A 51,348-nucleotide genomic window follows, 5' to 3' on the forward strand; every position below is an offset into this window, starting at 1 on the left:
CCAACACCGACCGGAATCAACATCCACCTGTCTCAGACAGGTTGACAACTACCGAATCTCGTCGTTTTCGAGGCCATTTCGCGCGCCTTCGACGAACGCGCGCGCGTTTGCGACAATTCGAGCAACCACCTGCCGGCTTCCCTCGGCGTTCGCACCTGGGTTAGGTTGCGCGACATCGGGGCATCCCGACGTCATGGCAAACTACAGAGTTATCGACCCGCATGGATCCGTCGTCGACACCAAGGACATCTCCAGTTCCGAGGATGCACACTCCTGGTTCAAGGACAGCCGCGCAGACAACGAGGAGTTGGGCTGGCGACTGGAAGTGGAGCACGACGGCGAGTGGGCGTTCTTCAGCGACTCCGAAGGAACCAAGGACTAGTTCCCTGCCCTCGAGCATGTCGAGACGACCCTGCGATTCGGCTACGCCGTTACGCAGGGTCGTTCTTATATCTGATCCAGGGCCAGAACGGACAGTGGGCAGCCCCGGTATCGGAGCTGCCCACCTCTTGTCGCGGCGAATATCGCCGGAGTACTTCTAGTCGCTCGAAGGACGAGACGTCGGAACAGTGTTCTCGAGGTCCGCGACCCGGAGCAAACGCGAGACCGCTCGTCCTGCGACGACCGACCATGACGCACCGATCCCGGCCGTGTAGCCGCGGACTGCGTCGAAGACTGTGAGACCTGCGATACCGAAGAAATCGACATCGGTCAGGTCGAGGGTGACGTGCCGTTTGCTGGACACGCGACTGCAGACGAAATCGGAGAACATCGGCGCACTGCGCATGTCGATGTCACCGTGGACGGCAACGACGAGTGAACCGTCGGGGCCGTCGTGCGCGGTGAAGATTGCTCCGGTTGCCGCGACGGACACGGACTTCTCCGCGACGGTCACCGGGGTGGTTCGAACTTTGTTGCCTGAAGATTCAACACTCATGGCAGATCCCATCGATCGGTCGAACTGAAGGGGAAACCGATTGACGCAGCGGGAGCAGAATTGTTGCCTGACCCGGACGCCGACTTCGCTGCGTTTCCCCGTGACCGGCTGTTAGCTCAACCTCGGCCAACCCTACGGCACTCGCACGCCCAGAGTCCAGCATTGGTTTCAGCGGACCGCCCACCAGCCGTTCGAACGCTGAAACCACGCGCACGCACTACGTACGACTGCTGTCACCCAGGTCGGCGTGGTGTTCGCGCATGGCACCGATGAGTGATTCGAACACCCGATGCGCGGCGGCCAGATCGGCATCGGGAAGGTCCGCCAGCGCGGCGCTGGTGCGCATTCCGAGGGGACCGAAGAACCCGCGAGCGACCTCCATCCCGTGCTCGTCGTATCGCAGAATCACTTTGCGCCTGTCCGAAGCATCGGATTCACGTCGTATGTGACCCGAGGCGATCATGCGCTCGACGAGGTAGGTCATGGCCGCAGAGGAGAGGCCCAACATCGTGCCGAGTTCGCCTGCAGTGAGGGGTGCCCCCTCGACGTCCGCGACCATCACATGAAGCAGAGCCCGAAAGTCGTTGGGCCGCAAGCTGTGCAGCGCTCCGAATACTTGGCCTATCTGCTCGGAGACCGAAGACAGCGCTCGCAGATCCGCCGATATCGCGGATTCGAGGTGGTTTCGGTCGGTCATGACGGTGGTAACTCCTTCGCTGCGGTCACAGTCAGACTACTGCCCGCAACAGGTTCAGTTGCTTAATATCTAAGTAAATGAGATTGTTTTGAGCGTGGACAGCACACGAGCCGAGAACAATGCCGCCTGGGACCGCATCGCCGCAGCGGTGACGCACCGTCGATCATGGGCGATTGCGCTCGCGATCCTTCTTCTTTCGGCCGCCGTCATGGGGCTGGTCGGAAGCAACGATTCTGCCGGTCAGTCGCCCAATTCACTGCCGACCTCCGCAGAGTCCTACCAGGTGGATCAGCTACTGACCGAGTTTCCGGACTCCGATACCGCCCCCGTGATCTTGGTGCTGAGCCGTACCGACGGTGCAGATCTGACGCCGGCCGACATCGACGCCGCCGCCGCTGCCCAGAACAAGCTGTTGGCCGTCGACCGTTCGGTGCCCGATGAACCGGGACCCCCGCCGATCGTGGCTCCCGACGGCAAAGCCGCCATCGCCCTCGTTCAGGTCGACTCCTCACTGTCGGGCTTCACCCTCAACGAACTGATCACCGACCTGCGAGCTGCCGCGACGAGCGATCTTCCATCGGAATTGCAAGCTCAGGTCACCGGCGGTCCTGCTTTCGGTGCCGACATCGCGAACTCGTTCTCCGGTGCCAACTTCACGCTTCTCGCCGTCACCGCACTCGTGGTCGCCGTTCTCCTGATCGTCACGTACCGGTCACCCATCCTGTGGTTGGTGCCACTGCTGGTCATCGGTTTCGCAGACCGGTTCGCCACCACCGTCGGCACGGCTCTGGCTCAACTCACCGGCCTCTCGTTCGACGGGTCGACGTCGGGAATCACGAGCGTCCTGGTGTTCGGTGCCGGCACCAACTACGCACTGCTGTTGATCTCCCGCTACCGCGAGGAACTGCGTCGCGAGCCCGACCACCGCCTCGCCCTGCGCCAAGCCGTCCGGCAGGCCGGGCCCGCCATCCTGGCCAGCAACGCAACCGTCGTGCTGGCCCTGCTCACTCTCTTGCTCGCAATACTGCCGAGCACCCGAAGCCTCGGAGCGCTGGCTGCGGCCGGCCTCGTCGTCGCCGCGGTATTCGTCCTGTTCGTGCTGCCGCCGTTGCTGGCCCTGTGCGGCCCGAAGCTGTTCTGGCCGTTCGTCCCCAAGCAATCGGACCGGGACACCACCACCGAAGGCGTGTGGCATTCGATCGCGGCAGGCGTCTCGCGACGTCCGGTGGCAACGGCCTCGGTCACGATCGTCGTGCTGCTGGCGTGCTGCGCAGCGTTGTTCGGCACGCAGATCGGCCTCTCTCAGACCGAGCAGTTCCGGGTCACCGCTGAATCCGTCGAAGGCTTCGACACTCTCTCGCAACACTTTCCGGCCGGCTCGGCCGATCCGACGACGATTCTTGCGCCCACCGCGAGCATCGACGAGGTCATCGGCATCACCGAGGGCACGGACGGAGTGGTCTCGGTCGATCGTGTCGCCGATTCCGGCACCGGACTGACCCGTCTCTCGGTGGTCAACGATGCGGCGCCCGCATCCGAGGCTTCGTTCACCGTGGTCGAAAGCCTGCGCTCAGCATTCGCCGGGGTCGACGACGCTCGAGTGGGTGGCAGTGACGCCAAGGCGCTCGACACCACCGACGCCGCAGCTCGTGATCGTCTCGTGGTGATTCCCGCGATCCTCGCGGTGGTGCTCGCTGTACTTCTGATCCTTCTACGGGCGATCGTCGCGCCGCTGATCCTGGTCGCGACAACCGTATTGAGTGCGGTCGCCGCTATCGGTATCGGCAGCTGGGTGAGCCTGCACATCTTCGGATTCCCCGCGCTCGACGACAACACCCCACTGTTCGCGTTCCTGTTTCTCGTGGCCCTGGGAGTGGACTACACGATCTTCCTGGTCACGCGTACGCGCGAGGAAACGCCGCGGCACGGCACCAGGGCTGCCATCGTGCGGGCGGTGTCGGCCACCGGTGGTGTCATCACCAGCGCCGGAATCGTTCTGGCAGCCGTGTTCTGCGTACTCGGCGTCCTGCCGCTCATCACGCTCACCCAACTGGGCATCATCGTCGGTCTCGGCATCCTGCTCGATACCTTCGTGGTGCGTACCGTCGTCATTCCAGCCCTGTTCACCCTCATCGGCCCGAGAATCTGGTGGCCGAACAGAATCGATTCCAGCGAGACCGCAACCACAACCGCAACACAAGGAGTGAATTGATGAAGATCCGTACCGCACTGAGCCGCACCGCAATTGCCGGAGTGTTCGCCGCAGGCGCAGTGCTCGCCGCTGCGCCGGCGCAGGCGCAACCGGTCGGCCCTCTGGGATCGGTCGGCCTCGAACCGCTCGCCCCGATTCCGTCGTTGGACGTGGACCGCTACCTCGGTACCTGGAATCAGGTTGCGGCGGTTCCGCAGCCGTTCAATCTGATCTGCGCACGTGACACCCAGGCCAACTACCAGAAGATCGACGACTCGAACATTCGCGTCGAGAACACGTGCACCACGTGGACCGGCGGCGAGAATCGCATCGTCGGCAACGCTCGGGTGAACGACACGGTCACCAAAGCCCAACTGCACGTGAGCTTCCCGGGAGTTCCCACGCAGGAAAGCCAGGAAGGGCCGACCAACTACATCGTGGCCTACATCGCCGACGACTACTCGTGGGCGTTCGTCGGCAGCCCCACCCGCACGTCCGGATTCGTACTGAAGCGCACGCCCGACGTCACCGTCGAGCAGTTCCGCGAGATCCGCGGCGTCGTCGAATCGCTCGGTTACGACTCGAACTTCATCACCACGACGCCCACCCCGGGCGGCGCGACGACGATTCAGCAGCTCTCGACCGTGTAAGTGCGGCGGAGCCGCAACACCCCTCGTGCGCGTTTTGCGTACCAAGAGCTACGCAAAACGCGCACGACCTGCGGCGGTGCCGCACTCAGCTAGCGGACAGGATCGAGATGGCGAAGATCAAGCTGTCTCCCGGTTCGATTCCTGCCTGCGGCTGGCCGCTCGGGTAACCGTCGGCCGACGTCACTGCAACGGCGACGGTCGAGCCGACGGTCTGCCCGGCGATGGCCTTCTGGAAGCCCGCCACGACTCCGTCGAGCGGGAAATCGACCGGTTCGCCGCGCTCGTAGCTGCTGTCGAACGTGGATCCGTCACGTCCATTGACGCCCAGATAGCAGACGGATACCTCGGCGTCGTCCGCAACGACACGACCGTCTCCGACAGTCAGCGTCTTCACCTGCGACTCGGCGACGCTGAACGGAGCCTCCACCGTGACCGACGGTGCCGCAGCGTCGGTGGATCCGACGACCGCAATGCTGCCGGTGTCCCCGGCCAGCGTCCACTCGGGGGTTGCCGCCGAGTCGGGGGCTGCCGTGGGGCAGCTTCCGCTCGACGCAGCGTCGGCCGAGGCGGACGCAGAGGATGACGTCGTCGTCGCCGGGGACGTGCTGTCCGTATCCGAACTGCACGCACCCGTCAGAAGAACGAGCGATGCCGAGGCGGCCAGGAACAGGGTGCGGGTCTTCGTCTGATTCACCGCGCCCACGGTACAAGTAGCCTGCCCGCCCTCGTCACACCGCGGCGCGAAGCACCTCGGCGACCGGTGTGGATGCTCGACCGATCAGACCCTGCAGGTCACCGGAGTCGGTGTCGAGCTCGCCCCGAGAGATGCCGGCGTCGGCGCTGGCGAGCATGGTCGCAACCGAATCGGGAAGGCCTGCACCCTCGAGAATTGTGGCGTACTCGGACTCCGCCACATCCTTGTAGACAACTGGCTTCCCGGAAATATCACCGATGACGGCGGCCAGATCGGTGTAGGTCAGCCGCTCGTCGCCGCCGAGCTCGTAGATCTTGCCGCCCTGATCGTCGTGGGTCAGCACGGCGGCAGCTGCTTCTGCATAGTCCGCGCGCGATGCGGCCGCGATCTTGCCGTTCCCCGCCGCGCCGAGCAGAACACCGCCCTCGATGGTCTGACCGAGCGAGCCCAGGTAGTTCTCCCAGTACCAGCCGTTGCGCAGAAACACGGCGGGGATCGATGAGGCCGTCAGCCGCTCCTCGGTGGCCTTGTGCTCGGGTGCCAGGCTGATGCCGGAGGTGTCTGCTGCGAGCAGGCTGGTGTACGCGATCAGGCCCACTCCGGCTGCTTCGGCAGCGTCGATCACGTTGTTGTGCTGCGCGATTCGCTTACCCACTTCCGTTGCCGAGACCAGCAGCAGCTTGTCGACGCCCGCGAATGCAGACGTCAGAGCGGCAGTGTCGGTGTAGTCGGCAACCCGAACCACAACCCCTTGCTCAGCCAATGCCGAGGCCTTGTCCGCGTTGCGTACGACGGCAACGATGTCTGCGGGTGCCACGCCACGTTCGATGAGTGCGGCGATGACGAGGCCGCCGAGATTGCCCGTTGCTCCGGTGATAGCTGTGGTCATGAGATGCGCTCCCGAGGTTGAAGTATCAAGTTCCGTATTCATGATGCACTTACTTTTCGTGCAGTGCAACCGAGACAGTCATTACTGATGTTTCAGCATGCGCTAGCATTGGCATATGCCCGATGCCGCTGACTCCCTCGAAGCGTCCGTCTTCGCGCGGGACTGCGCGTCGCGACAGACCCTGCAAAATGCCACGAGCAGGTGGGGAGTCCTGGCCCTGGCCGCACTCACCGAAGGCGATTACCGATTCAATGCCCTGCGCAGACGTGTCGACGGCGTCAGTGAACGAATGCTCGCGCAGACGCTGCAGACTCTCGAGCGTGACGGCCTTCTGGTCCGCACCGTTCTCGAAACCATCCCGCCGAAGGTCGAATACAGCCTGACCCCACTCGGACGTGAGGTCGGATCTCGCTTGACCGACCTCATCCAATTGATCGAGGGATCGATGCCGACCGTTCTCGAGTCGCGCGCCGAGCACGACGCTCGCTGACAACGCAAATCAGGTCCGCGCAGTCACGGGACGTTCGGCACCAGCCACCCCCGGGATGAATCAATGTGGCTTCCTTGCACTCTGACCGACTGAAAGGCGCATTGATCCCAACGGGGGTGGGCAGTGCGTTATCGCGTCGTTATTCTACCGAGACGTTTTCGAGATGTAGACGAACCCACGCCGCGCCCCGGCAGGTCGAGACTCGGAGTCAGGGAGTCGGGTCCCCAGCTACACCGGCCCAGCGACCATCACGCTCGGCGCACCGGTGCCGATGCATCGATCTCGGGAGGCATTCACCATGTTCCACACCAAGAGAATTCTCGGCGGAGCGGCAGCATTCGGATTCGCCTGTACCTTCGCGGCACTCGTGCCCGGCACAGCATCGGCAGCACCGGTCGCCTGCACCACTGCGCCCGGAGGGGCCGATATCGCCGCACTGGTCGGAGGCTCGCAGTGCGACAGCTCTGCGGACATCGCCAGCGCAGCCGCAGGACTCGGCCTCGAGGGCTGGGGCTCGGCGGAGGCCATGAACAATGCAGCGGCACTGGCGCTCGGACTCAACGGCGGAACCGCCGTCAGCAACGCCAGTTTCGGCGGCGCGCCCGCGGCAATCGCCTTCGGTCCCGGTGCCATTGCGCAGAACACCGCCGCCGGCCTCGGGCTCTCCATCGCAGTGGCCGCTCCGGGCTCGACCATCACGCTCACCCCGGAAGGCGCAGTGTGCAACGGCGCCGGAATCGCGGGCAGTTTCACCACCCTGCAGGGCTGCATCGGCTGACACGTCCCGAGCGACGCACGCGAGTGAGCGTTATGGATGCCACCGAAGGCCGGGTCATCTACAGTTTCAATGACCTACAAGTCTCGGTATGCGAGTCGGCAACGACCCGCTGAACAAGGAGTTCGACGGCAATGATGTCCTACCTGCTCTACGACGTGCTGCTCCCCCAGCTCGGCCACGACGTCGCGTCGTACTGGGCACACCTGTTGGTCGTCGCCCCGATCTGAGTATCAGGGCTCGATACGACAGAGATATCCCCGATCGGCCGTCCAGGCCGATCGGGGATATCTTGTTCGAATGCCGGTATCGAATCAGACAGGTTCGGGCAGCAACCGCGTCAGCACATCCGACAGTGTCACCACGCCGATTGTCCGCGCGGTGTCACCCACCCCCACCGATGCATCCACTACCAGCGCCAGATGGTGCCGGGTCTCACGCATCGACGCGAGCGCCACGTAGACCGGAGTAGTGGAGTCCAGCGTGTAGGCCGGACGCGTGATCTCGGCCAGGTTCTCGGGATTGGTCAACGTATCCCGAACGTGGACAACACCTTTCACAACATCCCCGTCGCTGACAAGGATGCGCAGGTGTCCACTGATCCGCGACGCCTCCCGCACGTCGTCGATCGAGGCCGACGACGACACCGAGGTCGGCGTGCCGCTACCGGCAACCAGGTCACCGACCGTGAGGTCCTGCAGTTCCAACGCTCCCGAAATCTGAGCCTGGTAGCTGGCGTCGAGTGCACCGACGTTGACGGAGTGCTCCACCAGTTGACGAAGATCGTCCGCGTTCTGACCGGTGCCCACTGTGTCGGCCGGCTCGACGCCCACCTTGCGCAGGCACCAGTTCGCCATGTTGTTCAACGCCGTCAGCACCGGACGCGTGACGAACATGAACGCGCGCATCGGAATTGCGAGCATCGTGGCCGACTTCTCCGGATGTGCGATGGCCCAGGACTTAGGAGCCATTTCGCCGACGACCAAGTGCAGGAACGTGACGATGATCAGGGCCAAGACGAATCCGAGGACGTCGGCAAACCAGTACGGCAGGCCGACTTGCTCGAACAGCGGTGTGAGCCAGTAGTGCACGGCCGGCTTGGTGGTCGCGCCGAGTGCAAGCGTGCAGACGGTGATGCCGAGCTGCGAACCGGCGAGTAGCACCGTCAGCTCCGAGGAGCTGCGCAGAGCGGCCCGAGCGGATCGCGAGTTCGGTGCAGCATCTTCGAGGCGATGCCGCTTGGCTGCGAGCAGAGCGAACTCGACTGCGACGAAGAACGCACTTGCCGCGATGAGCCCGATGGTGACGGCCAGAAAGACCCAGAGGTTGCTCATCGGTGTGCTCCTGCAATGTCGGACTCGGCCGCATTCTCGTCGTGCTCGGTTGCCCGCTCGTCGATGGTCAGGGTGAGCAGTGACGGCACGTGACTGTCGATCTCCTGCACCTCGATCGTGACGAATCGAATGGGCGTCTCGTCGTCATTGGCCAGATCTGCGTTGTCCGGCGGCAGATCCACTTCGATGCGGGTACCGACGTCGGGCAGCGAACCGTGGTGCGCGATGGCGAATCCGGCGATGGTCTCGTAGTCACCGTCGGGCAGATCCACCCCGATCGCACGCTCGACCTCGTCGACGTGCACCTCGCCAGCCATCGTCCAGCTGCCGTCGTCGGCGCTGACCGGGCTCGGGTCGAGTACACCGTCGTCGTGCTCGTCGGTGATTTCACCGACGAGCTCCTCCGCGAGATCCTCGATGGTGATCACGCCGGTGAGGCCGCCGTATTCGTCTATGACACAGGCCAATTGGTTCCGTGTTGCCCGCAGCTCGCGCATCGCGTCGGGCAGACTCTGCATTTCGGGCAGAATCAGTGCGTCACGGGTGAGTCCGGAGATCGGCGTCGAATCGGGCTGCGGGGAAGCAAGCACGTCGTGCAGGTGGACCACGCCGACGATGCCGTCGTCCTCGTCGAGCACTGGATAACGCGAATGCTCCTGACCCATCAGCGCTTTCACCTCACCGAGCGTGTCGGTGTCGCGCACGGTGGCGGCTCGTGAACGCGGGATCATGGCGTGCTCGACGTTGCGCGTAGGAAAGTCGAGAATGCGATCGAGCAGGGTCGACAGCTCGTCGGGCAGGTCGCCCGTCTCGCGGGAGTCAGAGACGATGTGCTCGAGGTCGCGGGGACTGGCCGAATGTTCCACATCGTGCACGGGCTCGATCTTCAGCGCTTTGAGCAGGAGGTTCGACGACTGATCGAAGATCGTGATCAGCCAGCCGAAGAGCTTGAGATAGATGGTCGTCGACAGCGAGAGCCATCGCGCCACCGGCTCCGGACGAGCGATCGCGAAGTTCTTCGGGAACAGTTCACCGAAGAGCATCTGTACGAACGTTGCGAACGTGATCGCCAGAACGGCACCGAGTCCGACACCGACGGCCGTCGGCACTCCGATACCGCCGAGGATTGCGCCGAACGATTGCCCGATGAGGGGTTCGGCGACGTAGCCGACCAGTAGTCCGGTGACCGTGATGCCCAGCTGCGCGCCGGAAAGCATGAACGACGTGCGTTTGGTGACGGTCAACGTACGAGCGGCGACCGCGTCGCCGGCCTCTGCGCGTGCCTTGAGCCGAGACCGGTCGACGGTCATGTACGCGAATTCCTGGGCCACGAAGTAACCGGTCGCGACGGTGATGAGAAAAACGACGAGCAGGCCGAGCAGAAGAGTGAGCAGAACGCTCATTCGCCGGACACCGCCTCGCACGTGGTAGCTGTGGTGCGGGGAGCCGTGTCCGGCCCGGGTTTATCGCTGTCCATGATTCCTCAGGGTCGTATGGTGGGAGATTTGTCCGATCCTACCGGACCGAGAACTGTCAGGGCGCCTTCACGACGAGGACGGGAACCGGGCAGTCCAGCAACACTCGCTGGACGGTGCTGCCCATCAGAAACTTGCCGACGGCCGATCGACGCTTCGAGCCGATGACGACCATGCCAGCACCGACGTCGGCAACGAGATCCACCAGGGCACCCGCCGGGTCACCACCGTCCGGCTCGACCCGTACGGTCGTCGCCTTTCCCGGAAGAGCTCGCTCCACCTCGGCCTGCGCCGCGCTGCGGTCCTCCGCCGACACGGAATCGCGGTCGACCACGGACAATACGATCAGCTCGGCCTGACGCAGCTCGGCCTCCGCGGCACCGCGTCGCAGCGCTTCCTGCCCCTCGGGGGTGTTGCTCATCGCTACTGCCACTGCGCTGCCTACAGACACGGTCGTTCCCCTTGCTCGAATCCATCGAAGATCGCCCTCGACGTTGTGAACTGGACTAATCGGACAAACTGTATCTAACCTGACGCTGTGACACACCACACGAAAGGTCTCTGATGGCGATATCGCCCACATTGCTACGAACGGCCGGAGCCCTGGTGGTGGTGGGAGCGGTGACCGTCGCGGGAATCGATGCCGCCAACAGCGCCAGCGGCTCCGACGCCCGCGCCAAGCTCACGTTGATTGCACCGGCCGCCGCGGGCGGTGGCTGGGACCTCGTCGCCCGTGAATCGCAGCAAGCACTGCGCAGCGATGGCATCGTCAACAACGCCCAAGTCGTCAACGTTCCCGGGGCAGGCGGCACCATCGGGTTGAGCCAACTCGAGAACCTCAGCGGTCAGCCCACCACCGTCATGATCACCGGCACCGTGATGCTGGGCGGCATCGCGATCAACAACTCCGAGACCACCCTCGCCGACACCGTTCCGATCGCCAAACTCGCCGAGGACTTCGAGGTGTTCGTCGTACCGAAAGACTCGCCGATCCAGAATCTCGAGGACATGATCGAGGCCTGGCGGGCGAACCCCGGTGGCCTGCCGATCGGCGGCGGTTCGCTCGGCGGCATCGACCACATCGTGGCGGGCCAATTGGCGCAGGAAGCCGACATCGATCCGGCCGCAATCAATTACATCGCCTACTCCGGTGGCGGCGAGGTCCTGACGTCGCTGCTGTCGAACACCGTCGGCGTCGCGGTCAGTGGGTTCAACGACTTCCGGGACCAGATCGAGGCCGGCAACGTGCGTGCGCTCGCCGTGGCCGCGCCCGAGCCGCTCGAGGGCTTCGACGTGGACACGTTCATCGAACAGGGTTACAACGTCGACCTCGTGAACTGGCGAGGAATCGTTGCGGCACCGGGCATCTCCGACGAGGATCGCCAGACTCTGATCGACATCGTCTCCGAGATGGTCGAGACCGAGCAGTGGGCGACGGCGGTCGAACGCAACCGCTGGAAGGAATCGGTTCTGACCGGAGACGAATTCGGCGAATTCCTCGAGGTCGAGCAGGCACGCATCACCGGACTTCTCGAGGAGCTGGGGCTGGTATGACAACAACGACTACCGACACGGACACATCCCGATCGTTCTGGACGGGACGCAGTGGACTGATCGTTCCGGCACTACTCGTCGCACTGGGAGTATTTCTGGTCTACGGAACTCTCACCATGGAAGTTCCGCCGACCGCCACTTCCCCTGGCCCGCAGGTATTTCCGGCCATCCTGGCCGGCGGATGCTTCGTCGTCGCCATACTGGTCACCATTCAACTGCTGGTCAAACCCGACGAGATCGATCGTGGCGTCGACGACGACGGACAGCCGCACACCGGTTCCGTCAGCAATTGGCGCACGCTGTCCATCACCGTCGGATCGGTGGCTGTGTTCATCGCCCTCCTCGACCCGCTGGGCTGGGTTCTCGCGGGCGCACTGCTGTTCTGGGGTGTGTCGGTCGGATTGGGCGGTCGCCGTTACGTGTTCGACGCGGCAGTCGCACTGCTGGTCTCGAGCACGATTCAGATCGCATTCTCCGCGGGCCTCGGCCTGACCTTGCCCGGCGGCGTCCTCGCCCAGATCTTCTGACGGAGCTGAATTTTCGATGGATTCATTGAGTAATCTTCTCGACGGGTTCGGCACCGCGCTGACACCGATGAACCTGGTGTGGGTGTTCGTCGGCGCGCTGCTCGGCACCGCCGTGGGCGTACTGCCCGGTCTCGGCTCTGCCATGGCGGTGGCCCTACTGCTGCCGGTCACCTTCACCCTCGACCCCACTGCCGCGTTGATCATGTTCGCCGGAGTGTATTTCGGCGGCCTGTTCGGCGATTCGATCTCCGGCATCCTGATGAACACCCCCGGCAACAGCACGGCCATCGCCGGTACGTTCGAGGGTCACCGGATGGCCAAGAACGGCAGAGCACCACAGGCTTTGGCAACGTCAGCCATCGGTGCCTTCATCGGCGGCATTGTTGCGACCACTTTGGTGGTGTTCTTCGCCCCGACGCTTGCGTCGTTGGCGACCAACTTCGGCCCGGCCGAATACCTCGCACTGGCAGTCTTCGCCTTCATCGCCACCTCGGCGGTGGTCTCCGACTCGGCACTCAAGGGCCTGACCGCATTGCTCATCGGCCTCACCCTCGCCGTCATCGGAATCGACGGCCCCTCGGGCGCTTTACGTTTCACCTTCGAGGTCCCGGCCCTGTTCGACGGCATCCACATAGTCGTGATCACCGTCGCGATGCTCGCGCTCGGTGAGGTCATCCACATCGCGTCGAAGATCGGCCGGCCCGAGGACCGCACCCTGATCAAATCGCAGGGCCGCCCCTGGTTGAGCAAGGCCGAATTCCGCGATGCCTTGCCGGCGTGGATGCGCGGCACGGCATTCGGTGTGCCGTTCGGCGTGATCCCCGCGGGCGGTGCCGAAGTGCCGAGTTTCCTGGCGTACGGCACCGAGCGCAGGCTCGATCGCAAGCGAGACAAGCCCATGTTCGGCAAGGGAGCCATTCGCGGCGTCGCCGGACCGGAGGCAGCCGGAAACTCCACGGCCGGAACAGCAATGGGTGCCTTGCTGGCTCTGGGTCTACCCACGTCGGCCACCGCGGCGATCATGCTGGCGGCCTTTCAGCAGTACGGCATGCAGCCCGGGCCCCTGCTGTTCGAGCGCAGCGGCGACATCGTCTGGGCCCTGCTGGCCAGCCTGTTCGTGGCGATGATCGTGTTGCTGATCCTCAACCTGCCGTTCGCACCGTTGTGGGCACAGCTACTCAAGATCCCGAAGAACTACCTCTACGCCGGAATCTCGGTGTTCGCCGCCCTCGGCGTGTACGCATCGAGTGCGTCGATCGTGGACCTGATCTTCATGCTCGGGCTCGGCATCGTCGGATTCATGATGCGGCGCTACGAGATTCCGCTCGCCCCCGTGTTGATCGCGGTGATCCTCGGCCCACTCGCCGAGGAATCACTTCGACGCGCACTGGCTGTCAGCGAGGGCGACCCGTCGATCCTCGTCAGCAGCGGCATCACCATCGTGCTGTACGCACTGATGATCATCGCCGTGGTGTTCTCGATCGTCAGCAAGATCCGCGCCCGCAAGACCGCGGATTTCTAGCAGCGACCGAACTGTTCGCCCACAGATTGTTCACGTGCCCACCTGTGACGGTGGGCACGTGAATATCTGATGGGCAAACGTCCAGCGCGTTCGTCAGTGCCGCAGCGCCGGGTAGTCCGTGTAGCCCTTGGCACCGTCGGTGTAGAAGGTGCTCGGATCGGGCTCGTTCAACGGCAGATCCTCGCGCCAGCGGTAGGCGAGGTCGGGGTTGGCGATTGCCGGACGTCCGACGACGATGGCCTCGCCGATTCCGTCGTCCAGGAGCGAGAGCGCCTCGTCGCGGGTGGTGATCTCACCGAAGCCGCTGTTGACCAATACGGCACCGCCGAACGCTGCGCGCAGATCCTGCACCAGCTCACCGGCCGGATCCTTGTGCAGCACACTGAGGTACGCCAGACCCAACGGTGCGATTCGGTCTACCAATGCGCGGTAGGTGGCACGCACGTCGTCGGCGTCCGTCTCGAGGGCATCCTGAATGTTGTGCTCGGGTGAGATGCGAATTCCCACCTTGCCTGCTCCCAGAGCGTCAACCACGGCCTCGACCACCTCGGCCACGAAGCGCGCACGGTTCTCGGGCGAGCCGCCGTACTTGTCGTCCCGCTGGTTCGATGCCGGCGAGAGGAATTCATGCAGCAGGTACCCGTTGGCACCGTGAATCTCGACGCCGTCCATGCCGGCGGCGATCGCGTTCTTCGACGCCTGCACGAAGTCGGCGATCACCGAGGGCAGCTCGTCCTCGCGTAGGGCGCGCGGGGTGGGGTACGCCTTCTTGCCCTCGTACGTGTGAGTCTCGCCCTCGATGGCGATGGCGCTGGGTCCGACAACCTCGTGGCCACCCGTGGTCGCCTCATGGGTGACGCGGCCCGCATGCATCACCTGCGCGACGATGAGTCCGCCATCGGCGTGCACCGCGTCGGCAACGTTGCGCCAACCCTCGATCTGCTCGTCCGTCACCAGACCGGGCTGGCCCGGGAAGCCCTGACCCGCGTGGCTCGGGTAGGTGCCTTCACTGACGATCAGACCCAGGGATGCGCGCTGCTTGTAGTGCTCGACCACCAGCGGACCGGGCACCCCGTCCTTGCCGGAACGCACCCGCGTCAGCGGAGCCATCACCAATCGGTTGTCGAGCTTCAAGTCACCGAGGGCCAACGGGGTAAACAGCTTCATGGATCTCTCTCCTTACGAGTGCGTGCACAATCTTTGCCACTGATCACTCGAACGATCGAGATCCATGAAGCTATTCCGATCCGAGACATTGCTCACGCAATTACAGGATGTACAGCATTTCCTGGTACGTCGGCAGCGGCCAAAGATCGTCGGCCACCATCGCCTCCAGTGTGTCCGACGCAGCACGGACGGCAGCCATGGCGGGCAGCAGGGCGTCCTTGGCGTGCTCGGCCTCGGCCAGCGCGTCGCCACCCGGGTCGGCTTCCAGTGCGCTCTTCAATGTCGCCAACGCTGCGCGTAGCTCCGACAGTGGAGCCGAAACCGCCTGCAGCGCCGTCATGTCCACGTCCTCGACGCCTGCGCCCTTGAGCGCGCTCACGTTCTGCGCCAGCTCCGTCTGATAGCGCACCGCCGCGGGCAGGATGGACGTCTGACCCATCTCCAGCGTCAACCGCGCTTCGACGAACACCGTCAGCGCATACTGTTCGAGCCCGATCTCGTAGCGCGAGTGCATCTCTCGGTGGTTGAACACCTTGTACTTCTCGAACAGTTCCATCGCCGACTCGGAGATCAACTCCGGCAACGCATCGAGGGTGGTACGCAGATTCGGCAGTCCGCGTGCTTCGGCCTCGACCTGCCAGTTGTCGGAGTAGCCGTCACCGTTGAACACCACCGCGCCGTGTTCGGTGATGATCTCCGTCAGCAGATTCTGCACGGCGGTGTCGAAATCGGTGCCGTCGGCGACGGCTGCCTCGAGGTTGGTCGCCATGTAGTCGAGCGCCTCGGCCATGATCGTGTTGATCGTGACCATCGGACCGTTGACGGTCTGCATCGAGCCGGGAGCACGGAACTCGAACCGGTTGCCGGTGAACGCGAACGGGCTCGTCCGGTTGCGGTCGCCGGGATCGGTCGGCAGCACGGGCAGGGTGTCGGCACCGATCATCATGGTGCCCTTGCCCTTCGACGACGTCGCTGCACCCTTGGCGATCTGATCGAACACGTCGGCCAACTGATCACCGAGGAAGATCGAGATGATCGCGGGCGGAGCCTCGTTGGCCCCGAGACGATGATCGTTGGTCGCCGACGCCACCGAGGCGCGCAGCAGACCACCGTACTTGTGTACCGCGCGAATGACGGCGGCACAGAAGACCAGGAACTGCGCGTTGTCGTGCGGGTTGTCGCCGGGCACCAGCAGCGATCCGAGCTCGGAGTTGCCGAGGGAGAAGTTGACGTGCTTGCCCGAGCCGTTGACGCCCTCGAACGGCTTCTCGTGGAACAGACACTCCATACCGTGCTTCTTGGCGATCGTCTTGAATGTCGTCATCAACAGCTGCTGGTGATCGGCTGCGATGTTGCCGCGCTCGAACATCGGCGCGATCTCGAACTGTCCGGGAGCGACTTCGTTGTGCCGAGTCTTGGCCGGGATTCCGAGCTTGAACAGCTCCCGCTCGGTGTCCATCATGAAGCCGAGCACGCGCTCGGGGATGGCTCCGAAGTAGTGGTCGTCGAATTCCTGGCCCTTGGGCGGCTTCGAGCCGAACAGGGTGCGGCCCGCGTTGAGCAGGTCCGGACGGGCCAGGAAGAAGTGCCGGTCGACGAGGAAATACTCCTGCTCAGGACCACAGAACGAGACGATGTTCTCGATGTTCTCGTGTCCGAACAGCTTCAGGATGCGCTCGGCGTGTCCGCCCATCGCCTGCTGCGAACGCAGCAGGGGCGTCTTGTGGTCGAGGGCCTCACCTGTCATCGAGACGAACACCGTCGGGATGCACAGGGTATTGCCGTTCGGGTTCTCGAGGACGTACGCCGGGCTGGTGACGTCCCAGCCGGTGTACCCACGAGCCTCGAACGTGTTGCGCAGACCGCCGTTGGGGAAGCTCGACGCGTCGGGCTCACCCTGGATCAACGTCTTGCCGGCGAATTCGGCGAGGGCACTGCCGTCACCGACGGGATCGAAGAAGCTGTCGTGCTTTTCGGCCGTCAAGCCGGTGAGCGGGTAGAAGACGTGCGCGTAGTGCGTCGCCCCCTTCTCCAAAGCCCAGTCCTTCATCGCCGACGCCACTGCGTCGGCGACCATGGGATCGAGCTTCTTGCCCTTGTCGATCGTCGCCATCACGGACTTGAAGACCGATTTGGGCAGACGCTTCTGCATCACGACCTTGCTGAAGACGTTCTCGCCGAAGATCTCGCCCGGCTTCTCGTCTCCGACGAAGCTGACCGCAGGCGGCACATACGCCTCGACGTCTTTGATCGCCTGCAGGCGTACGGTATTTCCACTCATGGCTACCCCTTGACAAGGTGCTGCTCCGCACCTGGATTGTGCGGAGTCCGACCCGGCGACTGTACGAATGCGACGTGGCGGTCGTGTTTCGTCGTTGTGTCCACTGCAAGGCAAAAACGGCGATCGGAGTTTCTTTCCACGCGGACGGGGGTAACTCCGCAGCCAGAACGAACAACTGAGAGGCGTGCTCCATGACCGACGAGTTGACCGTCCGGCGCGTGATCGACGCTCCCCCAGCCTCCGTGTTCACCGCGCTCGCCAACCCCGAGGTCCAGGCCGCGGTCGACGGCTCGGAAATGCTGCGGGGCGCGATCGACCCGACTCCGCTGAGCGCAGTGGGCGACACCTTCGCGATGGACATGTATCAACCCGAGCTGGGTGAATACGTCATGGAGAACACCGTGTTCGTGTTCGAGCAGGACCGTCGCATCGGTTGGATTCCCAATCGCCGAGGCATGGAACCTCGTGGCACCCGGTGGTCCTGGGAACTCGAAGAGATTGCCGACGACCGGACCGCACTGACTCAGGTGTACGACTGGTCGCGCGTGACCGACCCCGAGTTCCGGAAAATGGCCGGGTTTCCACGGGTGACCGAGGACCAGATCGTCGGCACCATGCGCCGGCTCGCAGAACACCTCGGCGTTCCACTCGAAGACTGACCCCACCGAACGACAGGAAAGAACTCTCATGGTCGACGTCACCCGCACCTTCACCGCCGCTGTTCCCATCGACAAGGCAGCCGCGTTTCTTCGCGACTTTTCCAATGCACCGTCGTGGGATCCCGGAACTCAGAGCTGCACCCAGATTTCGGACGGGCCGGTCGCCGTCGGAACGCAGTGGCACAACGTGTCCAAGCTGTTCGGTATCACCACGGAGTTGACCTACACCTTGGTCACCGACGAGCCGAATCACATCGTGTTCGAGGGCCGGAACAAGACGGCCACCAGCGTCGACGACATCACGCTGACAGCGGAAGGCGGCCGATCGACGCGGATCGACTATCACGCACAGGTCGAGTTCAACGGTGCCGCAAAGGTTGCCGGCCCGTTCCTGAAGGCGGGCTTCGAGGCGAAGGTCGCGCCGGACACCGTGGAGAAGATGACCGAGGCACTCGAGCGGCTGAACTGACGGCTTATCTGCGCGCGACGATCGTGAAGTTGTCGGCCGAACTCGTCACCGCATCGACTGCCACGATCGAGCCGTCGTCGGCAAAGATCTTCTCGATCGTGAACCCAGCGTCCGTCACGAGCGAGCGCACATCGGACACCGTGGTGAAGTGCATGAACGGCGCAAAGTCGTGGGCAGCGAGTGGAGCAACGGCCCATGATCCACGATCGTCGACGCGGGATCTGGCCGACAACCAATTTCGGACGCTGCGAACTACACCGGCAGGATCGAGCAGCTTCCGCCCGACGGCCGTCAGAGCTCGCTTCGGCGAAAAACTGAATCGTTTTGTCGGCCTACTCAATTGGAACGGGCTTTCCCCGAACGACGGGCCGTTGCGGTTCAGGGTGGAGAACACCAGCACCCCTGGCTTCGCCAGAAGTCGGAAAAATTCTGCGAGTACTCGGCCACGCTCCTCGTGGGTGACGGTGTCGATTCCGTTGTTGCTGAACACGATCAGGCCGAATTCGCCGTCGGCGAAAGACGTCAGACTGCGGGCGTCGGCCACATGCGCCTGCAGGTCCGGAAAATTGCGACGGAAGGCATCGATCATGTTGGGCGCGTAGTCGATCGCTACATACTGGTCGCTCACGAGTCGGAGCAGGGCCGTGGTTCGTCCACTGCCGACGCCGACGTCCAGCACCGGAGTTCCGCGAGCAACCGAGGCCGCGGCGACCAACGCTGCCGCTTCCCCTCGATCGAGAAAGCCATCCGTGGGGCCGGCGTATTCCACGTACTCCGCAGCCACCCGGGCACTGTCGAACACATCCCGATTGTGGTCCAGGGACACGCCGATCACCTCCGCATTCTCGACCGCTGACACACGATTGCCGCCCCTGGGATCAGACGGTACCGGCGAACCCTGAGGTGCGCCTGAGGTAGCGACAATCGTGGGAATGCCCGTCGAACTCCCGCACCGCGGCCGCCGAGACAGCCCGCCGCCAGCCCCCCCTTTCGGGGGTATTCCCAGGGTGACCCGAGTCACTACCGTTCGTCGCATTCGGTATCGCACATTCGCCCGATACCCGACAAAACGGAGGAACCATGACCGCTGTCTCACCCGACGACCCGGGTGTGTCTGCACCGACACGACCGCCGGTGCAGACCAGGACCAGTGTTCGACGGGTCGCCGTCGCCAGTGGCATCGGCACGACGATCGAGTTCTACGACTTCTTCATCTACGGCACCGCTGCCGCTTTGGTCTTCCCGACCATCTTCTTCCCAGCCCTCGGCAGCACGGCCGGCACCGTGGCCTCGTTCGCGACATTCGCCGTCGCGTTCATCGCCAGGCCCGTCGGCGCAGTCCTGTTCGGGCACTTCGGCGACCGTATCGGCCGAAAGAAGACGTTGATCTCGACGCTGCTGTTGATGGGAGTGTCCACCTTCGCCATCGGTTTGCTGCCCGGTGCCGAGACCATCGGCATGGCCGCGCCGATCATCCTGGTGCTGCTCAGATTCGGGCAGGGGTTTGCCGTCGGCGGTGAATGGGCCGGCGCGACGCTGCTCACGGCCGAGTACGCACCTCCCGGTAAACGCGGCTTCTATGCGATGTTCCCCCAGCTGGGACCCTCGGCAGCCTTCATCTTCTCGAGCGCCACGTTCCTCGCAACGGGACTGCTGTTGGGCGATACCAACGAAACGTTCTTGAACTACGGTTGGCGAATCCCGTTCCTGCTCAGCGCCGTTCTGGTTCTCATCGGTCTCTACATGCGGTTGGCGATCGAGGAGACCCCGGTCTTTCGGGCCAACAAGCTCGCCGAGGAGAGCGCTCCGGCGAGCTCGGCACCGACCAAGCTGCCGATCTTCGACGCGTGGCGTATCCAGAAGCGCGAAATCATCACTGCTGCGGGCGCATTGGCGTCACTGTTCGCCTTCTTCTACATGGGGACCGCCTACCTGACGAGTTACGGCACCAAAACCCTCGGGTTCGACCGCCCGTTCGTGCTGGTCACCGGGATCGGCGCGGCGGTGATATTCGGAGTCGCAATCGCGCTCTCGGCGACCTACTCCGATCGCGTCGGCCGACGTCGAGTGATCATGGCGGCGTGCATCGTCGCGGTTCCGTGGTCGATCGCACTGTTTCCCTTGCTCGACACGGGCTCACCGGAAGCGTTCGTCATCGGTATGTGCGTGACGCTCGCAATCTTCGGCGTTGCGTACGGACCGACCGGCGCTCTCCTCCCGGAGCTGTTCCAGACTCGATTCCGTTATACCGGAGCAGGTTTGGGCTACAACCTCGCCGGTGTTCTCGGCGGCGCGATTCCGCCCATGCTCGCCGCGCCGCTCACGGCCGCGTTCGGCAGCATCTCGATCGGAGTCATGCTGGCTCTACTGTCGGTATTGAGCCTGGTCTGCACCAAGAGGCTCATCGAGACCAAGGATGTCGACATGGCGTGAACCCGACACAAACAGAAAACCGCGGCCACCCGGAAGTCGGGTGGCCGCGGTTCTTGTCAGCTGGAACTACGACTCAGCTCAGTCGTCGCCACGGGGCGGCGGCTGAACGTCGACGCCACCGGAGTTGTGCTCCGGGCCTGCGGCTGGGTGGCCGGCGGGAACGCGACCGCGAGTCTTGGCCGCCTCGCTGTCGTTGGTGGCACCCTCGGCGAACTTGCGACGCCAGCTCTCCTCGGGACGGTAGGGGCCCGGCTTGGGCCGAACCTTGCCGCCCGGGAACGCCAGCCGTGCGATGGTCCGCTGGACCATGCCCCACTGCTGAAAGAACGGTCCGGTGTTGTACGGCAGCTCGTAGCGTTCGCAGATGTCCTTGATCTTCGGCGCGACGTCCGAGTACCGAGTGCTGGGCATGTCCGGGTACAGGTGGTGTTCCACCTGGTAGCTCAGGTTGCCACTCATCAGGTGGAACAGTGGACCACCATCGATGTTCGCGGCTCCGACCAACTGACGGACGTACCATCCGCCGCGGGTCTCGTTCTCGACCTCTTCTTGGCTGAAGGTGTATGCCTGGTCCGGGAAGTGACCACAGAAGATGATTGCGTTCGACCAGACGTTGCGAATGATGTTGGCGGTGAAGTTGGCGGCCACCGTCGAGAGGAACGTGCTCTCGACACCACTGAGGCGTGAATCCAGCAACGCCGCGGTCTTACGGTTCTTGCCGAACCGAGCCGACCCACGCAGCTTGGACGCCAACCGAGACCTCTTGCTTTCCGGCAGACGACCGCCCGACGCCAGCTGTGCCAACGCGAACGCACCGGCACTGATCAGGGGCCAACCGATGTAGTCCTTCACGAACTGCTTGCGTGCCTTGACGCCGATGCCCTTGAGGTCCTCGACGAGATCCTTGACCGGCTTCTCGCCACGACGGATAGCCTCGATGTCGAGATCGTGCAGGGCCACGCCCCACTCGAAGAACGCCATCAACAGCACGTTGTAGAACGGCTGGGCCAGGTAGACCGGACTCCACTTCTGACGTGGGTCGATCCGCATGATCTCGTAGCCGAGATCCTTGTCCTTGCCGCGAATGTTCGTGTACGTGTGGTGCACGTAGTTGTGGGAGTGCTTCCACGAGTTGGCGGTGGACGCGGTATCCCAGTCCCACACCGACGAGTGGATTTCCGGATCGTTCATCCAATCCCACTGGCCGTGCATGACGTTGTGGCCGATCTCCATGTTCTCGAGAATCTTGGCAATTCCGAGGCATGCGGTGCCGGCGAGCCAGGCCGGCTTGCTGGTGGAGCCGAGCAACAGCACGCGGCCGGCAACCAGCAACTGACGCTGTGCAGCAATCACCGAGGTGATGTACTTGCGGTCCTTCTCGCCGAGGCTGGAGTACACCTCGTCGTGGATGGCGTCGAATTCCTTGGCGAGTTCGGCGATGGTCTCGTCACTCAGGTGCGCCAGCGGGTTCACCGGCTCATCGGTGTGGGTGACTCGCCTGGTGGTTTCGTCGATAGACATACATTCCCCTGTTCGATGTGAAGATCAGAGCTCGATTTCGATGTCGCCCTCAGCAGTGTTGACACAGATCCGAACCGCTTGCCCCGTAGGTTCGGAGATATCCCCGTTACGTAGGTCACGTAAACGCCCCTTTTTCAGGGTACCTACACAGGTATGACAGATGCCGATGCGACAACCGAAGGTCAAGTCCAGTCCGGCTTCCTCGCCTGCTGCGAGAATCGTTGTGCCACCGTCGCATTCGACGTCCTTCTTGCTGTTCAGGAACTTGACGACGCCGCCTTCGCCTGCATCGTCTCCGCCGCCGATGACGGGCTGGAAACTTTCGTAATGGAATCGATCCGACTCTCCCTGGTCCTTCCAGTAAGAGCGCAGATCGTCCAGATGTTCGCCCGGACCGGAGCAGAACGACTCTCGCTCACGCCAATCCGGGACCAATTCGTCCAGTTCCGAGGCCTTCATCCGACCTTCGTCACTGGTGATACGGAGCTTCACCGTCAGCCCGTCGTGCTTGGCTTCCAATTCCTCGAGCGTATCCGCGAACATCAACTGTTCACGATTGTGCACCGAGTGGACCACAACCACGTCACGAACCTGGTCGTGATGATCGAGGGCGCGCAACATGCTGATGATCGGTGTGATGCCGCTGCCGGCGCTGATGAACACCATCTTGTCCGGTACGGGGCTCGGCAGAGTGAATTCACCCTCCACCTCGCTGAGGCGCACGATGTCGCCGGTTCTGATGGCACCCACCAGATACGGCGAGACCGTGCCCGACGGCACCAGCTTGGGGCTGACGCTCACCAGACCGTCCACAGGATCGGGATCGGATGTCAGCGAATACGCCCGCCAGTGGTACCGACCGTCGATCAGCACTCCGAGTCGGACGTACTGCCCGGGCGTGTGGCCCTGCCACTCGAAACCGGGACGGATGTACACCGAGACGGCTTCCGAACCTTCGGGAACCACCCGTTCGACCTTCCCCCGAAGTTCGCGAGTGGTCCACAGCGGATTGATCATCGACAAGTAGTCGTCAGGCCGGAGCGGATTGAACAATGATCGGACTGCGCGCAGCATCGTCCGTCTTACAAAAGAAACCTGGGGCTTGGCCCCCCGTTCAGCCATACTCAACGGTAACTCCGAGAAGCTCGCCGTGCGTACGAATCGCGCAGACTCGAATCAGACTGCTACACAATGTGAACAGAACGGGGAGTTACCGCCGGTCAGCGGGCCCGCGAGACTCGGTCACCGAGAGCGGCGCTCACCTTGCCGTACCAGCCGACCGGGCGCGCCGGGCCCCGAGTGGGAACGTCGGCGAGCAAGGCCTCGGCCGTCTCCTCGGCGTCGATCTTGTTGTCGCCGATGCCGCCCGTGGCACCCCGTTTTGCCCAGCCGACCACGTAGCTACCCGGAACCGGAGTGCCGTCGGCAGCGGTGATCCGGCCGCCGTCGTTGCGAATGGTGCCGGTGATGTCGTCGAACGGGACGCCCGGCGACGGAGTTCCGCGATAACCGATGGCGAGCAGTACCAACTCGGTGGACAGTCTTATCGGTCGTTCCGCAGGCTCCACTCCGGGTCCGACGGCGGCGTCACCGACGCCGACCTCGATGGACTCCACCGAGCCGCTGCCGTGCAGGGCAGATGGTGCGCGCCCGAACGCGAAGACGATGCGACGCCCTGGCGCGCGAGAGCCGAGATCGACGCGCTGAGCTCCTGCCAGCGCAGAGGCCGAGGACGAGAGCGGAAGTCGATCGATGGCCTCGACAATTCCGTCCGGTCCGGCCACCACGACGTCGACGTCCGGGCGATCGACCAATGCCTTGCACTCGGAACGGGTGAAGGCCGCGAACTCGGGGCCGCGACGGGCGAGAACAACGACCTCGGTGACGCGGTGTCGACGCAGTTCGGCCAGAGCGTGCGGGGCGATCTCGGTACCGTCCAGACGATCGGGATCGGCGGTGAGAATGCGGGCCGCATCCAGCGCGACGTTGCCGTTTCCGATGATGGTTACTCGATCCACGCCCGCGAGAGAGATGGCGTCCGCGGGAACATCGGGATGCCCGGTGTACCAGCCGACCAAGGTGCGCGCGCTGACGGAGTTGTCGAGATCTATGCCGGGAATGTCGAGCGCTCGGTCCTTGTCGGCACCGACCGCATAGACGACGGAGTCGAACTTTCGAGCCAACTCCACGTGATCGACGTCCTTACCGACCTCGACGCCGAGCTTCATCGTCACGCGTGGATGAGCGAAAATTCCCCGGAAGTGCTCGCTGATACGTCGGGTGCCGAGGTGATCGGGTGCGACGCCGTAGCGCGCGAGACCGCCGGCCGTCGGCAGTCGGTCGTAGAACGTGATCCTGGTTCCGGGTACGCGCAGCAGGGCTTGCGCCGTGTAGCAGGCGGCCGGCCCGGTCCCGACGATCGCAATGCTGACCGGCGGCAGCTCGTTGACCGTTGCCACCGGAAAACGCGGTTCACCCCACTCCGCAACCGCCGGCTTGTCCCGGTAGTAGTCGGCGTTGATGTCGGCGTAGATCTGCTGGTCCGGTGTCAGGCGTGACACCCGCGTGATCGCGTCCACCGGACACGCGTCGGCGCAGGCCCCGCAGTCGATGCACGATCGCGGATCGATGTAGAGCAGCTCGGTCTTGCCGAAATCCGGCTCGTCGGGCGTCGGATGAATGCAGTTGACCGGGCACACCGACAGGCAGGATGCGTCGTTGCAACAGTTCTGCGTGATCGCGAACGGCATGGGTTATCGAATGTCCTTCACGGCCTCGAACAGTGTTTTCTCGAACAGTGTGGTCAGAGCATGTGCAGACGACGGTAGATCATCTCGGCCGGCTTGGTGATCAATCCGCAATCGAGAAGAAATGCCATCAGATGCTCGCTCGAGGTGCGCATCATCGTGTGGTGGTGGGCGTTGTTCTTGGCTTCCTTCATCGCGCGGTCGACATCGAGGCCTGCGGCTGCGTACACCTCTTTGTTGACCATGTTGGACACGATCAGGCGAGCGGCGATAGCGACGACGAGAGCACTGGTCTTGCGGCGCGCCGGGCTCTTCCCCGCGATGTCTTCACGCATCTGCGCACGGGCGAACGTCATGTGCCGCGATTCCTCGACGACGTGGATCTTGCTGGTGGTGCGCACGAGCGGCAGCACGTTCTCGCCGCGCATCCAGTCACGCTGCATGACGTCGAGAACTTCTTCGGCGACGAGGATGCCGCCGTAGGCCACCTCTGCGGACGCCAGAGCCTTGAAGCCACGGCCGAGTTCGATGCTCGATCGACGCGGCAGGTAGGCCTTGATGCCCATCTTCTGGCACGCGCGGGCGAACATGATCGAGTGACGGCACTCGTCGGCGATCTCGGTGAGCGCGAACTGGAAGTCCGAGTTGGAGGAGTCCTTGCAGTACTGATCGCGAAGAACCATCTGCTGCAGGATCATCTCGAACCAGATGCCGGTGCTCATGATCGAGCAGACCTCGTGACGCGTGAGCGTGATGCGCTGTTCCTCGCTCATCTCGTCCCACAGCTTCGTGCCGTAGAGGGTGCTCCACTCCGGATTGAGGCCGTAGAGGGCGGGATCGAGATCGGCCTCCCAGTCGACCTCCTCGGCCGGGTCGTACGAAAGCTGGGCGGCAGAGTCGAGCAAACGCGCCGAAACATCCTCGGGCTCGAGAACGTCGTTCCTGGAGAGTGTGCTGGTCATCGCCGTCGTTCCTTTCATCGTCGAACAGGAGTGATTAACTGTTACGGAGATTACCAGGTACTTGCCGACACAGATAGTCACTCGTGCCGAATCTCCTCCATTTCTTTTTCCGGGCACCTAGAGTTCGAGCGACCACAGAACGGAGATTCACCGGTGATCGCAGCTCTACGGTCCGCTCTCGGCCGCACCCCGATGCGGCTGTACGCGGCGGGCATGGTGTCGGCCAACGCCATCGGGGCGGTCATCGTGTTCGTGTTGGCGCGCTTCATCCTGCCGTTGCCGGTCGGATCCGAAGAGATCCTGTCGGATCGGAACTACCTCGCGTTCTTCGTCTATCTGCCGGTCGCGATCGGTATCGGGATCGCCCTCGGGCTGCGCGTCGCGAAACCGCTCGTACTGTGGCTGCACAGCGGCGGAACGCCCTCGGACGACACCGCGATCGCCGTCGTGCGATTGCCCCTACGTCAGCTCGGTGTTCACGTTCTGTTGTGGGCCCTCGGCGTCGCCGTATTCGTCGCGGTCAATGCGTCGGCCGGCGCAGCATTGTCGATCATCGTCGCGATCGCCGTGAGCTTCGGCGGGTTGGCGACCTGCTCGTTGGGCTATCTGGTCGCCGAACGAACGCTTCGACCGATCACCGCCGCGGTGATGGACGTCAGCGAGGTCACCGACACGGTTGCGCTCGGCGTGAAGCTGCGCGTGGTCCTCATCTGGGTACTGAGCACGGCCATCCCCATCCTGGGTCTCGGTCTCATCGGACTCGGCAGACTGATCGACACAGTCATCCCGCCCGACGTCGACCTGTCTCCCGCGATGGTGTCGCTGTCCGCGATCGCCCTGGTCGTCGGATTCGGCGGCATGTTCCTGGTCGGTCGTTCCGTGTCGGACCCGCTACAGCAGGTCAGTAGCGCCATGCAGCGCGTCGAGGCCGGGGCGACGGACACCCGCGTCGACGTCTACGACGCGTCCGAGATCGGCCGGTTGCAGAACGGGTTCAACAAGATGGTGGTCGGTCTCGACGAGCGCGAACGACTGCGTTCTCTGTTCGGCAGACACGTGGGCCACGATGTGGCGCAACGGGCACTGGCGAGTGCTCCCCGCCTCGGCGGCGAGAACCGGACGGTCGCGGTGCTGTTCATCGACCTGGTGGGTTCGACGGCCATGGCCGAGCGAGAATCCGCGGAGGCTGTGGTCGACCTTCTCAATCGGTTCTTCGCGGTGGTGGTAGAGCACGGCGAACGACACGGCGGCTTCGTCAACAAGTTCGAGGGTGACGCCGCATTGCTGATCTTCGGCGCTCCGGTCGATCACCCCGATCCGGCCACAGCAGCACTCCGCACCGCGCGCACCCTGGCCCTCGCTCTCGCTTCCGACGGCGGCTTCGAGATCGGCATCGGCGTCACGTACGGCCCGGTCATCGCGGGCAACATCGGAGCCGAATCGCGCTTCGAGTACACCGTCATCGGCGACACCGTGAATCAGGCGGCCCGGCTCACCGATCTCGCCAAGGACGACCCCGACACCGATGTGCTCACGTCCTCGATCGTGCTCGAGCACGCAACCGCGGACGAGAGGAAGCACTGGACAACAGGTGCGACGGTCACACTGCGCGGACGATCGACACCGACGGCGCTGGCCGCACCCACGCATCGACATGGAGCGCCCACCACACCGTAGAAAATTCGAAGGTTTCCCGTTCGGTGCCGATGGGGCATACCCCCCGAACCAACTCACCCATCGCGCATGCGCGAGACATTGACTGGTACAAGGTCTCTCGCTCCGAAAGGCACTCATGTCCGCAATTCTGTTCGGTTCGATCAGCACGCTCGTCGACACGTCCGAACTGCAACGTCGCTCGTTCAACGAGGCATTCGCAGCTCACGATCTGAACTGGAACTGGTCTCGTGAGGACTACCGTTCCATGCTCGGGTCCAACGGTGGTGCCGACCGGATCAGCGAGTACGCGTCCGACACGGGCACCGAGGTCGACGCCGCCGCGGTACACGCGACCAAATCGGAGATCTTCCAACGACTGATCGGCGAATCCGACGTGAAGACCCGCCCCGGTGTTGCCGATACGATCGACTCCGCGAAGGCGAACGGCGTGAAGGTGGGCTTCGTGACCACCACATCCCGCGACAACATCGACGCATTGCTGGCGGCCCTGAGCCCCGAGCTCACCGCCGATTCGTTCGACGTCATCGTCGACGCGTCCTCGGTCGACTCGGGCAAGCCCGATCCCGCGTCCTACGAGTTCGCATTGAAGACGTTGGGCGAGAACGCATCCGACAGTGTGGCCATCGAGGACAATGCCGGCGGCGTACAGGCGGCCACGGCAGCGGGCATCACGTGCGTCGCATTCCCGAACGAGAACACAGCAGGCACCGACTTCGGCTCGGCCACCGACACCGTCGAGACCCTCGATCCCGAGCGCGTCCGCGCTCTGATCTCGGCCTGACCCTTCATAAACCCAGGAGTAATTGTGAGCAATCTTCAGGCCCAGGTCGTTGCCGGGGACAGGTCATTTCGTGTCGAGGGATACGAGCGAATCGAGTACGACCTGATCTACGTCGACGGTGTCTTCGCCCTCGAGAACACAGAATTGGCCGACAGTTACCGACCGTACGGACGCGCGCTGATGGTCGTCGACGAATCGGTTCACGAGATCTACGGCGACCGAATTCGCGCGTACTTCGACTATCACGACATCACGCTGACCGTGGTTCCGGTACAGATCAGAGAAACCGCGAAGTCGCTCGAGACCTTCGAGCGCATCGTCGGTGAATTCGACGCCTACGGCCTGGTCCGCACCGAGCCGGTCCTGGTGGTCGGTGGTGGATTGACCACCGACGTAGCAGGTTTCGCGTGCGCCAGCTACCGACGCAACACCCCGTACATCCGGATTCCCACGACGTTGATCGGCCTGATCGACGCAAGCGTGTCGATCAAGGTTGCCGTGAACTACGGCAAGCACAAGAACCGCCTGGGTGCGTATCACGCATCGCAGAAGGTGCTGCTCGACTTCTCGTTCCTCGGCACACTGCCCGAGGACCAGGTGCGCAACGGTATGGCCGAGCTGATCAAGATCTCTGTCGTCGGCAACCTGGAGATCTTCGAGATGTTGGAGCAGTACGGCCCGGAACTTCTTCGTACTCGCTTCGGCCACCTCGACGGGACGCCCGAATTACGTTCGGTGGCAGATCGATTGACGTACTCGGCCATCGCGACGATGCTCGAGCTCGAGGCCCCCAATCTCCACGAGATCGACCTCGATCGCGTCATCGCCTTCGGCCACACCTGGAGCCCGACGCTCGAGCTGACGCCGCCCGCTCCGTTCTTCCACGGCCACGCCATCAACATCGACATGGCACTGTCGACGACCGTCGCCGAGCAGCGGGGCCATTTGTCCACTGCCGATCGTGATCGGGTGCTGGGCGTCATGAGCAGCATCGGACTGGCGCTCGACAGCCCGTATCTGACCCCTGAATTGCTCTCCGAGGCAACGGCATCGATCCTCAAGACCCGCGACGGCATTCTGCGCGCCGCAGTACCCGACCCGATCGGCACCTGCACGTTCCTCAACGATCTCGACGCGAACGAGCTGGCGGATGTGCTGACATTGCACAAGAAGATCTGCCTCGACTTCCCCCGCGCCGGCGAGGGCCTGGACATGTTCACCGCACCGACACAGTGACGGCGCAGCCGCGACCGGTCACCCCGACGACCATCCTGGCGCGCGAGCTCGGCGAGATAGCTGCGCTGCTCGATTCCGACGCCGGGGTGACCGACGCACTGATCACCCGTGTTCATCGGGCCCGCGATCTCGCGGCGGGACTCGACCCGTACCTCGATACCTGCACCACCTCCGAATCTGCGGCATTGGCCACGTTGGCGTCGCGGACCCGCTCGGCGGACTGGAGATCACGTGACGTGGTCTCCGGTTCCGGGCCCCTGGAGATGGAAATGCTCTCCGGCCATGTGGAGGGATGCTTCCTGGCGTTCCTCGTACACATGACCCGGGCTACGCGGGTGCTCGAGATCGGTATGTTCACCGGGTACTCGGCGCTTGCTATGGCCGAGGCGCTGCCTGCCGGCGGCGAGGTCGTCGCGTGCGAGGTCGACCCGTACGTGGCCGAGTTCGCGCAGTCGTGCTTCGCGGAGTCGACTGCAGGATCAGCCATCACGGTGCAGGTAGGTCCCGCGCTCGACACTCTTCGCCGGCTCGACGGCACCTTCGACCTGGTGTTCATCGACGCCGACAAGACTGGATACCGCGAGTACGTGGAGTATCTGCTCGAGAGCGATCTGCTCTCCGACGGTGCCGTGATCGCCGTCGACAACACCCTGCTGCAAGGGCAGCCCTACGCGGCGCAGCCGAACGAGAACGGCCGGGCCATCGCCGAATTCAACGACTACGTCGCCAACGACCCTCGTGTGCAACAGGTTCTGATTCCACTGCGCGACGGCGTGACGCTGATCCGGCGCACATGATCCGTACCGTCGCAGCACTGATCGGCCTGACGGCCACCCTCCCCATCGACCTTGCGGTGGTGGGGGTGGCCGCGGTGCGCGGTACCAGGCCCGCCACACATCGAACTCCTGCACCGCGAACCATTCTGATCAGCGGCGGAAAGATGACCAAGGCCCTGCAACTCGCACGGTCCTTTCATCTTGCCGGGCATCGAGTGATCCTGGTGGAATCCGCGAAGTACCGATGGACCGGACATCGCTTCTCTCGCGCCGTCGACCGCTTCCATTGCATACCCGATCCGGGAGATCCGGGATACGCGCACGCTCTGCTGGACATCGTTCGCCGCGAGGGGGTCGATGTCTTCGTGCCTGTGGCCAGCCCGGCCGCGAGCATTCACGATGCGGACGCACGTGCAATTCTCGACGCGCACTGCGAGGTGATTCACGGTGACGCCGATACCGTGCGGATGGTGGACGACAAGTCCCGCTTCTCCGAGCACGCAGCGTCATTGGGGCTACGGGTGCCCGACTTCAGACGCATCACCGACCCGACCCAGATCGACGAGTTCGAGTTCGAGCCGGGTCGTGAGTACATCCTCAAGCGGATCTCCTACAACCCGGTCGGCCGAATGGATCTGACGCGGTTGACGGCGCACACGCCGGAGCGCAACTCCTCCTTCGCCCGAAGCCTGCACATCACCGAGGACGATCCGTGGATTCTGCAGGAATTCATCGCCGGACAGGAGTACTGCACGCACGGCACTGTGCGCGAGGGTCGCCTGCAGGTGTACGGATGCTGCGTGTCATCGGCCTTCCAGGTCAACTACGCCATGGTCGACAAGCCCGAGATCCTGCGCTGGGTAGAAACATTCGTCTCTTCACTCGACACCACCGGACAGCTGTCGTTCGACTTCATCGAGTCCGCCGCAGACGGCCAGATCTACGCCATCGAATGCAACCCGCGCACCCACTCGGCGATCACCATGTTCTACGACCACCCCGAACTGGCTGCCGCATACCTCGACGACGGTCATCCGATGACCGTGCCGCGTCCGACGGCCCGGCCGACGTACTGGATCTACCACGAACTGTGGCGGCTGATCACCGAGGGCAATCGAGTATCACGGCTGCGCACCATCTTTCGAGGCAAGGACGCCATCCTCACGGGGTGGGATCCGCTGCCCTACCTGCTGGTGCACCACCTGCAGATCCCGTCGCTACTGCTGCGCAATCTCGCCGCGCGCCGCGGCTGGTCTCGTATCGACTTCAACATCGGCAAGCTCGTGGAGAACGGAGGCGACTGATGGCACTGTCGGTGCTGGTGCTCGTAGGATCCTCGGTGGACGAGTTCCACTGCGATCTGTCTCGGGTGTATGCAGGCGGCTTTCTCGAGGCGATCGGTGACGATCCTGCGTACCAGCTGGTGATCGCGTTCGTCTCCCCCGGCGGGATGTGGAGTTTTCCCGACGGTATCGACGCTGCCAGTGTGGCTGCGGCGCAGCAGGTACCCCTGGCTCAGGCAGTGGAAGTCATGTCTACGTGGCACTTCGACGTCATGGTGCCGCAGATGTTCTGCCTACCCGGCATGACGACCTACCGCAGCCTGTTCGATCTGATGGATGTGCCGTACGTAGGTAATACACCGGCCGTCATGGCCATGACGGCCGACAAGGCACTGGCCCGTGCCGTCGTCGCCGCCGCCGGAGTCGCCGTCCCGGCCGGCATGGTGGTGCGCAGTGGCGGGACCGTCGATCTCGAATTGCCTGTCGTCGTCAAGCCCGTCGACTCCGACAATTCGATGGGCGTCACGCTTGTCGAAGACGACGACTCGTTGATCTCCGCAATCGACGACGCGCTGGCGTATTCGTCTGCTGCACTGGTCGAATCGTATGTTCCACTCGGGCGCGAGGTTCGGTGCGGCATCATCGCGATGAACGGTGAGCTGGTGTGCCTGCCCCTGGAGGAGTACGCCGTCGACTCCGTGCGGACGAGTGCCGACAAGTTGAATCGAACCGAGGACGGAGATCTGTACCTGGTCGCGAAGCAGCAGACCAAGGCATGGATAGTCGACTCCTCGGATCCGATCACCGAGAAGGTCTGGGCGGCAGCACGATCGTGCTATCGGTCGCTGGGGTGCCGGCACTACGGGCTGTTCGACTTTCGCATCGACCCCGACGGGGAACCATGGTTCCTCGAGGCCGGTCTCTACTGCTCGTACTCGCCTTCGAGTGTGCTCGCGGTGATGGCTGCGGCAGCGGACATCCCGATCGACCGCTTGTTCGCGAAGTCGGTCGCGGAACTATCGAACAAGGAGTTGGCGTCATGACGTTGGGAATTCAAATCCGCGGTCTGGACCTCGACTCGGCATCGGTGGACGAATTACGCACGCAGCTGGCCGAACACGGTGTGCTGATCCTGCGAGAACAGGCCCTGGACGACGAGCGTTTCCTGGCGTTTCTGCGTCGGTTCGGCGAGATGATGTTCACCGAGGGCGAGACTCCGGTCCCGGGATTTCCCGACCTGAACGTCGTGAGCAACGTCGGCCGCACCACGCCGCCGAAGTCGACGTTCCACGTGGATACGACGTACGTACCGAATCCGCCCGCGTACACGGCATTACGAGCGGTGTCCGTACCGGCGGCCGGCGGCAGCACCCAGTTCAGCGACCAGTACTCGGCGTACGAGACGCTGCCTGCGGCAATGAAAGAGGACCTGGCGGGACGCACGGTGACACATCGGGTGACCGGGGTGGCGTCGGACACCGATTCCTCCGCCGAACATCCCTTGTTCGCAGTCCATCCGCTGTCCGGCCGCACCGCCCTGGCTATCTCGGCACCCGCCCGATGTGTCGCGATCAGCGGAATGAACTCCGAGGAGACGCGCGAGACCATACGGTACCTTTTCGAGCACTCCACTCGAGCGGAGAACGTACTGCAGCACGCATGGGCTCCCGGTGATCTGGTCATGTGGGACAACCGATGTGTGATGCATCGGGCCGATCACAGCGGCGTGGTGGGAAACAGGGTGATGCATCGGGGAATGATCGCGAATGCGGAGAACGCGTCGGTTATGTGACCGACGACTCAAAGAGTTGCCGCCTCGCCTGAGGTCCGGACAATCGAGTCATGACCTCACCCCTGTCGATCAGCCGCGACACAGCCGTCGGTGCCGAAGCTCGTCTGTCCTGGATCCTGTCCGGACTCGCGGGAATGGTGGGCGCAGTGGCATTCCTGCATTCCGCCGGCTACTTCGTGACGTTCATGACCGGGAACACCGAGCGTGCGGTCGTCGGCCACTTCGGACACCCGGAGGGCAAAGAGGTTGCACCGGGCGCTTCGCCGTGGGCAGCGCTGGCCCTCATGGGGTCGTTTCTTGCGGGTGTGGTGATCTCGTCGATCTGCCGACGGCGCTACTGGTCGAATCATCCGCACGGAGCGACGGTGCTGACCACCATTGCACTCGCGGCAGCAGGGACGATCGACATCGCGATCTCCGGTTGGTCTTCCGCGAACGTGAACTTCTATCCGATTCTGTTGGTGGCCTTCGCACTCGGCGCTCTCAACACCGCGTTCACGAAGAAAGAAGAGACGTACATTCCCCTCAGCTACGTCACCGGAACGTTGGTCAAACTCGGCCAAGGTATCGAGCGCCATTGGTTCGGTGGTGGAACGCGTTACGACTGGCTCAGCTACACAGCGCTTCTCGGTTCGTTCGCGCTGGGTGGGGTCGTCGGCGCCTTCATCGGCGTTGTCATCACCGGACCGCAGGTACTGCTTCTCACGGCAATGATCAGCTTCGGTGCGACGATCTTCACCTTCACCCACACCGAGCGCAATTCACTGCTGGGCTGACGCCCCTGCGCCGCTAATCCGCGACGATCGGTGAGGTTGCTACGACTGTGCGGAGCATCTGCTCCACCAAAGACCGGGGCAGGCGTGATCCGATCAGTACCTGCCGCTGAATGAGACCCTCGATCATGACGACCAGCGTCTCTGCTTCCGCCTGCGGATCCTCGGAGTCGAGCGAGGCGACGATCCATTGTGTGTAGGTCACGAATGCGCCGCGCTGAGTGTCGAAGAGTTCTCTGACCTCGTGATCATGCTGAGCCTCGCCGAGCATGATGCTCCGGGCGATGACCCGTTTGGCTGCGTCGCCCGTCGTCATCGCTTGGATGAAGTCCACGATTCGGCTCACCACGACGTCGACCGTGAGGGGTTTGGCGTCGACCAGACTTCCGAACGTCGCCCCGGCAATCTCGAAGTCGCGGGCGAACAGTTGCCCCAATGCCAGGTGCAGCAGGCGACTTCGAGTGGGCGCGTGATAGTTCACCGACCCCGGGCCGAGTCCTGCCGCTTCGTCCACGGCCCGATGCGTCAGCCCACGAAAGCCTTTGGTGGCCAGCACTTCGATCGCGGCTGTCGCGATCTCGTCGCGCCGCCGCACTCTGGATGCGTCGTCCTTGGGCGTGGCAGGACTCATACCGCGCAGTGTACTGGCCAGGTCGTTGACACTCCCGGAGACCACGCCATATCCTCAACGGAAGTTGAGTATGGGGGAGCACATGACACGAAAGCCGACACGGCGTCAGGTCGTCCTGGGGGCCGCAGCGGCGGTGACCGCGACCATCCTCGGGACTGCGTCGAGGGCGGCCGCAGCACCGACGGTCGGATCTGCGGACGACTGCGGTGAGCGTTACGCGGGCTATCGAGACGCCGATCGAGATCGGCCCTACGCCCGTTACATGGCAGAGCGAACGAGTCCGGCACCGACTGCGGTGACCGATGCCTATGCGGCACCCCCGCTCTCACCCGACGCGGTACCCGGATTCGATTCGATCACAACCGATCTCGGCCCCACCGGGTACTCCCGAGTCGAGACCGGGTACGGGCAGCGAACCGACGGGGTGACGTTCGTGGCGGTACGCACGGTGATGCCTCGGGTGACGGCGGCCATGTGGGACTGGTGGTTCGGATGGCACTCCACCGAAGCGGCCCGCTACAAGCTGTGGCACCCCGATGCCCACCTGTACGCCGCTCTGGCGGAAGATCGGACGGCACTCGACATACCCGACAAGGCCAAATACGTCGGCAACACGACGTTCGTGGACGAGTACGTCGGTCCCAAACTGCAGCAACTGGGCATCGGGTTTCGTGATCCGATTGCGCACGGCTTCGACGTGCCCTCGGATCAGACGATCGTCTTCGGCCGAGTGGGAAGCTCTATCGCACCGGTGGATCTGGGGTGGCTTGCCCATCAGGTCAGACCCGTCGACGGCGGTGCCGAGATGCGCAGCCGCTTCCACCTGAACCTGCGCGGGTTGCACGTACCGGACGTGAAGCAGGCCGCGTGCGCCGTCCGACGGGGAGCGTCGGTGGATCCGACCGACCTCGTGCTCGGGCTCGATCTCGCCCGAGATCTGATGCTGCACTGCGGACAGGAGATGAACCACCTCGCCGGCTTCCTGCCCGAGTTGTACGCCGAGTTCGGGAGCTAGTGCCCCAAAAACACCTTCGCCAACACGATCAGTGCCGCAACCGCTGCGGTGGCCAGCCCACCGAGAAATGCACGGAAGGTCAACCGGTTGCCGCGAATTCGCTCGGTGACCATCTGGATCGTGGCGATGCGCACCACGATGACACCACCGGCCAGCAGTTCCGCCCACTGCGCCGGGAGCACCGACAACCAGCCGAGCGCCAGCATCAGCGCGGGGACGGTTCCGGAACTCAGGATGGGGACGGCATCGCGAAGCTCTTCGAAAGCCTTGAACTTGCGTTGCTCGTCGGTGGCGTCTCCGTGCGCCTCGGGTATCTGACTACCGGCCACGAAATCGGCGAACACGTGCGCCAGAAAGGTCGTCCCGGCCGTGGCCAGAACCAGGACCGCAGCTGTTCCGTGTTCGATCGAGCCGGGCGTCGACGCCGCAACCGCCGCGAGGATGAGGATGTTTCCGTAGACGTAGGCGGACAACCGTGCTGCCGCCCGTGCGGGCGGCAGCGGACCACCCGCACGGGTGACCAACCGGCGATACAACCGGGTTCTGCGAATACGGGGCTCGGCGTCGGTCATACCCCGAATCGTTGCACGGCTCCTGCGATCACTCGACAGGAACGCCCAGCCGTCCGGCCTGGTAGTCCTCGAAGGCCTGCAGCACTTCGGACTTGGTGTTCATGACGAACGGGCCTGCCATGGCAACGGGCTCCCGAATCGGCTTGCCACCGAGAACGAACACCTCGAGCGACTCCCCCACCGCCGACGCGGCCATCTCGATGGTGTCGCCGCGGCCGAACAACGCCGTCTGCCCCATCCGGATCGGGCGCTTCTCCGCACCGACGGTGCCCTCGCCCGCGAGCACGTAGACCAGGGCGTTGAAGTCCTGGTTCCACGGCAGCGTCAGCGCAGCCCCTGGAGCAATGGTGCTGTGGGAGAGCGCAATCGGCGTGTAGGTCGATCCGGGACCCTGCATACCGGCGATCTCACCGGCGATGACGCGCACCAGCGCACCGCCGTCAGGACTCGACGCCAACGCCACCTTGCTACCGGTGATGTCCTGATACCGCGGGTGCGCCATCTTGTTCTCCCGCGGCAGATTGACCCAGAGCTGAACACCGTGAAACAGCCCGCCGGAGAGCACCAGGTGCTCGGGCGGAGCCTCGATGTGCAGAATTCCCCCACCGGCCGTCATCCATTGCGTGTCGCCACCGCTGATGATGCCGCCGCCACCGTGAGAGTCCTTGTGCTCCATGATCCCGTCGATCATGTAGGTCACGGTTTCGAACCCACGGTGCGGATGCCACGGCGTGCCCTTGGGCTCACCGGGCGCGTAGTTCACCTCGCCCATCTGATCCATGTGGATGAACGGGTCGAGGGCCGACATGTCCAGTCCTGCAAACGCGCGGCGAACCGGAAAGCCCTCGCCTTCGTACCCGGTCGGGGCCGTCGTGACGGACCGGACCGGCCGGGGGACGGCGGTGGCGTCGGGCATGGGGATTCGGGGCAACGCGAGGATGTTGTCGACCGTCACTGCGGGCATGGCTTCCCTTTCGGCTGGGTAGTTGACTCTGCAACTACTAATACAGCTCAACCTACCGGTGCCGGACGCTATTCCCGCCTCAATTCTGCTGGTCGGCCAGCCATTGCCGGATCTCGTCGGTGGGCTGCTCGACGATGTCGTCGAATTCCGAGTGCTTACCCACGAACGCCTCGACCAAGGGGCAGATCGGAACGATGCGCTTGGCGTCGGCCCGGGTGGCGTCCAGTGCCTGCTGCACGAGAATCGTTGCCAGACCGCGTCCGCCGTACGCCGCGTCTACCTCGGTGTGGAAGAAGATGCGCCGCGCATCCTCGTCGTCGACGAACTCGGTGAAGCCGACCTGCGCGCCCTCGACCGAGACCGTGAAACGGTCTGCTTGCTGGGTGATCTCGACCTCGGCACCGGTTTTGTCGACCGTCATCTCGTGCTCCTCGTTCCTCGGTGGCGCGACTCGCACCTGGTTGTTCACGATCGTGCACGATCGGCGGAAATCTGTCGATCGTGGCCGGTAGTGAACACCTGGGTCCGGCGCGTTCCCGATCGACAGTCGCATACAGGGGTGCCGATCGACCGATACCGCCTCTGTACGGTGGAGCGAAGGACCTCGACCGATGAATCATCTAGGGGAAGGAACTTCATGGCTCAGCCAGACAGGCTGGAGAAAGACCCGAACAAGGGTTACGTGGCCCTGCTGGGGTGGAGTTTGGCCGCGGTGGAAGCACTGGACAAGTTCGATCGGCGCTACGTCGTCGTTGCCCCGGAGTGGGCCGAGGCGTACTGCACCGAGCACGATATTCCTTACATCCCGTGGAACTTCGAGCGACTCAACGATCGCTCGCTGGAAATCGCCGAAACCCTTCGGGACAAGGGTGTCGATGTCGCGATTCCGTTGTACGAAGAGACGGTGGAGTGGGCGGGTGCCATCAACTCGGTGTTGCTCGGCAACCCACGCCTGTTCGGTCAAGCAATGTTGTTGCGCGACAAGTCGTTGATGAAGCGCCGTGCTCAGCTCGGCGGCATTCGAGTGGGCATCTTCGAAGAAGCCCACGACCGTGAGGACGTCATTCGATTCCTCAAACGTGTCAACCAGACGCTGCTCAAGCTCGACGGCGATCCGAACGACCCGATCCATGTCAAGGCCTTCGACAAGGCCGGTTGCCTCGGCCACCGCGTCATTCGTACCCCTGACGAGGTCGACTCCATTCCCGACGAGGAATTTCCGGCGCTGATGGAATCGCACCTCGACGGCTGGGAGTTCGCCGTCGAAGCATGGATTCACAACGGCAAGATCAAGTTCCTCAACATCTCGGAGTACGTCACCCTCGGATACTCGGTGTTCGTTCCTGCGACACCCGAGCTGGAGAAGTATCGCGAGCAGATCACGGTGCAGATCGAGAAGCTGATCAAGACCTTCGACATCGAGTTCGGATTCATTCACCCCGAGTACTTCGTCACCAGCGACGGTGAAATGTACTTCGGTGAAGTGGCTTATCGTCCACCGGGTTTCAAGGTGTTCGAGCTCCTCGAGCGAGCCTACGGATTCAACGCCTACCAGGGCCTGGCCTTGGCGTTCGACCCGAAGACCACGGAGGAGGAGATCGACGCCTTCTTCCCGAAGGAGGTCGTCGATGCAACCGGTGTCGCCGGATGTTTCGGTGTCTATCCACGACGCCGTGTCGTCAGCCAGCTCCAAATTCCGGAGGAGACGAGCGGGCACGATTACTACGAGACCAACGATCTGTCGGCACCGATCGAGGAAACCGTCACCAAGAGAACGGCATTCGGCACCCACTGGGGCCTGCTGTACTTCTTCGGCGAGGATACCTATGTCATGCGTGACTTGTTGAAACATCAGGAAGAACTGGACTTCTACGTGTGAAGCAGCAACTCGGGAACGACCACGAACCCACGACGCAGACGATGAGCGAGCCGGCACGAGCCGATGAGGCACCGGTCGACAAGGCTCTGGCGTCGAGACTGGCCCAACTCGACCACGCCACCGAGGCGTTGGCCGGTGCACCCGAGTTCAGTAAGAACACCAAGGTGCGGCGGGTTCTCGACGCGCTGCATCGAGTTCTGTTGCAGCCCGGCGGGTGTCATGCGATTCGGGAGCGCGCCGCGACGCTGGAAACGGCCGGCTTGTTCGCCGGTACGGATTGGGCTCAGCCCGATATTCTCGTACCGGCGTTCGTGGGCCCGAGCCTGCGCAGTGGCAACGATGACACCTTCGTCCTCGAGGCGACCAGCGAACTTCGGATGGTCGCGATCGTCGCGGGCGAGTACGACCATGCGGCCGTCTCGGCCGAGGATGCGCGACGATTCCTGTCGCAGGTTCTCGCGGTCAATCTCGACGTTCTGTTCACGCCTCCGTCGGAGTCGGAGCGAGTTCGGTTGGGCCGTACCGCACACCTGATTCGCGATCTTTTCGGGTACGTGGCCGGGCAGATCGGCTACGACAGTGTGCTCGACGAGTTGGTCGAGGAGATCTGGCGAATTCTGCGACAGCGCCCGATCCAGGTGGACACGATCAAGGCGATGGTCACCCGCATCGCAATCTATCGTGACGACCCCACCGTCGACCTCGGCACGTCGGGCCAGGGACTGGATCGGTTGATCACAGCCTTGTTCGGCACCACCGATGCGTGCCGAGAGGATCCGGGCGTCGAGGTGTATCGGTCACGCCTCGAGGCGATGGACGTCGAGGCATTGCAGTTCGAGGCCCGCGGATTCGCGCGAGCGATGCACGACACCGGACTCGTCTCGCCGTACCACGCGACGTTGACGCAGTACCTCGTCGATCACTACTCGTACGTTCTCCCCGAAGCACTCGGTCTGTCCGATACCGGTCGTACGTGTCTGACGCGCTACCCGGAATTGGTCCATCGCCTCATCGAGGAGACGGTGTTCCCCGAAACCGCGCAGTGCCTCTACGGATTGGCGCTGCTGCTCGATCGCGGAATTCTGCATCAGCCGCCGATCGTGCCGTCGTTGTGGCGGCAGATGTCGCTGAAACTCGCACCGGCAGTGCAGGAGAAGCTGAACACCACGTTCGGTCCGGTACCGGCACCGCAGTCGCGCTTGCTGGGTGGATTGTTGTCGATGCTCGGGCAACCGCTCGGAGTCGGTCAGGGCGACAACCCGACGTGCCAGTCGGCGCGGGCGCTGTCGATGTGGGCGTACAACGATCCCGACTACCTGCTGCAGATGGTGGTGTGGGCGGCGCGTGATGAGGAGATCGTCATGCACTTCGAGGGCCAGTCGATCTCGTCGACCGACAGTGTCAGCGGCGTCGCCACGTCCGATCCGGTGGACCTCGACCCCGTGTCTCTGCTGCTGGTTCCGCATCTCGATCGCATCTACGCCGAGATGGTCAGGCGCTGCGCCGATCGCCCCGGCGATCCGCATCGTTGGGTCAACCCAGAGTTCCACGGGTGGTGGTCGGCACGCGAGTTCCACATCGACGTCGACGTGGCCACCGGAAATATCAGCGACCTGGACGCATTCCTACGGCAGTTCTACGCCGCGTACCACCCGGAGTACAACGGGCGTCAGCCGTTGATCCATCCGCAGCCTGCCGGTGTGGCCGTAACCGACAGTGCTGCACGGTATGTCGGATGGCACGCCATCACCATTCTGCGCGTGACCACCGACCCCGACGGCGTCATGCGGGTCTATTTCTTCAACCCGAACAACGACAGCGGGCAGGACTGGGGCGACGGCGTCGTCGTGGGAACGGCGGGCAACGGCGAACGCGCAGGCGAGGGTTCGCTGCCGTTCGACCAGTTCGCTTCACGCTTGTACATCTTCCACACCGATCCGCTGGAGAACGGGGAGCCGGAGAGAATCCCCGCCGAGGACATCGATCGGATACGCGGCTACATCGAACGAAGTTGGGGCGCAGAACGATCGGTGCCTCAGGCCTGAGCGGGGCCGTGGTGCGTCATCGAGATCCGCAAACGCGCGCGCGTTTGCCAGACGCGCGCTAAACAGGCCGCGAATCCGCGCGCACTTGACGAATGCGCGCGCGTTTGCGCCTCGTGGTCGCTCAGTCCTTCTTGTCGAGCGACTCCGGCTTGTGTACTGCATCCTTGCCGGACTTGTCGCTCTCGACCCGGTACTGAGGTTCGTCCTTCGAGGCCTTCACGGTTCTGCCTGCGGCTTCGGTCTCGGAGGTGATCTTCTCCACCACCGTTCCCTCGGTCTTGGTCCCGTGGGTCTGCCATTCGACCTTGTCACCCTTGTGCAAGTCGTCTTTCGCCATGTCGGTGTGGTCCCTTCGTCGATACTTGTCCATCGACGCGTACCCGCGAGAGTCCGGTACCAATCACCTTGTTCCCAGAGCCGGTGCCAGCGTGGTGAACCAGGCCTCGCGCAGCTGATCCTCGAACAGCGGCCACGTGTGTGCGCCCTCCTCGCGCATGGAGATCGTGGCCGGCACATCGGCTCTGCGCAACGCGTCGACGAAGATCGACGTGCAGTAGTTCACCATCGCCTCGACCGCCATCCCGCCGAACGGTGGAATCGCACCCTCGGGGATCCGGTCCACCGGTCCGGGAAGTCCGCGGGACGAGCTGACGTACACCGCTGTTCCGCGCAGTCGTTCGACGTTGAGCGACGGATCGTGGTCGCGCCAACCCTGACTTCCCGGCAACCCCCACATGTTGAACGGGTTGTTGAGGCCGCCGGCGATCATCGTCGAGATACCTGCGGTAGCAAGTGGATTCGATGGTGCCGGGCATCCACTGAACGACGCAGCGGCGTCGAACACATCCGGTGCCTGGATCGCCAGATCCAGTGCAGGCCCACCACTCATCGACAGTCCTGCCACTCCGTGCCGACCGTTGGATCCGTACGCGGCGTCGACGGCGGCAGGAAGCTCGCGAGTCAGGTAGGTCTGCCACATGTTCCTGCCCAGTACCGGATCGGTTGTCTGCCAATCGGTATAGAAGCTGAAGCGGCCGCCGATGGGCGCTACGACCGTGACGTTCTTGTCGAGAAAGAACTGTTCGACGCCGGAGTTGTTGAGCCACCCCACGCCGTCCTCGTTGCCGAGCGCACCGTTGAGCAGGATCAGGCTCGGTGCGGGTCCGCCCCCCGGCGAATGCAGAACCTCGTTGGAGATGACGCGATTCATGGACGGGGAGAACACGTTCAGCACTGCACGGGTTGCCGACACCTGATGGATCCCGACGGCTCCCGCGGCCGCGTCGGCCGATCCCGAGTTTCCCGGCAGGGCCTGGGCCGTTGTTCCGGACAGCAGCATCGCTCCCAGCACGGCAGCCGTCACGACCGCCCCGGATCGAGTTCGCTTCTTTCTCTTCAGTCCCACTGGCAACATCAGCACCATACGAGGGTCGCACGGATTCCACTTTCTACCGCTAACGATCAGATTACGAAACCGATCGGTTCGTACGCTTGCTCGAGGCCGTCACGGATTCCGAGCACGGATCCGAGCCGCCTGCAGCGTCAGATGGTGCCGCTCGGGAAGCGAGGAAGCCGACTGTGCCGCTCGGGCGTACAGCTCTGCGGCCTGCGTGAGGTCACCCGCCTTCTCGTGCAGATGCGCGGCCGCCGCAGTGTGCCTCGGGACCGTGGAATCGACCTCGGCCAAGGCCGCGAGCCCCGCGGCGGGGCCGTCGGCCTCCCCGACGGCCACCGCGCGATTGAGCTGCACGACGGGGCTGCCGGTGAGTGCGAGCAACTCGTCGTACCACTCGACTATCTGCACCCAGTCCGTCTCCTCGACTCGCATCGCGTCGGCGTGCAGGGCAGCGATCGCCGCCTGAGCCTGAAACTCTCCCAACCGATCGCGGGCCAGCGCCGCCTGAAGAATCTGCACGCCCTCCGCGATCAGGGCTGTGTCCCAACGGGATCGGTCCTGTTCGGCCAAAGGCACGAGCTGTCCGTCGGATCCGGTTCTTGCCGAACGGCGCGCGTGGTGCAGCACCATCAGCGCCACCAGACCCGCCGTCTCCTCGTCGTCGGACAGCGTCGACAGCTGCCGAGCCAACCGGATCGCCTCCGCCGCGAGGTCGACATCTCCGGTGTACCCCTCGTTGAACACGAGATACAGCACCCGCCGTACCGTGATCGGATCGCCCGGCGCATCGAAGCGCACATCACGCACCGCACGTTTTGCTCGGCTGATGCGCTGTGCCATGGTCTTTTCGGGCACCAAATACGCCTGCGCGATCTGCCGAGTGGTCAATCCACCGACGGCACGCAGGGTCAGTGCCACCGCTGCCGTCGGCGTCAGCGTCGGATGTGCACACAGGAAGAACAACTGCAGCGTGTCGTCGACGCCACCCACGAACTCCGGTTCCGGCTGCGCCGCCAGTCGATCCTCACGATCCCGACGCGCCTTCTCCGAGCGCTGTGCATCGAGAAATTTTCGCCAGGCCACGGTGACGAGCCACCCCTTCGGGTCGGCCGGCGCGTCAGCTGACCCGGTCGAGAGAGCCCACGTCGAGGTTGCCTGCACCAGGGCCTCCTGGACGGCGTCCTCGGCCGACGCGAAGTCCGCTCCGCGATGGACGAGGACGCCGATCACTGCGGGCGTCAGTGCCCGCAGCACTCCGGGATCCATGATGAACGTCAGTCGGCGATCGTGGGAGGAGCCTCCATGAACGGACGCAACTCGAGCCACTCGTCGATCGGCTTCCCACCGGCGCCGGGCGCTGCCGACAACTGCCCGGCCAGCTCGAGTGCACGATCGTAGGAGTCGACGTCGATCACCATCCACCCTGCGATGAGGTCCTTCGTCTCCGCGAACGGACCGTCGGTGACCGGAGGCTTTCCCTCCCCGTCCGAGCGCACCCACGTTCCCTCAGGGGCCAGAGCCTGCGCATCGACGAATTCGCCGGTCTTCTCCAACTCGGCGGCGAAGTCCTGCATGAACTGGATGTGGTCGCGCACCTCGGCCGGAGTCCACCGATCCATCGGGATCCAGTCGGCAGGCTCGGGGGCTCCGCGGTAGTGCTTGAGCATGAGGTACTTGGCCATGATGTCTCCTAGCGTCGGATGCAGCCATTCTTTCTGCATTCGACCCTGGGACGTAACCGGTCCGCAGAATTCGACATGTTCGCGAGAAAAAATTCTCAGCGCATCGTGCGGCCTGCCGAACCGAGCATCTGCGTCGCCTCGACCACTCTCGCCGCCATCGCCGTCTCGGCCGGTTTGCCCCACGATCGGGGGTCGTAGGCCTTCTTGTTGCCGTATTCGCCGTCGACCTTGAGGACCTGGTCGTACTTGCTCAACATGTGCCCCGCGATGGATCGGGTGAAGGCGTATTGGGTGTCGGTGTCGATGTTCATCTTGATCACTCCGCTTGCCACTGCGGAGGCGATATCTTCTGCGCTGGAGCCCGATCCACCGTGGAACACCAGATCGAACGGGTTCTCCTTACCGGTCTCGGCTCCGACGACGGACTGGATCTCGGCAAGAATCTCGGGCCGTAGGTGCACCGATTCCGGGTTGTAGACCCCGTGCACATTACCGAAGGTCAGGGCAGTCATGTAGCGACCTCGCTCCCCCGCGCCGAGCGCGGCGATCGTGGCCCGGGCATCGTCGACGGTCGAGTACAACTGTTCGTTGATCTCGTGTGAGACTCCGTCCTCCTCGCCGCCGATCACGCCCACCTCGATTTCGAGGATCGTGTTGGCCTGCACCGACAGATCGAGCAATTCCCGAGCGACACGCAGATTCTCGTCGAGCGGCACCGCCGAACCGTCCCACATGTGCGATTGGTACAGCGGGTCGAGTCCACGTCCACGGCGGTCGATCGCGTCGGCCAGCAGCGGCCGCACCCAGTCGTCCAGATTCTCGGCGGGGCAGTGATCGGTGTGCAGCGCCACCGAAATCGAATAGTGTTGTGCCACTTCGTGGGCGTACTGGGCGAGCGCCTTGGAACCGGCGAAGCGATTCTGTACGGCGTTGCCGGAGAGATACAGCGCGGTGCCGACGGAGACCTGGATGATGCCGTCGCTCTCGGCCTCGGCGAACCCCTGCAGCGCTGCGTTGAGCGTCTGCGAGCCGGTGACATTGATCGACGGGTATGCGAACCCGCCTTCCTTCGCACGGTCGAGCATGGCCGCGTACTGGTCCGGACTGGCAATGGGCATGAGCTGTCCTATCTTTCGGATGGGGCTGGTGTCGAACTGCAGCCACAGGAATTTCGGTGAGCGAAGGTGGTCGGTACACGGATGGATCGGGGCGCGTCGTCGCGACCCTCGATACGTCCGAGAAGTAGATCGGCCGCGGTTCTGCCGATCGTCTGCACATCCTGTGCCGCAGCCGTCAGGCGAGGCTCGAACAGATCCGACCACTCGAAATCGTCGTAACAGACGAACGCCAAGTCGGCCGGTATCGACATACCCAGTCCACGAACTGCTTTCAACGATCCGATGGTCATCGAGTTGTTCATCGACACCAGTGCCGATGGATGGTAAGGACTCGACATCAGCTCTCGCACAGCAGACTCGGCCACCTCCACGTTCGACCGACCGTCGAGAACCAAGGCAGGATCGAGTTCGATCCCTCGATCGGCGAGCGCGCGAGCATAACCATCGAATCGTTCTGTGGTCGAGGAGATTCCCTCGATTCCGCGGACGATGGCGATGCGCCGATGGCCCGCATCGAGAAGGTGGGCAGTGAGTTCGTAGGCCGATGCGTCGTTCTCCGGACCCACCTGATCGCAGGGAAGATCGAGCATGCGGTCGATCAGGACCAGCGGGGTGCCACTGCGCACAATCTCCGGAATGGCCGAAGACTCCGATCCGGCCGACGGCGCGAGAAGCATCCCGTCGACCTGACGGTCCAACAGTGAATCGGTCACTCTCCGCTCGGACACCGGCTCGTCGTGCGAATCACCGAGAATCAACACGTATCCGGCCTCCGACAGTCGTCGCTCGACAGCGTGCACCAGGCTGCCGAAATACGGGTTGGTCAACGCCGCTATCGAGAGACCTACCGTGTTGGTCCGTCCCGCGGCGAGCGAGCGGGCAACAACGTTGCGTCGGTACCCGATCTCGACAATTGCCGCGTCGACGCGCTGGCGGGTGGTCGGGTTGACGTTTCGGGTGCCGTTGAGGACGTGCGAGACCGTCGACACCGATACTCCGGCGATGCGGGCGACATCGTCCATCGTGGGCATGTCAGTCGGCCCGGTACTGGCGTGACTCGTGGCTCTGCCGAATCGTCACGTCAGGCGCAGGATTCGGTCGGCGCGGCCTGCGGTCGATCCGATCAGTTCGGCGTTGCGCTCGTCCGAGCCCAGTGCCCAGAACTCCGCGTCCTCGTGCGACTTGCCGTAAGCCTCGTGCCGGGCAACCAGGCGCTCGTGCCGAACCCGTGTGTGCGGAGCGAGAAACCAGACCTCGTCGATCATCGACCGTGCAGCAGGCCACGCGTCGGACTCCATCAGCAGATAGTTGCCCTCGGTGACCACCAACGGAACAGTCGACGGAACCGGGATCGCCGAACCGATGGACTCCTCGATCTCGCGCCTGAACCTCGGTGCGTAGACGATGGGATCACCGGGTTTCTGGTCGTGAATCGCCGCGATCAGTCGCGCGTATCCACCGTCGTCGAACGTATCGTGGGCACCCTTACGATCGAGCCGGCCCAGGTCGATCAACACCTCGTTGGCCAGGTGGAATCCGTCCATCGGAACCAGTACCGCCAGCTCCGGCCCGAGCGCATCGACGAGTTGCTGTGCCACCGTGGACTTTCCCGCTCCGGGCGCGCCGGTCAGGCCGAGTATGCGCCGTTCTCCGGCGACGGCGAGTTGCCCGGCCAGCTCCACGAGCTCGCCGAGGGTCGCTCTCTGTACATCCTGATCAGTGCTCACCGTTGTCGCTTCCGAGTCCGTGGGTAGTGAAGTGTGTCAGCGGAAAGTTCGTCGAGCCACGCCCTGGGCCCGATCATCGAGCAGCGCAGTGCCGCAACGCGAGCCGAACTGTCGATGCGTTCGGCCAGGGAGCACGACTGCGTCGAGTAGTAGGCATACGCGCCGTGGAACGCATCTCCGGCACCCACTGTATCGACCGCTGTCACCGGCTCCACATCGACCGAACCCGACGAACCGTCGGACCACCATTCGACGGGCTCACTGCCGTGAGTGGTGACGACCGTACGCACGCCCGCTCCGACGAGTTCCGCTGCAGTGCCGGCCGTGTCGGAGGTGCCAGGGGTGCGAAAGTCCGCCGAGCACACCATGTCTGTGACATGTGGAATCAGCTCGCTCATCACCGGCTTCCACCGACCGGCGTCGACGACCAAGGTGGTAACCCGCGCCGCCGCATGTTCGGCGGCGGCGCGGGCGATCAGGGGGTGATGTCCGTCGACGAGAACGACATCGGCACCGGCCACTACTGTCTCGAGATCCTGCGGCGGTGGAACTTCGGAATGCACGGCGTCCGCCGAGACGACCGACCGATCGCCGGTCGATTCGATCACCGTCACCGCCGAGACCGGCACCGACCTACTGGTACCGAGGGCCGCGTCGAGCACTCGGACGCCGTACGCAGCCAGATCGGCTTTGACCAGCTCGGCCACCGGCTCGTCGCCGAGTGCGGTGACGAGCACCGCCGAGCCGCCGAGCGCGGCGAAGGTGATGGCCGCGTTGGCGGCCGGACCTCCTGCCGCGACGAACTGCGCGCTCGACGTGATCTTTTCGTTCGGGGCCGGGGCGGACGACACTCGATGGATGATGTCGAGTGTCGTCAGTCCGACGAAGACTCCTACCGGAGCATCGTTTTCAGACTCCGGCGCGTTCATCGTCGGTCGGCTCCTCAGCACCGGTCATCAGTGCAACGACCTCGGACATGGTGCGGTTCTTCGGATCGACGACGCCCGCGCGCTTGCCGAGGCGGTGGATGTGAATCCGATCGGCCACCTCGAACACGTGCGGCATGTCGTGGCTGATGAGCACCACGGGTATGCCGCGGTCGCGAATGGTTCGTATCAGGTCGATCACCATGCCCGATTCGCGAACGCCGAGTGCGGCCGTCGGCTCGTCCATGATGATCACTCCGCGTCCGAATGCTGCTGCCCGCGCAACGGCCACGCCCTGACGCTGACCGCCAGAGAGCGTCTCGACAGCCTGGTTGACCGACTTGATACCTATCTTCAGGTCCTGCAGGTGCTTCGACGACTCCTCACGCATCCTCGGCATGTCCAGACGCCGAAAAATGCTGCCGCTGATGCCCTTACGCTTGATCTCGCGGCCCAGATAGACGTTCGACGCGATATCGAGTGCCGGGATGACGGCCAGGTCCTGGTAGACCGTCTCGATGCCGGCCGCTCGTGCGTCGCGCGTGTTCTTGAACGACACCGGCGAGCCGTTCATCAGAATCTCGCCCGAATCCGGAATGACCGCTCCGGCCAAAGCCTTGATGAGACTGGACTTTCCGGCACCGTTGTCGCCGATCACCGCCAGCACCTCACCGGCGCGCAGCTCGAAATCCGCACCGTTGATTGCCGTCACGCTGCCGTAGGTCTTGACCAGACCACGCGCTTCCAGAGCGAGGTTGGCACTCACTGTGACCTCCTACGTGCGAATTGATCGACGGCCACCGCAACGATGACAAGAATTCCGGTCGCGACGTTCTGGTACAGGCTGTCGACGCCGGCCTGGGTGAGCCCGTTGCGCAGCACACCGACGATCAGGGTTCCGATGAGAGTCCCGATCACGGTGCCTCGACCACCGAACAGGCTGGTTCCGCCGATCACGACCGCGGTGATCGTTTCGAGGTTCGCGTTCTGGTATGCGTTCGGGTCGGCGTTGGGGATCCGTCCGAGCGCTGCCCATGCCGCGATCGCTGCGATGACACCAGTGACGATGTACACCGAGAACAGCACCCGACCGGACTTGATGCCGGAGCGGTCCGAGGCCTGCGGACTGCCGCCGACCGCGTAAATATGTCTACCCCATGATGTTTGGGACAGGGCGTACCACATCACGGCGTACACCAGCAGCATCACCACCACGCCGTAGGTGGTGGAGAAGCTACCGATCTTGAACGAGGTGCCGAGCAGTGTCAGCGGTCCGCTCGGAACCTGATAGGTCTCGGATCCGGCCAGCAGCCTGGTGGCCGCTTGGATCGCCGTGAACGTGCCGAGCGTGACGATGAACGGCGGCAGCCTCAGCATCGTCACCAATCCGCCGTTGATGGCACCGAACGCAACGCACACGGCGAGCGTCGAACCCAACGCCACGACCGGGCCGTTCGCCCCGGCCGACTGTGCCATCACGATGGTGCCCATCACCGCGACCGCGCCGATGGACAGATCGATACCCGACGTGAGAATGATCAGAGTCTGGCCGACGGCGAGAATGCCGACGACCACCGACTGCTGCAGAATCAGAGAAACGTTCTGCGGGTTGAGGAACGAGCTCGAAATCGAGCTGAACACGATGATGGCAATGACGAGCGCGGCCAGTGGCCCGAGCAGCGGTTCACGCAGGATGGTCCCCACGTTGAACCGGCTCGGTGCCTTGGGAGGCGCAGCGGTATCGGTACTCACGAATCAAATCCCTGGGTTCGCCGGTAGTTCGCGATCAGCCCCAGCAATTCGCTTCGCCCCACGCGGTGTCCTGGGATTCGATGCCGGCTACCGGCTTGTCGGTGACGAGCTGCGAGCCGGTGTCGTTGAATCCGCTGGGCTTGGTGCCGTCCTGCGCGAACTTCACGACCGCGTCGACGCCCTGCTCGGCCATCTTCGCCGGGAACTGCAGCACCGTTGCGCCGATGATTCCGGACTTGACGTTCGCGATGCCCGTGCAGCTGCCGTCGATGGAGCCGATGGTGATCTGATCGGCGCGGCCTGCGGACTGAATCGCCTGGTAGGCACCCGCCGCGGCGGGCTCGTTGATCGTGTAGAGCGCGTTGACGCCCGGAGCGCGCTGCAGCAGGTTCTCCATGGCCGTCTGCGCCTTGGTCTGGTCTCCGTTGGTGTTCTCCTGGCCGACGATCTCCGACGAGCTGTCGGTCAGACCCATTCCTTCGAGGAAGCCGTCGTGACGGAATGTGTCCACGGTGCCGCCTGCGGTGCCGTCGAGCATGATGACCTGGGGCGCGGTGGTGCCCAGCGTGCCCTTGACCCACTCACCCTGGCTGACGCCTGCCGCCTTGTTGTCGGTCGCGAACGTCGCGTCCACCGCGTCCTCGGGGTCGGTAGCGGTGTCGAGGGCGATGACGACAACGCCGGCGTCACGTGCCTTCTTGATCGCGTCCAGCACACCGGTCGAGGAGTTCGGGGTGATCAGAATTCCCTTCACGCCCTGTCCCACCAGGTTCTCGATAGCTGCGACCTGTCCTTCGTTGTCACCGTCGAATGCTCCGGCGAGAGCCACCAGCTCGGCTCCGCTGGAATCCGCCTTCGCCTGTGCGGCCTCGCGCAGCTTCACGAAGTACGGGTTGGAATCCGTCTTGGTGATGAGTCCGACCTTGACGCTGTCCGAGTCCGAGCTGCTGCAGGCGGTCAGGCCCAAGACCAGCGAACCGGCCATGAGCGCGGTGCCGATCGTCAGCGCAGACTTCCGACGGTGATTGAACATGTGGACTCCCTTGTCCCCTAGCCACGCGGTCGCGTCGCTCGATTGCAGGAGCTTAAAGCGCATACAAGCGCTTGCGCATGCGCTTTCGCGAAAATAATTTCGATTTCTTTTCCGACCGACCGGCTGACCGGTTCGTGACGGGGGTCACGTGGGTTCGCGCGGCTCATTTCTCGCCGCCCAGCCCTCGCCTACCAACTCCCCGCCCCGACTCCCCGCCTCGGTCCTCGCAAACGCGCGCGCGTTTGCCATCCGCGCGCGAAGTTCGTTCTTTGCCAGGCTGATCGTGAGACAGTCGGCGTGAACGCGGGGAACGGAC

Annotated in this window: 51 protein-coding genes; 22 read left to right on the plus strand and 29 right to left on the minus strand. The window is 63.7% G+C overall.

Translation table 11 applies throughout. From position 1 onward, the window contains the following. Window positions 1–193 precede the first annotated feature (193 nt). Window positions 194–382: a hypothetical protein gene (locus tag AC5WEY_RS25500; RefSeq protein ID WP_495648061.1), complete on the plus strand. Its 189-nt coding sequence runs from the start codon at window positions 194–196 to the stop codon at window positions 380–382. 156 nt (window positions 383–538) lie between these two features. Here the strand turns inward: AC5WEY_RS25500 and AC5WEY_RS25505 are convergent, their stop codons facing one another. Both AC5WEY_RS25505 and AC5WEY_RS25510 read right to left on the minus strand, forming a co-directional pair. Continuing rightward, complete coding sequence (locus tag AC5WEY_RS25505) at window positions 539–937, minus strand: STAS domain-containing protein (protein WP_495648062.1); 399 nt, start codon at window positions 935–937, stop codon at window positions 539–541. 217 nt (window positions 938–1,154) lie between these two features. Then, a complete protein-coding gene (locus AC5WEY_RS25510; protein ID WP_317566845.1) occupies window positions 1,155–1,634 on the minus strand; it encodes a MarR family winged helix-turn-helix transcriptional regulator in 480 nt (159 codons plus the stop codon). A 208-nt stretch (window positions 1,635–1,842) separates the two neighbouring features. Here AC5WEY_RS25510 and AC5WEY_RS25515 point away from each other — a divergent pair, with 208 nt between their 5' ends. Both AC5WEY_RS25515 and AC5WEY_RS25520 read left to right on the plus strand, forming a co-directional pair. Then, on the plus strand, window positions 1,843–3,846 hold the full coding sequence (locus AC5WEY_RS25515; RefSeq protein ID WP_495648097.1) for an MMPL family transporter: 2,004 nt from the start codon (window positions 1,843–1,845) through the stop codon (window positions 3,844–3,846). Continuing rightward, complete coding sequence (locus AC5WEY_RS25520) at window positions 3,846–4,475, plus strand: lipocalin family protein (RefSeq protein ID WP_057476302.1); 630 nt, start codon at window positions 3,846–3,848, stop codon at window positions 4,473–4,475. The genes AC5WEY_RS25515 and AC5WEY_RS25520 overlap by 1 nt, the downstream gene beginning before the upstream one ends. 85 nt (window positions 4,476–4,560) lie before the next feature. On the opposite strand, the gene AC5WEY_RS25525 is transcribed toward AC5WEY_RS25520, so the two are convergent. Both AC5WEY_RS25525 and AC5WEY_RS25530 read right to left on the minus strand, forming a co-directional pair. Then, the gene (locus AC5WEY_RS25525; RefSeq protein ID WP_495648063.1) at window positions 4,561–5,178 is read right to left on the minus strand and encodes an FKBP-type peptidyl-prolyl cis-trans isomerase; all 618 of its coding nucleotides are present in this window, start codon (window positions 5,176–5,178) and stop codon (window positions 4,561–4,563) included. 25 nt (window positions 5,179–5,203) lie between these two features. Next, window positions 5,204–6,058, minus strand: a complete 855-nt coding sequence (locus tag AC5WEY_RS25530) for an SDR family oxidoreductase (RefSeq protein WP_495648064.1) — start codon at window positions 6,056–6,058, stop codon at window positions 5,204–5,206. 115 nt (window positions 6,059–6,173) lie between these two features. On the opposite strand from AC5WEY_RS25530, the gene AC5WEY_RS25535 reads away from it, so the two are divergent. Continuing rightward, window positions 6,174–6,548 carry a winged helix-turn-helix transcriptional regulator gene (locus AC5WEY_RS25535; RefSeq protein ID WP_495648065.1) on the plus strand — a complete coding sequence of 125 codons (375 nt, stop codon included), beginning with the start codon at window positions 6,174–6,176 and terminating at the stop codon, window positions 6,546–6,548. Between the two features lie 271 nt (window positions 6,549–6,819). After that, window positions 6,820–7,326 carry a DUF6764 family protein gene (locus AC5WEY_RS25540; protein ID WP_235581570.1) on the plus strand — a complete coding sequence of 169 codons (507 nt, stop codon included), beginning with the start codon at window positions 6,820–6,822 and terminating at the stop codon, window positions 7,324–7,326. A gap of 311 nt (window positions 7,327–7,637) precedes the next feature. Here AC5WEY_RS25540 and AC5WEY_RS25545 read toward each other — a convergent pair whose 3' ends face one another. The 3 genes from AC5WEY_RS25545 to AC5WEY_RS25555 all read right to left on the minus strand — a co-directional run bounded on the left by AC5WEY_RS25545 (window position 7,638) and on the right by AC5WEY_RS25555 (window position 10,583). Then, window positions 7,638–8,657, minus strand: coding sequence for a hemolysin family protein (locus AC5WEY_RS25545; protein WP_495648066.1), 1,020 nt, complete (start codon window positions 8,655–8,657; stop codon window positions 7,638–7,640). Then, window positions 8,654–10,060, minus strand: a complete 1,407-nt coding sequence (locus AC5WEY_RS25550; RefSeq protein ID WP_495648067.1) for a hemolysin family protein — start codon at window positions 10,058–10,060, stop codon at window positions 8,654–8,656. Before AC5WEY_RS25550 ends, AC5WEY_RS25545 begins: the two co-directional genes overlap by 4 nt. A gap of 130 nt (window positions 10,061–10,190) precedes the next feature. Then, entirely contained in the window at window positions 10,191–10,583 is a 393-nt protein-coding gene (locus AC5WEY_RS25555) for a universal stress protein (RefSeq protein ID WP_235581569.1), read from the minus strand. 113 nt (window positions 10,584–10,696) lie between these two features. On the opposite strand from AC5WEY_RS25555, the gene AC5WEY_RS25560 reads away from it, so the two are divergent. Genes AC5WEY_RS25560 through AC5WEY_RS25570 form a run of 3 tightly spaced genes read left to right on the plus strand, consistent with a single transcriptional unit; the run spans window position 10,697 to window position 13,735 of the window. Further along, window positions 10,697–11,686 carry a Bug family tripartite tricarboxylate transporter substrate binding protein gene (locus tag AC5WEY_RS25560; protein ID WP_495648068.1) on the plus strand — a complete coding sequence of 330 codons (990 nt, stop codon included), beginning with the start codon at window positions 10,697–10,699 and terminating at the stop codon, window positions 11,684–11,686. Then, window positions 11,683–12,213, plus strand: coding sequence for a tripartite tricarboxylate transporter TctB family protein (locus AC5WEY_RS25565; RefSeq protein WP_495648069.1), 531 nt, complete (start codon window positions 11,683–11,685; stop codon window positions 12,211–12,213). The genes AC5WEY_RS25560 and AC5WEY_RS25565 overlap by 4 nt, the downstream gene beginning before the upstream one ends. 16 nt (window positions 12,214–12,229) lie before the next feature. Further along, window positions 12,230–13,735, plus strand: coding sequence for a tripartite tricarboxylate transporter permease (locus AC5WEY_RS25570; RefSeq protein WP_495648070.1), 1,506 nt, complete (start codon window positions 12,230–12,232; stop codon window positions 13,733–13,735). 93 nt (window positions 13,736–13,828) lie between these two features. Here the strand turns inward: AC5WEY_RS25570 and AC5WEY_RS25575 are convergent, their stop codons facing one another. Both AC5WEY_RS25575 and AC5WEY_RS25580 read right to left on the minus strand, forming a co-directional pair. After that, window positions 13,829–14,902, minus strand: coding sequence for an alkene reductase (locus AC5WEY_RS25575; RefSeq protein WP_495648071.1), 1,074 nt, complete (start codon window positions 14,900–14,902; stop codon window positions 13,829–13,831). A gap of 100 nt (window positions 14,903–15,002) precedes the next feature. Further along, window positions 15,003–17,183, minus strand: coding sequence for a glutamine synthetase III family protein (locus tag AC5WEY_RS25580; protein ID WP_495648072.1), 2,181 nt, complete (start codon window positions 17,181–17,183; stop codon window positions 15,003–15,005). A 191-nt stretch (window positions 17,184–17,374) separates the two neighbouring features. On the opposite strand from AC5WEY_RS25580, the gene AC5WEY_RS25585 reads away from it, so the two are divergent. Both AC5WEY_RS25585 and AC5WEY_RS25590 read left to right on the plus strand, forming a co-directional pair. Continuing rightward, window positions 17,375–17,842 carry an SRPBCC domain-containing protein gene (locus tag AC5WEY_RS25585; RefSeq protein WP_495648073.1) on the plus strand — a complete coding sequence of 156 codons (468 nt, stop codon included), beginning with the start codon at window positions 17,375–17,377 and terminating at the stop codon, window positions 17,840–17,842. Window positions 17,843–17,870: 28 nt separating this feature from the next. Continuing rightward, complete coding sequence (locus AC5WEY_RS25590) at window positions 17,871–18,311, plus strand: SRPBCC family protein (RefSeq protein ID WP_495648074.1); 441 nt, start codon at window positions 17,871–17,873, stop codon at window positions 18,309–18,311. Window positions 18,312–18,315: 4 nt separating this feature from the next. Here the strand turns inward: AC5WEY_RS25590 and AC5WEY_RS25595 are convergent, their stop codons facing one another. Continuing rightward, on the minus strand, window positions 18,316–19,146 hold the full coding sequence (locus tag AC5WEY_RS25595; RefSeq protein WP_495648075.1) for a class I SAM-dependent methyltransferase: 831 nt from the start codon (window positions 19,144–19,146) through the stop codon (window positions 18,316–18,318). Between the two features lie 245 nt (window positions 19,147–19,391). Here AC5WEY_RS25595 and AC5WEY_RS25600 point away from each other — a divergent pair, with 245 nt between their 5' ends. Continuing rightward, the gene (locus AC5WEY_RS25600; RefSeq protein ID WP_495648076.1) at window positions 19,392–20,744 is read left to right on the plus strand and encodes an MFS transporter; all 1,353 of its coding nucleotides are present in this window, start codon (window positions 19,392–19,394) and stop codon (window positions 20,742–20,744) included. 78 nt (window positions 20,745–20,822) lie between these two features. Here the strand turns inward: AC5WEY_RS25600 and AC5WEY_RS25605 are convergent, their stop codons facing one another. The 4 genes from AC5WEY_RS25605 to AC5WEY_RS25620 form a co-directional block, all read right to left on the minus strand. Continuing rightward, complete coding sequence (locus tag AC5WEY_RS25605) at window positions 20,823–22,265, minus strand: fatty acid desaturase family protein (protein ID WP_495648077.1); 1,443 nt, start codon at window positions 22,263–22,265, stop codon at window positions 20,823–20,825. A 24-nt stretch (window positions 22,266–22,289) separates the two neighbouring features. Then, window positions 22,290–23,387, minus strand: coding sequence for a ferredoxin reductase (locus AC5WEY_RS25610; protein ID WP_495648078.1), 1,098 nt, complete (start codon window positions 23,385–23,387; stop codon window positions 22,290–22,292). A 98-nt stretch (window positions 23,388–23,485) separates the two neighbouring features. Next, window positions 23,486–25,015 carry a 4Fe-4S binding protein gene (locus AC5WEY_RS25615; protein WP_495648079.1) on the minus strand — a complete coding sequence of 510 codons (1,530 nt, stop codon included), beginning with the start codon at window positions 25,013–25,015 and terminating at the stop codon, window positions 23,486–23,488. Window positions 25,016–25,068: 53 nt separating this feature from the next. After that, window positions 25,069–25,974: an AurF N-oxygenase family protein gene (locus AC5WEY_RS25620; protein ID WP_495648080.1), complete on the minus strand. Its 906-nt coding sequence runs from the start codon at window positions 25,972–25,974 to the stop codon at window positions 25,069–25,071. Window positions 25,975–26,127: 153 nt separating this feature from the next. Here AC5WEY_RS25620 and AC5WEY_RS25625 point away from each other — a divergent pair, with 153 nt between their 5' ends. From AC5WEY_RS25625 to AC5WEY_RS25660, 8 genes are all read left to right on the plus strand, one after another. Then, a complete protein-coding gene (locus tag AC5WEY_RS25625; protein ID WP_495648081.1) occupies window positions 26,128–27,651 on the plus strand; it encodes an adenylate/guanylate cyclase domain-containing protein in 1,524 nt (507 codons plus the stop codon). Between the two features lie 115 nt (window positions 27,652–27,766). Next, complete coding sequence (locus AC5WEY_RS25630; protein WP_495648082.1) at window positions 27,767–28,432, plus strand: HAD family hydrolase; 666 nt, start codon at window positions 27,767–27,769, stop codon at window positions 28,430–28,432. A gap of 24 nt (window positions 28,433–28,456) precedes the next feature. Beyond that, window positions 28,457–29,668, plus strand: a complete 1,212-nt coding sequence (locus AC5WEY_RS25635) for a sedoheptulose 7-phosphate cyclase (RefSeq protein WP_495648083.1) — start codon at window positions 28,457–28,459, stop codon at window positions 29,666–29,668. Next, complete coding sequence (locus tag AC5WEY_RS25640) at window positions 29,665–30,465, plus strand: O-methyltransferase (RefSeq protein ID WP_495648084.1); 801 nt, start codon at window positions 29,665–29,667, stop codon at window positions 30,463–30,465. Before AC5WEY_RS25635 ends, AC5WEY_RS25640 begins: the two co-directional genes overlap by 4 nt. Next, complete coding sequence (locus tag AC5WEY_RS25645) at window positions 30,462–31,748, plus strand: ATP-grasp domain-containing protein (RefSeq protein ID WP_495648085.1); 1,287 nt, start codon at window positions 30,462–30,464, stop codon at window positions 31,746–31,748. The genes AC5WEY_RS25640 and AC5WEY_RS25645 overlap by 4 nt, the downstream gene beginning before the upstream one ends. Beyond that, a complete protein-coding gene (locus AC5WEY_RS25650; RefSeq protein WP_495648086.1) occupies window positions 31,748–32,770 on the plus strand; it encodes a D-alanine--D-alanine ligase family protein in 1,023 nt (340 codons plus the stop codon). Before AC5WEY_RS25645 ends, AC5WEY_RS25650 begins: the two co-directional genes overlap by 1 nt. Then, complete coding sequence (locus AC5WEY_RS25655; RefSeq protein WP_495648087.1) at window positions 32,767–33,519, plus strand: TauD/TfdA dioxygenase family protein; 753 nt, start codon at window positions 32,767–32,769, stop codon at window positions 33,517–33,519. The genes AC5WEY_RS25650 and AC5WEY_RS25655 overlap by 4 nt, the downstream gene beginning before the upstream one ends. Window positions 33,520–33,569: 50 nt before the next feature. Beyond that, window positions 33,570–34,295, plus strand: a complete 726-nt coding sequence (locus AC5WEY_RS25660; RefSeq protein WP_495648088.1) for a YoaK family protein — start codon at window positions 33,570–33,572, stop codon at window positions 34,293–34,295. A gap of 13 nt (window positions 34,296–34,308) precedes the next feature. Here the strand turns inward: AC5WEY_RS25660 and AC5WEY_RS25665 are convergent, their stop codons facing one another. Further along, on the minus strand, window positions 34,309–34,923 hold the full coding sequence (locus tag AC5WEY_RS25665) for a TetR/AcrR family transcriptional regulator (RefSeq protein ID WP_057476276.1): 615 nt from the start codon (window positions 34,921–34,923) through the stop codon (window positions 34,309–34,311). Window positions 34,924–35,005: 82 nt separating this feature from the next. On the opposite strand from AC5WEY_RS25665, the gene AC5WEY_RS25670 reads away from it, so the two are divergent. Continuing rightward, the gene (locus tag AC5WEY_RS25670; RefSeq protein WP_495648089.1) at window positions 35,006–35,938 is read left to right on the plus strand and encodes a DAPG hydrolase family protein; all 933 of its coding nucleotides are present in this window, start codon (window positions 35,006–35,008) and stop codon (window positions 35,936–35,938) included. Here AC5WEY_RS25670 and AC5WEY_RS25675 read toward each other — a convergent pair. From AC5WEY_RS25675 to AC5WEY_RS25685, 3 genes are all read right to left on the minus strand, one after another. Continuing rightward, window positions 35,935–36,510, minus strand: coding sequence for a hypothetical protein (locus AC5WEY_RS25675; RefSeq protein WP_495648090.1), 576 nt, complete (start codon window positions 36,508–36,510; stop codon window positions 35,935–35,937). The genes AC5WEY_RS25670 and AC5WEY_RS25675 overlap by 4 nt on opposite strands. Window positions 36,511–36,538: 28 nt before the next feature. Further along, complete coding sequence (locus tag AC5WEY_RS25680) at window positions 36,539–37,474, minus strand: pirin family protein (protein ID WP_495648091.1); 936 nt, start codon at window positions 37,472–37,474, stop codon at window positions 36,539–36,541. A gap of 79 nt (window positions 37,475–37,553) precedes the next feature. Beyond that, on the minus strand, window positions 37,554–37,895 hold the full coding sequence (locus tag AC5WEY_RS25685) for a GNAT family N-acetyltransferase (protein WP_495648092.1): 342 nt from the start codon (window positions 37,893–37,895) through the stop codon (window positions 37,554–37,556). A 216-nt stretch (window positions 37,896–38,111) separates the two neighbouring features. On the opposite strand from AC5WEY_RS25685, the gene AC5WEY_RS25690 reads away from it, so the two are divergent. Continuing rightward, window positions 38,112–39,353 (plus strand): ATP-grasp domain-containing protein, encoded by a 1,242-nt coding sequence (locus tag AC5WEY_RS25690; RefSeq protein WP_057476272.1) that lies wholly within the window; start codon window positions 38,112–38,114, stop codon window positions 39,351–39,353. 41 nt (window positions 39,354–39,394) lie between these two features. After that, window positions 39,395–41,398 carry a hypothetical protein gene (locus AC5WEY_RS25695; protein ID WP_495648098.1) on the plus strand — a complete coding sequence of 668 codons (2,004 nt, stop codon included), beginning with the start codon at window positions 39,395–39,397 and terminating at the stop codon, window positions 41,396–41,398. A gap of 121 nt (window positions 41,399–41,519) precedes the next feature. Here the strand turns inward: AC5WEY_RS25695 and AC5WEY_RS25700 are convergent, their stop codons facing one another. The 11 genes from AC5WEY_RS25700 to AC5WEY_RS25750 all read right to left on the minus strand — a co-directional run bounded on the left by AC5WEY_RS25700 (window position 41,520) and on the right by AC5WEY_RS25750 (window position 51,032). Continuing rightward, a complete protein-coding gene (locus tag AC5WEY_RS25700) occupies window positions 41,520–41,735 on the minus strand; it encodes a hypervirulence associated TUDOR domain-containing protein (RefSeq protein ID WP_057476270.1) in 216 nt (71 codons plus the stop codon). 63 nt (window positions 41,736–41,798) lie between these two features. Then, complete coding sequence (locus tag AC5WEY_RS25705) at window positions 41,799–42,803, minus strand: alpha/beta hydrolase (protein WP_495648093.1); 1,005 nt, start codon at window positions 42,801–42,803, stop codon at window positions 41,799–41,801. 99 nt (window positions 42,804–42,902) lie between these two features. Then, window positions 42,903–44,060 (minus strand): RNA polymerase sigma factor, encoded by a 1,158-nt coding sequence (locus AC5WEY_RS25710; RefSeq protein ID WP_057476269.1) that lies wholly within the window; start codon window positions 44,058–44,060, stop codon window positions 42,903–42,905. 8 nt (window positions 44,061–44,068) lie between these two features. Continuing rightward, window positions 44,069–44,476: a YciI family protein gene (locus tag AC5WEY_RS25715; protein WP_057476392.1), complete on the minus strand. Its 408-nt coding sequence runs from the start codon at window positions 44,474–44,476 to the stop codon at window positions 44,069–44,071. Window positions 44,477–44,571: 95 nt separating this feature from the next. Next, window positions 44,572–45,594: a class II fructose-bisphosphate aldolase gene (gene fbaA, locus AC5WEY_RS25720; RefSeq protein WP_495648094.1), complete on the minus strand. Its 1,023-nt coding sequence runs from the start codon at window positions 45,592–45,594 to the stop codon at window positions 44,572–44,574. 8 nt (window positions 45,595–45,602) lie between these two features. After that, window positions 45,603–46,625, minus strand: a complete 1,023-nt coding sequence (locus AC5WEY_RS25725) for a LacI family DNA-binding transcriptional regulator (protein WP_057476267.1) — start codon at window positions 46,623–46,625, stop codon at window positions 45,603–45,605. 45 nt (window positions 46,626–46,670) lie between these two features. Beyond that, complete coding sequence (locus AC5WEY_RS25730; RefSeq protein WP_057476266.1) at window positions 46,671–47,321, minus strand: nucleoside/nucleotide kinase family protein; 651 nt, start codon at window positions 47,319–47,321, stop codon at window positions 46,671–46,673. Beyond that, window positions 47,318–48,250 carry a PfkB family carbohydrate kinase gene (locus AC5WEY_RS25735; RefSeq protein WP_495648095.1) on the minus strand — a complete coding sequence of 311 codons (933 nt, stop codon included), beginning with the start codon at window positions 48,248–48,250 and terminating at the stop codon, window positions 47,318–47,320. The genes AC5WEY_RS25730 and AC5WEY_RS25735 overlap by 4 nt, the downstream gene beginning before the upstream one ends. Next, window positions 48,231–49,013: an ATP-binding cassette domain-containing protein gene (locus AC5WEY_RS25740; protein WP_057476264.1), complete on the minus strand. Its 783-nt coding sequence runs from the start codon at window positions 49,011–49,013 to the stop codon at window positions 48,231–48,233. The genes AC5WEY_RS25735 and AC5WEY_RS25740 overlap by 20 nt, the downstream gene beginning before the upstream one ends. Beyond that, a complete protein-coding gene (locus AC5WEY_RS25745; protein ID WP_032376276.1) occupies window positions 49,010–49,999 on the minus strand; it encodes an ABC transporter permease in 990 nt (329 codons plus the stop codon). Before AC5WEY_RS25745 ends, AC5WEY_RS25740 begins: the two co-directional genes overlap by 4 nt. 34 nt (window positions 50,000–50,033) lie before the next feature. Continuing rightward, window positions 50,034–51,032 (minus strand): substrate-binding domain-containing protein, encoded by a 999-nt coding sequence (locus AC5WEY_RS25750; protein WP_495648096.1) that lies wholly within the window; start codon window positions 51,030–51,032, stop codon window positions 50,034–50,036. Between the last annotated feature and the right edge of the window lie 316 nt (window positions 51,033–51,348).

The sequence above is a fragment of the Rhodococcoides sp. S146-33 genome, assembly GCF_059489205.1.

Bases quoted from the DNA above. Each gene is read 5' to 3' on its own strand.
- AC5WEY_RS25570 (WP_495648070.1), top strand. From the start codon at position 12,230: ATGGATTCATTGAGTAATCTTCTCGACGGGTTCGGCACCGCGCTGACA.
- AC5WEY_RS25665 (WP_057476276.1), bottom strand. From the start codon at position 34,923: ATGAGTCCTGCCACGCCCAAGGACGACGCATCCAGAGTGCGGCGGCGC.
- AC5WEY_RS25580 (WP_495648072.1), bottom strand. From the start codon at position 17,183: ATGAGTGGAAATACCGTACGCCTGCAGGCGATCAAAGACGTCGAGGCG.
- AC5WEY_RS25630 (WP_495648082.1), top strand. From the start codon at position 27,767: ATGTCCGCAATTCTGTTCGGTTCGATCAGCACGCTCGTCGACACGTCC.
- AC5WEY_RS25750 (WP_495648096.1), bottom strand. From the start codon at position 51,032: ATGTTCAATCACCGTCGGAAGTCTGCGCTGACGATCGGCACCGCGCTC.
- AC5WEY_RS25615 (WP_495648079.1), bottom strand. From the start codon at position 25,015: ATGCCGTTCGCGATCACGCAGAACTGTTGCAACGACGCATCCTGCCTG.
- AC5WEY_RS25700 (WP_057476270.1), bottom strand. From the start codon at position 41,735: ATGGCGAAAGACGACTTGCACAAGGGTGACAAGGTCGAATGGCAGACC.
- AC5WEY_RS25535 (WP_495648065.1), top strand. From the start codon at position 6,174: ATGCCCGATGCCGCTGACTCCCTCGAAGCGTCCGTCTTCGCGCGGGAC.
- AC5WEY_RS25500 (WP_495648061.1), top strand. From the start codon at position 194: ATGGCAAACTACAGAGTTATCGACCCGCATGGATCCGTCGTCGACACC.
- AC5WEY_RS25725 (WP_057476267.1), bottom strand. From the start codon at position 46,625: ATGCCCACGATGGACGATGTCGCCCGCATCGCCGGAGTATCGGTGTCG.
- AC5WEY_RS25680 (WP_495648091.1), bottom strand. From the start codon at position 37,474: ATGCCCGCAGTGACGGTCGACAACATCCTCGCGTTGCCCCGAATCCCC.
- AC5WEY_RS25620 (WP_495648080.1), bottom strand. From the start codon at position 25,974: ATGACCAGCACACTCTCCAGGAACGACGTTCTCGAGCCCGAGGATGTT.
- AC5WEY_RS25605 (WP_495648077.1), bottom strand. From the start codon at position 22,265: ATGTCTATCGACGAAACCACCAGGCGAGTCACCCACACCGATGAGCCG.
- AC5WEY_RS25645 (WP_495648085.1), top strand. From the start codon at position 30,462: ATGATCCGTACCGTCGCAGCACTGATCGGCCTGACGGCCACCCTCCCC.
- AC5WEY_RS25505 (WP_495648062.1), bottom strand. From the start codon at position 937: ATGAGTGTTGAATCTTCAGGCAACAAAGTTCGAACCACCCCGGTGACC.
- AC5WEY_RS25670 (WP_495648089.1), top strand. From the start codon at position 35,006: ATGACACGAAAGCCGACACGGCGTCAGGTCGTCCTGGGGGCCGCAGCG.
- AC5WEY_RS25610 (WP_495648078.1), bottom strand. From the start codon at position 23,387: ATGGCTGAACGGGGGGCCAAGCCCCAGGTTTCTTTTGTAAGACGGACG.
- AC5WEY_RS25715 (WP_057476392.1), bottom strand. From the start codon at position 44,476: ATGGCCAAGTACCTCATGCTCAAGCACTACCGCGGAGCCCCCGAGCCT.
- AC5WEY_RS25540 (WP_235581570.1), top strand. From the start codon at position 6,820: ATGCATCGATCTCGGGAGGCATTCACCATGTTCCACACCAAGAGAATT.
- AC5WEY_RS25600 (WP_495648076.1), top strand. From the start codon at position 19,392: ATGACCGCTGTCTCACCCGACGACCCGGGTGTGTCTGCACCGACACGA.
- AC5WEY_RS25735 (WP_495648095.1), bottom strand. From the start codon at position 48,250: ATGAACGCGCCGGAGTCTGAAAACGATGCTCCGGTAGGAGTCTTCGTC.
- AC5WEY_RS25530 (WP_495648064.1), bottom strand. From the start codon at position 6,058: ATGACCACAGCTATCACCGGAGCAACGGGCAATCTCGGCGGCCTCGTC.
- fbaA (WP_495648094.1), bottom strand. From the start codon at position 45,594: ATGCCCATTGCCAGTCCGGACCAGTACGCGGCCATGCTCGACCGTGCG.
- AC5WEY_RS25650 (WP_495648086.1), top strand. From the start codon at position 31,748: ATGGCACTGTCGGTGCTGGTGCTCGTAGGATCCTCGGTGGACGAGTTC.
- AC5WEY_RS25565 (WP_495648069.1), top strand. From the start codon at position 11,683: ATGACAACAACGACTACCGACACGGACACATCCCGATCGTTCTGGACG.
- AC5WEY_RS25660 (WP_495648088.1), top strand. From the start codon at position 33,570: ATGACCTCACCCCTGTCGATCAGCCGCGACACAGCCGTCGGTGCCGAA.
- AC5WEY_RS25695 (WP_495648098.1), top strand. From the start codon at position 39,395: ATGAGCGAGCCGGCACGAGCCGATGAGGCACCGGTCGACAAGGCTCTG.
- AC5WEY_RS25575 (WP_495648071.1), bottom strand. From the start codon at position 14,902: ATGAAGCTGTTTACCCCGTTGGCCCTCGGTGACTTGAAGCTCGACAAC.
- AC5WEY_RS25560 (WP_495648068.1), top strand. From the start codon at position 10,697: ATGGCGATATCGCCCACATTGCTACGAACGGCCGGAGCCCTGGTGGTG.
- AC5WEY_RS25515 (WP_495648097.1), top strand. From the start codon at position 1,843: ATGGGGCTGGTCGGAAGCAACGATTCTGCCGGTCAGTCGCCCAATTCA.
- AC5WEY_RS25585 (WP_495648073.1), top strand. From the start codon at position 17,375: ATGACCGACGAGTTGACCGTCCGGCGCGTGATCGACGCTCCCCCAGCC.
- AC5WEY_RS25590 (WP_495648074.1), top strand. From the start codon at position 17,871: ATGGTCGACGTCACCCGCACCTTCACCGCCGCTGTTCCCATCGACAAG.
- AC5WEY_RS25710 (WP_057476269.1), bottom strand. From the start codon at position 44,060: ATGGATCCCGGAGTGCTGCGGGCACTGACGCCCGCAGTGATCGGCGTC.
- AC5WEY_RS25685 (WP_495648092.1), bottom strand. From the start codon at position 37,895: ATGACGGTCGACAAAACCGGTGCCGAGGTCGAGATCACCCAGCAAGCA.
- AC5WEY_RS25675 (WP_495648090.1), bottom strand. From the start codon at position 36,510: ATGACCGACGCCGAGCCCCGTATTCGCAGAACCCGGTTGTATCGCCGG.
- AC5WEY_RS25510 (WP_317566845.1), bottom strand. From the start codon at position 1,634: ATGACCGACCGAAACCACCTCGAATCCGCGATATCGGCGGATCTGCGA.
- AC5WEY_RS25520 (WP_057476302.1), top strand. From the start codon at position 3,846: ATGAAGATCCGTACCGCACTGAGCCGCACCGCAATTGCCGGAGTGTTC.
- AC5WEY_RS25545 (WP_495648066.1), bottom strand. From the start codon at position 8,657: ATGAGCAACCTCTGGGTCTTTCTGGCCGTCACCATCGGGCTCATCGCG.
- AC5WEY_RS25550 (WP_495648067.1), bottom strand. From the start codon at position 10,060: ATGAGCGTTCTGCTCACTCTTCTGCTCGGCCTGCTCGTCGTTTTTCTC.
- AC5WEY_RS25655 (WP_495648087.1), top strand. From the start codon at position 32,767: ATGACGTTGGGAATTCAAATCCGCGGTCTGGACCTCGACTCGGCATCG.
- AC5WEY_RS25690 (WP_057476272.1), top strand. From the start codon at position 38,112: ATGGCTCAGCCAGACAGGCTGGAGAAAGACCCGAACAAGGGTTACGTG.